The organism is Nonomuraea antri (assembly GCF_013283785.1).
Taxonomy (GTDB): Bacteria; Actinomycetota; Actinomycetes; order Streptosporangiales; family Streptosporangiaceae; genus Nonomuraea; species Nonomuraea antri.
Genome location: NZ_JABCPZ010000055.1, coordinates 1 through 50,608, shown reverse-complemented (window position 1 = coordinate 50,608; position 50,608 = coordinate 1). Strand labels below are relative to the sequence as shown.

Below are 50,608 nucleotides of genomic sequence, written 5' to 3'. Positions count from 1 at the left end.
GGGCGTGGCTCGTGGGTCAGCTCCGCGGGCATGACCTCGGCGTGCCACACCTGGATGCGGTCCTCGACCTCGCGTAAGATCCGGCCGATCTCCGTCCGGCCGGACAGCCCGACCGGGGTCTCACCGGTCGGGTCCATCGCGACGACCTCGCCCTTCCACAACGCCGGGATCTCCTCCCTGCGCGGATGCTCCTGCATGACGCCCGCCCGATAGGCGGCGATGAGCTGCTCGGCCCTGGCGTGCACGGCCTCCACGTCCTGGTCGCGCTCCAGCAGCGCGCTCTCCCACTCCTGGGTGAGCTGCTCGATGTGCGCCCGCGCGCGCTGCACGCCGGCGTTGGCCTCCTCGACCAGCACCCGGCGGCGCGCCTCCGCCCGCCGCCGCCTGGCCTCGGCGATGGAGATGAACGGGTCGTCGGACTCGCTCCGCGGCGCGGGGTCGTGGCCGTTCACCGGCGGTTCCGGCCGGGTGTCGGCGCGGCTCAGCTCGCGCAGCACGGTCTCCCTGGCCTCGACGGCCCGGCCGAGCAGCGCCGTCCTGGTCGTGGCCAGCCGCCGGTCCAGCTCGGTGATGCGCTCCCTGGCCCGGGCCCTGACCTCCGTCACGTACGCGGGCTGGAAGTCCGGGTCGGTGAACTCGCCCAGCGGGTGCCGGCGCGCGTCGCGCATGCCCTGCCGATGCGCGTCATCACGCTCAGACAGCGGGTCGCCCCGCTTCAACAGCCGTGACAAGAACGCCATCCGCTCTCCCGGCTCAGGCCGGGCCGGCATCCCGGCCCGGGTGGTCCCTGCGATCCAGACTAATCGCTCACTTCCCGCGAACGCCGCCCTGGCACCGCGCCGCCTAGACTCCGCCGGCATGTACCCGGAAACCGTGCACGGCTGGCCCACCCGGGCCGAACGCGACCCGGATCGCGTCGCACTGCTCTTCCACGGCCGCTTCTGCGTGCCCGCCCGCCCGCTCATCCAGTTCGCCGCCCAGGTGCTGGGCAAGCACGGCTGGACCACCCAGGAGGTCTGGTGGGAGCCCCCGGCGCAGCCCGAGGACGACGACCCCGCCTGGGTGCACGACCAGGTCGGCGCCGCGCTGGCGGCCGAGTCCGCGAGCACGCTGCTCCTGCTGGGCAAGTCGCTGTCGAGCCTGGCCGCGCCGCTGGCCGCCGAGCGCGGGCTGCCCGCGATCTGGCTCACCCCGCTGCTGCACCGTCCGCTGGTGGTGGAGGGGCTGGCCCGGGCCAAGGCGCCCGCGCTGCTCGTCGGCGGCACCGCCGACCCGAGCTGGCGGCCCGGCACGATCCGCGATCTGCCGCTGGAAGTCCTGGAGCTCCCGAACGCCGACCACGGGCTGGGAACCGACGACCCGATCGAGTCCGCCGCCATGCTGCGGCGGGTGACCGCCGCCGTCGACGCCTTCGCCGGCGGCCTGCGGACATAGCGAGGGCCACGTACGAGAACCGTACGTGGCCCTGGCGGGGGAGTGGGCTCAGCCCTTCTCCGCCTCGCCCGTCGCCTGCTCCAGCGCGTCTTCGGGAGAGGCCTCGAGGTCCTGCTCGGCGTCGGCGCCCGCCTGCGCGGAGGCCTTGTCGAGACGCACCCAGCTCGTCACGCTCTCGATCGCGAACAACACGAACAGGTACGCCGTGAGCAGCGCCAGCACCGGCGTCAGCACGTCGAGCGCCGCGCCCGCGCCGATGATGACCAGGCGCAGCTCCCAGCCGAGCCCGGCGTGGAAGACCCAGGCCGGCGGCCAGATGCTCTGCCTGGTGCGGTAGACGGTGTCGTAGGTGTGGTAGCCCACGACGTAGACCAGCACGAACAGCAGCCACTTCGGCGCGCCCGCGGCCAGGCCGAGCACGATGATGGTCAGGAACTCGGTGCCGCGCAGCAGCGGCGGGGTGAGCCAGTCGAAGCGGCCCAGGTGGTCGCGGGGCGCGGTGGGCAGCACCAGCACCAGCATGATCGCCACCGGCAGGAGCAGGATCGGCCCGGAGTCGAGCACGCCCGAGACGGTGAGCCCGATGACGGCCAGGAGCGCGACGAGCGTCGCAGGCACCGGCGGCAGGCCCTTGCCGATCCGGCCGGCCAGGGCGTGCACGAGGGGGCCGTCGTCGCGGTAGGCGAGCAGACGGGCGGTCTGGATGCGGCGGCGTTCCTCGTCGGGATCCGGCGTCGGAGTGGCGGCGGCCTGCGGTTGCGTGATCATACGAGCGACCTCATGAGGCGTCCGGTGAGAGTGTAAGCGGCGGCGACGCTGCCCCAGATCACCAGCGTGAGGAAGGTGATGCGGGCGTCGAAGAGGGCGGCGGTGATCGCGATGGCCGCGAACCGCTCGCCGATGGGGAACACGATCATCTTGCGGGCCCAGTGGACGGCGCGGAACTTGCCGGCCTTCGTCCACATCTTGAGCACGCCGCGCAGGCCCTGGCTGCGCTCGACCCGGCGGCGCTCCAGCGCCTGGCGCAGGTCGCGGTCGGACGGCGCGTCGAGCGGCAACGTCGGCAGCGGGGCCGGCGCCTTGCGCCGGTTGGAGATGCCGAAGGAGAAGTCGAGCAGGTGGCGTACGGACTGCAGGCCGATGGCCGCCAGCGCGAAGATCCAGATGTCGTCGCTGTGGCCGGCCACCACGTAGCCGACCGCCAGACCGGCAAAGACCACGTATTCCTTGAACCGGTCGAACGTCGCGTCGAGCCAGGCGCCGAGCACGCCGAACTTGCGCGCGTAGCGGGCGACCTGCCCGTCGACGCAGTCGAAGACGAACGCGAAGTAGATCAGCACGCCGCCGAGGATCATCCACGGCCGGTCGCCGGTGGCGAAGCAGGCCGCCGCGCCGACGCCGAGCGCGATCGAGATCAGCGTGACCTGGTTGGGCGTGAGCCCCCGCCTGGCCGCCCAGCGGGCGATGAACCTGGAGTAGGTCGAGACGAAGTACGTGGTGAAGAAGCCGTCGGCGCCCTTGACCGCGTTGTCGAGCCTGGCCCGGTCCTCGTTCATGCCGGACATCTCGGTCGCGGCCTCGTTGACCTCTTCCTGGGTGGTGACCCGGCGGTAGAACAGGTCACGGCGGCCCCTGATGCCGACCGACACGCCGTTGCGCACCAGGCCGAACACGATGAGCTGCACCAGGTCGTCGTCGGCGCCGAACAGCGGCGCCAGGGCGGCCAGCTCGCGGCAGGTCTGCGCCAGCATGGGCGCGTTGCGCGCGCTGATGTGCAGCGGGCCGAGCAGTGCGGTGTTGGGCCTGGTCACGGCGTGGGCGGCGGTGCCGACCGAGATGACCCTGGACTTCCCCGCGCGCGAGCGGACCGGCAGCCCTTCGAGTCGGTTGCGCCCGATCTCGGGCTCGGCCTCCTCGATCGGGATCACCTCCTCCTGGGGCTGGGACTCGTCGGTGATCTCAGGTCGGGGCTCCTTGGCGACGAGCGCCAGCGCACCGCGCTTGGCCTTGGTGATCTGGTAGATCAGCTCGTCGTGGACGACCGAGTTCTCCGGGATGATGAAGAGGTTTTCCGTTGCGGACTCCGCGACGTCGGCCAAGGCGCGAAGAGCGGCGGCCACGTCGCCGGAATCGATGGTGGCCGGCCGCGGATCCAGAGAGACGAGCTGGCTGCGCAGCCGTTCGCCCACGGTGGGATTGCCGGGTAGTGCGGCCAGCCTCAGGCCGGTCGGAGAGATGTCGGGGCCGGGCGAAGCGCCCAGCAGGACCACGCGGGTCATGACTCCCTTTCGAGGCGGTTGGTACGGGGGGTTGAACGGCGGGGGGTTGAACAACGGGTAACGCGGGGACAGACGTCAAAGTCTAGTGACGGTTGCGCAAAGTCGCGTCAACAGAGCATGCCCGTAACCGTTCCAGCGTGCGGCCATAAGATGGATGAGTGAGTCTCTACCGTGACGAAGGCGTTGTTCTGCGTACGCAGAAGCTCGGCGAGGCCGACCGCATCGTCACCGTGCTGGCCAAGCGCACCGGCAAGATCAGGGCCGTGGCCAAGGGCGTGCGCCGCACCACCTCGCGCTTCGGCGCGAGGCTGGAGCCGTTCACGCACGTCGACCTGCAGTTGCACACCGGGCGCACGCTCGACGTCGTCACCCAGGCGGAGACCATCAGACCCTATGGAGAGAGCCTGGCCGCCGACTATCCCCGCTACACCGCGGGCAGCGCCATGCTGGAGACGGCCGACCGGTTGACGCACGGCGAGAAGGAGCCGGCGCTGCGGCAGTTCCTGCTGCTGGTGGGCGGGCTGCGCACGCTGGCCGAGGGGGCGCACGAGGCCAGGCTGGTGCTCGACGCCTATTTCCTGCGCTCGCTGGCCGTGGCCGGCTACGCGCCCGCGCTCGACGCCTGCGCCAAGTGCCAGGCACCGGCGGTCAGGGCGTTCGCCATCGTGGCCGGTGGCGCGGTGTGCGGCGGGTGCCGGCCGGCCGGGTCCGCGGTGCCCGCGGCGGAGACGATGGGGCTCATGACCGCGCTGCTGCGCGGCGACTGGGCCAGGGCCGACGCCTCGGAGTCACGCCATCGCAGCGAGTGCAGCGGGCTCGTGGCCGCATATCTGCAATGGCACCTCGAACACGGAATACGCTCTCTCCGACACGTCGAAAGGGAGCCCAGTGAACGTCCGACCCCCGTCTCCGCATCCTTCTGGAGCGACTCCGCCGCCGATCCCGCGTGACCTGGTGCCCAAGCACGTCGCCATCATCATGGACGGCAACGGCCGCTGGGCCAAGACCCGGGGCCTGCCGCGTACCGAGGGGCACAAGGCAGGCGAGTCGTCGCTGTTCGACGTGATCGAGGGCGCGCTGGAGCTGGGCATCCCCTATCTCAGCGCGTACGCGTTCTCCACCGAGAACTGGAAGCGCTCGCCCGACGAGGTGCGCTTCCTCATGGGGTTCAACCGCGACGTCATCAGGCGGCGGCGCGACGAGCTCAACGCCATGGGCGTGCGGGTGCGCTGGGCGGGCAAGCCGGGCCGGCTGTGGAAGAGCGTGATCTCCGAGCTGCAGACGGCCGAGGAGATGACCGTCCGCAACACCAAGCTGACCCTGCAGTTCTGCGTCAACTACGGCGGGCAGGCCGAGATCGTGCAGGCCGCGCTGAAGCTGGCCGACGACATCGCGGCCGGGCGGGTCAAGCCGTCGAAGGTGAACGAGAAGGTCTTCGCCCGCTACCTGGACGAACCGGAGATCCCGGAGGTGGACCTGTTCGTGCGTTCCTCCGGTGAGCAGCGGTTCTCGAACTTCCTGCTCTGGCAGTCGGCGTACGCGGAGATGGTCTTCCTGGACCGGCTGTGGCCCGACTTCGACCGGCGTGACCTGTGGGAGGCGTGCGAGGTCTACGCCAAGCGCGACCGCCGCTACGGCGGCGCCATCCCGAACCAGGTCTGAGCGGTCAGCGGCCGAGGAATTCCGCGACGTCGTGGGCGAAGCGGGGGTGGGTGAACGTGCCCAGGTGGCTCGCGCCCGGGTAGCGGATCAGCCGGCCGTCGCGCACCCCGTCCGCCGTCTCCTCGAACAGCGGCGCCGAGTACGCCAGATCCCGCTCCCCGCCCACCACCAGCGTGGGCGCGGTGATGCCGGACAGCCGCCCGCGCAGGTCGAAGGAGTCCTCGGCGCGGGCGAACCGCAGCATGTCGAGCGGGTCGCGCGGCCGCATCAGCGGATCGATCAGCCACATCAGCGTGCCGAAGAACGCCCGGCTGAGCGGGGTGCGGCCGACCAGGGACGCCTGGTGGTGCACGCCGCGGCGGCCGGCCGCGACGGCCTCGGTGTAGCGGCGCTGCGCCTCCCGGGTGCGGGTGGTGAGCGTGACCGCGGCGCCGGCCACGACCAGCCGCCGCACCACGTCGGGGTGGTCGGCGGCCAGCTGGAGGGCGAGCGAGCCGCCCGAGGACATGCCCAGCACGTCCACCGGCTCGCCGAACCGACCGCGCAGCGCCTCGGCGAGCTGGGCGGCGAGGTCGGCCATGGTGACGCCGTCGGCCAGGCCGGGTGAGCGGCCCACCGCGTGCACGGTGAAATGCCGGGCGAGCGGCCCGACGGCCTTCAGCTCGCTCCTGAGCTCCCAGCCCGACGGGTTGGCGTGGTCGGGCGTGAACCAGCGCAGCACCACCAGGGGCGGGCCTGAGCCGAGCGTGTAGCAGGGCAGGCCGGGCTCGAGCACACCGCTGTGCACGTCCATGCCACCACGCTAACCGACGACCCCGCCGGCCGAGCACGCTCCTGAGCGACCATGCTCCTGACCGGACGGCGCCGCTGACCGACGGTGCCCCTGACCGGCGGGGCTCAGGCGCGGCGGCGGGCCCGGTAGGCGGCCACGTGCATGCGGTTGCCGCAGGTGCGGCTGTCGCAGTAGACGCGCGAGCGGTTGCGCGACTCGTCCACGAACACCCGCTCGCAGTCGGGCGCCGAGCAGGTGCGCAGCCGCTCCCACTCGTCCTCGACCAGCAGGTGCGCCAGCGCAACGCCGCAGTCGGCGGCCAGGTGCTCGGCCAGCGAGGCGTCGGCGGCGTGGTAGTGGACGTGCAGCGGGTGCCCGTCGTGCTCGGTCAGCCTGGGCGTGATGCGGGTCTCGGTGAGCAGCCCGTTCAGCAGCCGCACCGCGGCGGGCTGGTCGGGGGCGGTGAAGACGCGGTGGAAGGCCTCGCGCACCTGGCGGACCTGGCCGAGGTCGCGGGCCGTGAGCGCGCCGACGCCGCTGATCTCGCGCGAGTCCACGAAGGACTGCAGTTCGGCCAGGTCGACCAAGCCGTCGTCGCCGCCGGTCGATGGCGAGGTGTTGACCAACTCGACGACGGTGGCAAGCGAATGCACCATGTCATGGCCAAACGGCATGTTGACTCCTGTCCGGGCCGGTTCTAGCGTGGTCGCAGCGTATCTCTACCTTGGGGGGTCGGGGGTTTCCATGAGTGCACATCGCCGTATCGTGCTGATCGCGATCGCCGGTGCGCTGATCATCTCCACCTCCGGCCCGCTGGTCCGGTTGTCCGGGGTGTCACCGGCGACGTCGGCGTTGTTCCGCTGCGCGTACGCGGTGCCGCCGATGCTGGTGCTGGCCTGGCTGGAGCGGCGCAGGCTGGGCCCGCTGCCGCGCCGGAGCATGCTGCTGGCCTGGGCCGCGGGCCTGACGTTCGCACTCGACCTGCTGTTCTGGCACCACGCCATCGACTACGTGGGCGCCGGACTCGCCACCGTGCTGGGCAACCTGCAGGTGTTCATCGTGGCGTTCGCCGCCTGGGCGGTCTTCCGCGAGCGGCCGTCGAACCAGCTCATGATCGCCACGCCGGTGGTGTTCGCCGGCGTGGTGCTGATCTCCGGGGTGTTCGACAGCGCCGCCTACGGCTCGGACCCGCTGATGGGCGTGCTCGCGGGCGTGGCCACGTCGCTGTCCTACGCCGCGTTCCTGCTGCTGATGAAGGCCGGCTCGGCGCGCAGCGCGGCGCCGCTGGCCCACGCCACGGTGGTGGCCACGCTGGCCATCGCGGCGCTCAGCCCGCTGTTCGGCGGCGCCGACTTCACCCCGTCGTGGCCGGCGCACGGCTGGCTGCTGGTGCTCGCGCTCGGGCCGCAGGTGCTGGGCTGGTCGCTGATCACGTATTCGCTGCCCAGGCAGCCGGCCGCGCTCACCGCGTTGCTCCTGCTGGTGCAGCCCATCACCACGGTCGCGCTGTCGGCCCTGGCGCTGGACGAGCGCCCCTCGCCGCTGCAGTTCGCCGGATGCGCGGTGATCGTCCTCGGCGTGCTCTACGGCTCGCGGCGCACTCAGTCTTTAACTGAGCAGGTCGAGCAGGTGCCGAAGACCTCGACCGTGTGAGTGATCTCGGTGAACCCGTGCTCGCTGCCGACCATCTCGGCCCAGCGCTCGACCGCCGGCCCGGCCACCTCCACGGTGTGACCGCAGCGGCGGCAGACCAGGTGGTGGTGATGGGAGTCGCTGGCGCAGGCACGGTAGACGGACTCGCCGTCGTCGGTGCGGAGCACGTCGACCTTCCCGCCGTCGGCCAGCGACTGCAGCGCCCGGTAGACGGTGGTCAGGCCGATCTTCGCCCCGTGCTGACGCATCTCGGCGTAGACGTCCTGCGCGCTGCGGAAACCCTCGCTCTGGCGGAGGGTGTCGTGCACGGCATCACGCCTCGTCGTCATGCGACCTCCTCGGCCGGTGCTCCCGGCCGTTCGCTCTCGGTGGTTGACCCCTGGATTCTGCCTCGCCGTACGAATTTACCGACACCCAGTGCCAGGACGAAGCCGCACAGCGCGAGAAGCACGATAGCCGCGCCAGGCGGCACCTTGGCCGAGAACGTCGAGGCCAGCAGTCCGCCGACGGAGGCGATCACGCCGAACAGCATGGCCAGCAGCATGGTGGCGCGGAAACCCCGGGTGAGCTGCTGGCTGGTGGCGACCGGGATCACCATCAGCGCGCTGACCAGCAGCAGGCCGACCACGCGCATGGCGATGACCACGGTCAGCGCGGCCGTGACCGCGATCACCAGGCTGAGGAAGCGCACCGGCAGGCCGCTGGCCTTGGCCATCTCCTCGTCCTGGCAGAGCACGAACAGCTCCCTGCCGAAGACCACGACCACCCCGATGACCGCGGCGGCCAGCCCGCCGATGATCCAGATGTCCTGCTCGGTGACGCTGGCGATGGCGCCGAACAGGTAGGAGTTCAGCTTGGCGTTGCTGCCACCGGGCGCGACGGCCATGAGCATCACGCCGCCCGCGATGCCGCCGTAGAACAGCAGCGCGAGCGCCACCTCGCCGCTGGTGCGCCCGCGGGCCCTGACCAGCTCGATGGCCACCGCCCCGGCGATCGACACGGCCACGGCGGTCAGCACCGGCGCGCTGCCGGTCAGGAAGCCCAGCGCGACGCCGGTCAGCGCCACGTGGCCGATGCCGTCGCCGAGCAGCGCGAGCCTGCGCTGCACGATGAACGTGCCCACGGCCGGCGCGCACAGGCCCACCAGCAGCGCCGCGATCAGCGCGAGCTGGAAGAGGTTCTCCTGCAGCAGTTCGAAGATCATCGCGGTTCTCCCTGCCACCCGGTGAGCGGCCCGACCGTCACGCCGGCGGCGCTCTCGGGGGCGTGCGGGTGCACGTGCTCGTGCCCCGGCCTGGCGCACTCGCCCTCGGGCCGAGGGGGTGCGCCGTCGTGCGCGACGCGGCCCTCGCGGATCACCACGCCGCGCGTGATGATCGGCTCCAGCGGGCCCAGCTCGTGTGCCACCAGGACCACCGTCTTGCCGCCGAGCACCAGCTCGGACAGCGTGTCGGCGAGCAGCCGCTGGGTCTCGGCGTCGACGCCGGCGGTGGGTTCGTCCATCACGTACGTGTCGGGATCGCCGGCCAGCGCGCGGGCGATGAGCACCCGCTGCTGCTGGCCGCCCGACAGGGACTGCACCGGGTCGCCCGCCCGGTCGGTCAGCCGTACGGCCTCCAGCGCGCTCGCCACCGCGGCCTTGTCGGCGGAGCTGGTGCGGCGGAACCTGCTCTGCCTGGCGATCCGGCCGGAGGCCACGACCTCGCGGACCGTCGCGGGCACGCCGCCGCCCACCTGGAGCCGCTGCGGCACGTAGCCGATGCGCCACCACTCGCGGAACCTGGCCGGCGGGCTGCCGTAGAGCAGGGTCTGGCCGCCGGACAGCGGGGTGAGCCCGAGCAGCGCGCGGACCAGCGTCGACTTGCCCGAGCCGTTCGCGCCGAGCAGCGCGACGACCTCGCCGGGGCAGATCGTCAGGTCGATGCCGCGCAGGATCGGCTTGCTGTCGAGCGTGACCCGGCCGCCGGTCATCGCGAAGGCCGTTTCGATCATGCCGTACACCTCAGAGCGGTTCGCAGGGTCTGGAGATTCTCCCGCATGGCGGACAGGTAGTCGCCCGACGGCTTGCTCTCCAGCGGGTCGAGCACCGCGGTCTTGGCCCCCACCTCGCTCGCCAGCACTTCGGCGACCTTGGGGCTGACCAGGGCCTCGGTGAAGATCGTGGTGACCTGCTCGGCCTTGGCCAGCTTGGCCACCTCCGACAGGCGGGCCGGGGTCGGCTCGGTCTCGGGGTCGAGCGTGATGCCGATCTGCTTGAGCTTGTACCGGTCGGCCAGGTAGCCGAACGCCTCGTGCGCGGTGACCATGGTCTTGGTCGCGCAGGCGCTCAGCCCCTTGCTGAACTCCTGGTCGAGCGTGCCGAGCGTGGTGGCGGTCGCGGCGGCGCGGTCACGGTAGCCCTGGGCGTGCGCGGGGTCGGCCTCGGCCAGCCGCTCGCCGAGCTTGGTGGCCACGATGGCCAGGCGCGACGGGTCGAGCCACAGGTGCGGGTCGTAGGAGACCTCGTGCTCGTGGGCCTCGTGCTCGGCCTCGGACTCTCCCGCGTGCTCGCCGGCCGGGATGGTGGTGACGGCGGTGGCGGCGTCGAAGCTCTTGTCCTCGGTGACGGCCTCGTCCACGGCGGGCTGCACGCCCTTGATGTAGACGGTCAGCGCGGCCTTGCGCAGCCGGCTCACCTGCTGCACGCCCAGCTCCAGGTCGTGCGGCTCGACGCCGGGCGCGGTCAGCACGGTGACCTGGGCGTCCTGGCCGCCGACCTGCTCGCTCAGCCACTGCAGGGGGTAGAAGGCGGCCACCACGTCAGGCTTGCCGCTCGCGTTCGTCTCGGCCGTGCCCGACCCGCAGGCGGCGGTCGCGAGCAGGAGGGCGGCGCCGGCCAGCAGTCCGACGGAACGTGGGCGGGAATGTCCTGACATCATGTGAGTCAGTATGGCGCAAAATGAAAACGGTTGTCAAAATCGCGGCAAGAGATGCCGTACGGCGGCTGGGGGCCAGGCGACGCCGGACGGCACCCCCGCCATCACCCCGGTGGTCGTGCGCCGGCTGAGCCGTCGCCGGCGCCCGGAGCGACGTTCAGCCGCCGCTCGCCCGCGTAGACGTTCATGGACTCCCCCCGCAGGAACCCGATGAGGGTCAGCCCCTCGGCCGCGGCCAGCTCCACCGCCAGCGAGGACGGCGCCGACACCGCGGCCAGCACCGGGATCCCGCCCATCACCGCCTTCTGCACCAGCTCGAACGAGGCCCGCCCGGACACCATCAGCACGCGGGAGCGCAGCGGCAGCCGGCCCTCGCGCAGCGCCCAGCCGAGCAGCTTGTCCACGGCGTTGTGCCGGCCCACGTCCTCGCGCACGCACAGCGGGTCGCCCCCGGCGGTGAACAGGCCGGCCGCGTGCAGCCCGCCGGTCCTGTCGAAGACCCGCTGGGCCGCGCGCAGCCGCCCGGGCAACGCCGTGACGGTCGCGTGCGCCAGCGTGACCTGGTCCTCGTGAGCGCTCCACGGGGCCACGGTGCGCACCGCCTCCAGCGACGCCTTCCCACAGACGCCGCAGGAGGAGGTGGTGTAGAAGTTGCGCGGCTCCGGCCGCGCGACCCCGGGGGCCAGGCGCACGTCCAGCACGTTGTACGTGTTCACCCCGTCGGCCGTGGCGCCCGCGCAGTAGCGGATCGAGGCGATGTCCGCGGGCCTGGTGACCGCGCCCTCGCTCACCAGGAAGCCGGCCGCCAGGTCGAAGTCGTCGCCCGGGGTGCGCATGGTGATCGTCAGCGGGACGCCGTGCACCCTGATCTCCAGCGGCTCCTCGGCGGCCAGCGAGTCGACCCGGCGGGTGCGTGCCGCCTCGTCGATGCGCAGCACCCGGCGCTTGACGGCGACCCTAGACATACCCGTACCCGAAGCGGCCCTTGACGCACAGGTTGCCCTTCGTCACCGGGTTGTCGTGCGGCGAGCTCACCTTGACGATCTTGTTGTCCTGCACGTGCAGGGTCAGGTTGCAGCCGACCCCGCAGTAGCTGCAGATCGTCGTGGTCTCGCTCTGCCGCGACTCGTCCCAGGTGCCGGCGGCCCGCATGTCGAACTCGCTCTTGAACGACAGCGCGCCCGTCGGGCACACCTCCACGCAGTTGCCGCAGTACACGCAGGCCGAGTCGGTCAGCGGGGCGTCGAACTCGGTGGAGATCGTGGCGTCGAAGCCGCGGCCGGCCACCGAGATCGCGAAGGTGTTCTGCCACTGGTCGCCGCAGGCGTCCACGCACTTGTAGCACAGGATGCATTTGCTGTAGTCGCGGACGTAGAGGTCGTTGTCCACCTTGGCGGGCTGCTCGACGGTGGCCGCGTCGGGGCCGAACCTGGCCGGCTCGGCCGCGTACTCGGCGATCCACTCCGCCGCCCCGGGCGTGGTGGACAGGTCGGCGGACGAGCCGAGCAGTTCCAGCACCACCTTGCGGCTCCGCCTGACCCGTTCGGTGCCGGTGGCCACGTTCATGCCCGGCTCGACCCGGCGCGAGCAGGCCGGGGCCAGCGTCCTGGCGCCCTCGACCTCGACCACGCACACCCGGCAGGCGTTCTTCGGGGTGAGCGTGTCGCCGTGGCACAGGGTCGGGACGTCGGTGCCCGCGGCGGCGCAGGCGTCCAGGATGGTCGAGCCCTCGGGCACGCGGACGGTCCGGCCGTCGACGTCCACGTCGATGAGCCGCCGGGGCGGCTGGAGCGGGATCATTCGTACACTCCCAGGCGGTCGATGGCGGATTCGACGGCGTTCCACGCGGTCTGGCCCAGGCCGCAGATGGAGGCGTCGCGCATGGTCTGGCCGACCTCGCGCAGCAGCACCAGATCGCGGTGGTCGACCCGGCGCGAGAGCCGGTGCAGCGCCTCCTCCTGCCGGACGGTGCCCACCCGGCAGGGCACGCACTGCCCGCACGACTCGTCGCGGAAGAACTCCGCGATGCGCAGCAGGAGCGCCTTGAGATCCACCGTGTCGTCGATGACGAGCACCACGCCGGAGCCGAGCGTGGCGCCGGCGTCCCTGGTGCCCTCGAAGGTGAGCGGGATGTCCAGATCGGTGACGAACGCCCCGGCCGCGCCGCCGAGCAGCACCGCCCGGGTCGTGCCGGTGGGCACGGCCAGGTCGAGCAGTTCGCGCAGCGTCGCGCCGAAGGTCAGCTCGTAGATCCCCGGCCGCTCGACGTGCCCCGACACGCAGAACAGCTTCGGCTCGGCCTCGCGGTACGCCCGCGCCCCGCGCTCCAGGATCGGCAGCACGTTGACCAGCGTCTCCACGTTGTTCACCACGGTCGGCTTGCCGAACAGGCCCTTCTCCACCGGGAACGGCGGCTTGCTGCGCGGCTCGCCGCGATACCCCTCGATCGAGTTGAAGATCGCGGTCTCCTCGCCGCAGATGTACGCGCCCGCGCCCCGCCGCAGCTCGATGTCGAACGAGAAGCCCTTGCCCAGGATGTCGTCGCCGAGCAGGCCCCTGGCCCTGGCCGTGCCGATGGCGTGCTGGAGACGGCGGACGGCGCGGGGATACTCGCCGCGGACGTAGAGGTAGCCCTTCGGGCAGCCGGTCGCGTAGGCGGCCACGGTCATGGCCTCCACCAGCGCGTACGGGTCGCCCTCCATGATCACCCGGTCCTTGAACGTGCCCGGCTCGCTCTCGTCGGCGTTGCAGACCAGGTAGTGCGGGTGGTCGGGCTGACCGGCGGCGGCTGCCCACTTGCGGCCGGTGGGGAAGGCCGCGCCGCCCCTGCCGACCAGGCCAGACTCCAGCACCTCTCGGATCACGCCGGCCGGGCCCAGCTCGAAGGCCCGGCGCAGCGCGGCGTAGCCGCCGGTGGCCCGGTAGTCGTCCAGGCTGGCCGGGTCGGCCACGCCGACGCGCTTGAGCAGGGTCAGCCCGGGCTGCCCGGCCTGGGGCACGGCCGCCTCGGCCGGGGGCTCGCCGCCGTCCCGCTCGTCGTCCAGGTAGGGGCCGTGGACGTCGGAGCGCGGGGGATCGCCGGCCTCGAGCGCGAGTGCGGCCGGGGCGCGTTCGCACAGGCCCAGGCACGGGCTGGGCTGCCACGACGTGCCCGGCGGGCCGAGCCGTTCCGCCACCAGGCGGCTCACGTCCGCGCCGCCCTTGGCCTGGCAGGCCAGGTCGGTGCAGACGTGCAGCACCCGGGCCGGCCTGGGCGTCATGGAGAACAGCGAGTAGAAGGTGGCCACCCCGTACGCCTCGGCGGGGGCCACGGTCAGCCGGCGGCAGATGTAGTCGAGCGCGCCCTCGCTGATCCAGCCGACCCGGTCGTTGACCGCGTGCAGCGCGGGCAGCAGCAGGTCGCGGGCCGGTTCCGCGCGCACGGCCACCCGCAGGTCGGACGCGCTCCGGGCGCCGCCGTCCCAGGCCGAGGCGGGCGGCCCGAGCAGCGCGTCGACCGCCGCCCGCTCCTCCTCCGACGGCTCCACGCCGCGAAATCGCAGGTCCATGCGCTCACCCGGCCTTGACGAGCTTCTCGACGCGGACGGCGGCCGCCTTGAACTCGGCGGTGCCCGCGATGGGACAGGTGGCCTCGATGGTCAGCGCGTTGGTGTCCACCTCGTCGGGGAAGTGCATGGTCATGAACACCAGCCCGGGCCGCAGCGCGGGATCGATGAACACCGGCGCGACCACCGAGCCGCGCCTGGAGGTGATGCGCACCCGCTCGCCGGCGGCCAGGCCGAGCCGTTCGGCGTCCTCGGGGCAGAGCTCGACGGTCTCGCCGCGACGCAGGGGAGAGGCGAACCCGGACGACTGCACGCCGGTGTTGTAGGAGTCGAGCCTGCGGCCGGTGGTCAGGCGCAGCGGGTAGTCCTCGTCCAGCAGGTCGACCGGCGGCGAGTGGCGCAGCAGCGCGAACGGCGCCGGCGTGCCCCGCTTGACCGGGTCGCTCTCCCACAGCCGCCCGTGCAGGTACGGCGGCTCGATCGCGTCCTCCGACGGGCACGGCCACTGGATGCCCTGCAGTTCGGTCAGCCGCCGGTAGGTCATGCCGGCGTGGGCCGGTGACAGGGCGCGCAGCTCGTCCCAGACCTCCTCGGCGCCGTCGTAGTGCCAGTCGTGGCCGAGCCTGCGGGCGATCTCGCACATGATCCAGATGTCGTCGCGGGCCTCGCCCGGTGGCTCCAGCGCCTTGCGGACCCGCTGCACCCGCCGCTCGCTGTTGGTGAACGTGCCCTCGGCCTCGCACCAGGCGGCGCTGGCCGGCAGCACGACGTCGGCCATCCGCGCGGTCTTGGTCAGGAAGATGTCCTGCACGACCAGGTGGTCGAGCATGGACAGGCGCTTGACGCAGGCCAGCGAGTCGGCCTCGGACTGCACCGGGTTCTCGCCGATCAGGTAGCAGGTGGTGACGTGGCCCTCGGCCATGGCCTCCAGCATCTGGGTGAGGTTCAGCCCGTGGCGGGGCTGGATCGGGGTGTTCCAGGCGCCTTCGAAGCGCCGCCTGATCGCCGGGTCGAGGATGTCCTGGAAGCCGGGCAGGCGGTTGGGGATGGCGCCCATGTCGCCGCCGCCCTGGACGTTGTTCTGGCCGCGCAACGGTGACAGGCCGGAGCCGTAGCGGCCCACGTGGCCGGTCAGCAGGGCCAAATTGATCAGCGCGCGGACGTTGTCGGTGGCGTTGTGGTGCTCGGTGATGCCCAGCGTCCAGCAGAGCTGGGCCCGGTCGGCGCGGGCGTAGGCGTGCGCCAGTTCCCTGATGGCGTGCCCGGGCACGCCGGTGACCTGCTCGGCGGCGGTGAGCGTCCACGGCTCGACCGACTCGCGGAACTCGGCGAAGCCGGTCGTGGCCCGCTCGATGAACGCCTCGTTGTGCAGCCCGGCGTGGATGATCTCGCGGGCCACCGCGTGGGCGAGCGGGATGTCGGTGCCCACGTTCAGCCCGAGCCACAGGTCGGCCCACTGCGCGGTGCCGGTGCGGCGCGGGTCGACGGCGAACATCCTGGCGCCGTTGCGCAGGCCCTTCAGCACGTGCTGGAAGAAGATCGGATGGGCGTTGCGCGCCGCCGAGCCCCACATCACGATCACGTCGGTGTCCTCCACCTCCTGGTAGGAGGAGGTGCCCCCGCCGCTGCCGAACACCGCCGACAGCCCCGCCACGCTGGGCGCGTGGCAGGTGCGGTTGCAGGAGTCCACGTTGTTCGTGCCGATCACCACGCGGGTGAACTTCTGGCCCACGTAGTTCATCTCGTTGGTGGAACGGGCGCACGACAGCATGGCGAAACTGTCGGGACCGTGCCTGGCGACGTTGCGCAGGAAGCCTTCGGCGGCACGGTCGAGCGCTTCCTCCCAGGTCGCCCTGCGCAGCTCGCCGTCCTCACGCACCAGTGGATGGGTCAGACGGTCATAGCTCATGATCCCTCCATTCTGTATACCGTTTACGGTATGCCACGCTAGCTCGCCCTCACAAGGCTCTCGTTGAGCAGGTCGCTCACCGCGTGGATCGCCCGCAGCGTCGGCACCTGCGCGCCGGTCAGGTCGGCCAGCTCGACCACCGCCGCGAGCAGCACGTCGAGCTCCAGCGGCTTGCCCTTCTCCAGGTCCTGCAGCGTGGACGTCTTGTGCTCGCCGGCCTTCTCCGCGCCCCTGAGCCTGCGCTCGATCGAGATGCCGGGATCGCAGCCGACCCGCACGGCCACCTCGACGGTCTCGCGCATCATCGCCCTGACCAGTTCCCTGGTGCCGTCGTGGCGGCAGATGCCGGCCATGGTGGCCCTGGCCAGCGCGCTGATCGGGTTGAAGGCGATGTTGCCCATCAGCTTGATCCAGATGTCGCGGCGCAGGTCGGGCTCCACCGGGCACTTCAGCCCGCCCGCGACGGCCGCCTCGCTGAACTCCCGGCAGCGGCCTGTCACGTCGCCGCTCGGCTCGCCGATGGAGAACCTGGTGCCCTCCAGATGGCGGATCACGCCGGGCCGCTCGATCTCGGTGGCGGCGTACACGACGCAGCCGACGGCCCGCTCCAGCGGCAGCGCGGACGTCACCGCCCCGCCCGGGTCGACGCTCTCGATGCGATGGCCCTCGTAGGGGCCCTTGAGTCCGTGGAAGTACCACCAGGGGATGCCGTTCTGCGCGGCGATGATGCTCGTGGCCTCGTGCAGCAGTGGCTGGATCATGGGGCCGGCCAGGGCGTAGCTGTTCGCCTTGAGGCCCAGGAAGACGTGGTCCACCGGGCCGACCTGGTGCGGGTCGTCGGTGGCGTGGGGGTGGGCGGTGAAGTCGCCCCGTGGGCTGAGCACCATCACACCGGATCCGCGTATCGCGGCCAGGTGCTCGCCCCTCGCGATGAGGTGCACCTCGGCTCCCGCCCGGTGGAGGGCGGCGCCCACGTACGCGCCGATGGCGCCGGCGCCAAGAACAGCGACCTTCATGCTGCGCTCCGTTCTCGCGTCGGATTTGCATTCGGTATACAGTATGGAAAAAATCGGGTCAAGGAGCCGTCGATGACCGTTGTCCGGGACGTGGCGGTGCCGTGGGCCGTCGCGCGCGAGATCGCCGTCGCCGCCGCCCGGCCGCCGGCCGCGGCCCTGGTGCCGCTGTCCGAGGCCGGTGGGTGCCGGCTCGCCGAGCCCCTGCGTGCCCTGGTGGCGGTGCCGGGTGCGGACGTCGCCGCCATGGACGGCTACGCGGTGGCCGGGTCCGGGCCCTGGCGCGTGGCGGGCCGGGTGCTGGCCGGGGGAGCGCCCTTCGGGCGCGCGTTGCGTACGGGCGAATCCGTCGAGATCGCCACCGGGGCTCCGGTGCCCGCCGGGGCGTCGGCGGTGCTGCCGTACGAGCGGGCCGTCCTCGACTCTGGTCTCGACTCCGGCCTGGTCGCCGGGGTCGCCGAACCCGGGCGGCACATCAGGCGGCGCGGCGAGGACGTCGCCGCGGGCGCGGTCGTGCTCGGCGCCGGGGCGGTGGTGACGCCCGCGGTGCTCGGGCTGGCCGCCGCGCTCGGGCACGACGCGCTCGGGGTGCGGCCGAGGCCCCGGGTGTCGGTGCTGGTGACGGGCGACGAGGTGGTGCACGAGGGGGTGCCCGCGCCCGGCCGGGTGCGTGACGCGATCGGGCCGTTCCTGCCGGGCCTGGTGGAGTGGGCGGGCGGCCGCCCGGCCGGCGTCGTCCGTCTCCCCGACGGCGCCGCCGCCCTCCGCGCCGCACTCCAGGCCGCGAGCGACTCCCCGGGCGCCGCCGCCCTCCGCGCCGCACTCCAGGCCGCGAGCGACTCCCCGGGCGGCGCGGCGGCGAGGCGGTGCGACGTGGTCGTGGTGTGCGGGGCCTCGTCGAAGGGGCCGGCCGACCACCTGCGGGCCGTGCTCGCGGACCTGGGCGCCGAGGTGCTGGTCGACGGCGTGGCGGTGCGGCCAGGCCATCCGCAGGCGCTGGCCGGGCTGCCCGGCGGGCCGCTGGTCGTCGGACTGCCCGGCAACCCGTTCGCCGCCTTCTGTGCCGCGATGACGCTGCTCGTTCCGATCCTGGCCCGGCAGGCGGGCAAGGAGCGGCGGCGGGAGACCAGCGCCCTGGCCGGCCGGGTACGCACGCATCCGCACGACACCAGGCTCGTCCCGGTACGCAGGTCCGGGACGGGCGCGATCCCCGTCGGCCACGACCGGCCCGGCTCGCTGTGGGGCGCGGCGCTGGCCGACGCGCTGGCCGTCGTCCCGCCGGGGTGGGCCGGTGAGCAGGTGGAGCTGATCGAGTTGCCCGCGGGGGGCTAGACAGGCCGACGGGCACAGGGTAACCATTGGCCTCATACGGTATGCAGTATGCGGAAGACAGTCCCTTTGGGAAGGTGGCACGAATGTCGGAAACGATCTCTGGCGGTCATCTCGTAGCCAAGGCACTCAAGGCCGAGGGCGTGGACGTGATCTACACGCTCTGCGGCGGCCACATCATCGATATCTACGACGGCTGCGTCGATGAGGGCATCGAGGTCATCGACGTACGCCACGAACAGGTCGCCGCGCACGCCGCCGACGGCCACGCCCGGGTGACCGGCAGGCCAGGCGTGGCGGTGGTCACGGCCGGCCCCGGCACCACCGACGCCGTCACCGGCGTGGCCAACGCCTTCCGCGCGGAGAGCCCGATGTTGCTCATCGGCGGCCAGGGCGCGCTCAGCCAGCACAAGATGGGCTCGCTGCAGGACCTGCCGCACGTCGACATGATGACCCCGATCACCAAGTTCGCCGCGACCGTGCCCAGCACCGAGCGGGTGGCCGACATCGTGTCCATGGCCTTCCGCGAGTGCTACCACGGCGCGCCCGGGCCGTCGTTCCTGGAGATCCCGCGTGACGTGCTCGACGCCAAGATCCCCGTGGAGAAGGCGCGGATCCCGCAGAACTACCGGGCCTCCACCCGCCAGGCCGGCGACCCCGAGGCCGTCGAACGGCTGGCCGACCTGCTGGCGCACGCCGAGAAGCCGTGCGTGCTGCTCGGCAGCCAGGTCTGGACGTGCCGGGCGACCGAGGCGGCCGTCGACTTCGTCAGGGCGCTGAACGTCCCCGCCTACATGAACGGCTCAGGCCGCGGCACGCTCCCGCCGGGCGACCCCCACCACTTCCAGCTCAGCCGCAGGTACGCCTTCACCGAGGCCGACCTGATCATCATCGTCGGCACCCCGTTCGACTTCCGCATGGGCTACGGCAAGCGACTGTCGCCCACCGCGACCGTGGTCCAGATCGACCTCGACTACCGCACCGTCGGCAAGAACCGGGACGTCGACCTGGGCATCGTCGGCGACTGCGGCCTCATCCTGGCCGCCGCCGCGCAGGCCGCCGGCGGCCGGGTCGAGAACGCTGCCGCCAGGCGCAAGGAGTGGCTGGAGGAACTGCGCGCGGTCGAGACCAAGGCGTACGAGAAGCGCCTGCCCCGCCAGCACTCCGACGCCAGTCCGATCGACCCCTACCGCCTGGTCCACGAGATCAACGAGTTCCTCACCGAGGACACGATCTACATCGGCGACGGCGGCGACATCGTCACCTTCTCCGGCCAGGTCGTCCAGCCCAAGTCGCCCGGCCACTGGATGGACCCGGGGCCGCTGGGCACGCTCGGCGTCGGCATGGCGTTCGCGATGGCGGCCAAGCACGCCCGCCGCGACAAGGAGGTCGTCTGCCTGTTCGGCGACGGCGCCTTCAGCCTCACCGGCTGGGACTTCGAGACCATGATCCGCTTCGATCTCCCGTTCATCGGGATCATCGGCAACAACTCGTCCATGAACCAGATCAGGTACGGCCAGGCCGTCAAGTACGGCGAGGACCGCGCCCGCGTCGGCAACACGCTGGGCGACATCCGCTACGGCGACTTCGCCAAGCTGCTCGGCGGGCACGGCGAGGAGGTGCGCGACCCGGCCGAGATCCGTCCGGCCCTGGAGCGGGCCAGGGAGTCGGGCAAGCCCGCGCTGATCAACGTGTGGGTCGATCCCGACGTCTACGCCCCCGGGACCATGAACCAGACCATGTACAAGTAGGCAGGTCCTGACATGAAGGCACTCGAAGGTGTCCGCGTTCTCGACATGACCCACGTGCAGTCCGGCCCGTCGTGCACCCAGGTGCTGGCCTGGCTGGGCGCGGACGTGGTCAAGCTGGAGGCCCCGTCCGGCGACATCACCCGGCAGCAGCTGCGCGACGTGCCGGGCGTCGACAGCCTCTACTTCACGATGCTCAACTGCAACAAGCGCAGCATCACGCTGAACATGAAGAGCGAGCGCGGCAAGGAGATCTTCACCGAGCTGGTGCGCGAGGCCGACGTCCTGGTGGAGAACTTCGGGCCGGGCGCGGTCGACCGCATGGGCTTCACCTGGGAACGGCTCCAGGAGCTCAACCCGCGGCTGATCTACGCCTCGATCAAGGGCTTCGGCCCGGGCAGGTACGCCGGGTTCAAGGCGTACGAGGTGATCGCGCAGGCGATGGGCGGCTCGATGACCACCACCGGGTTCGAGGACGGCCCGCCGCTGGCCACCGGCGCGCAGATCGGCGACTCGGGCACCGGCATCCACGCGGTGGCCGGCATCCTGGCCGCGCTCTACCAGCGCGAGCACTCCGGGCGCGGCCAGCGGGTGCAGGTCGCCATGCAGCACGCCGTGCTCAACCTGTGCCGGGTCAAGCTGCGCGACCAGCAGCGGCTGGCGCACGGGCCGCTGCGCGAGTACCCGAACAAGACCTTCGGCGACGAGGTGCCGCGCTCGGGCAACGCCAGCGGCGGCGGCCAGCCCGGCTGGGCGGTGCGCTGCGCGCCCGGCGGCGCGAACGACTACATCTACGTGATCGTCCAGCCGGTCGGCTGGAAGCCGCTGACGGAGATCATCGGCCGTCCCGAGCTGGCCGGCGACCCGGAGTGGGCGACCCCGGAGGCGCGGCTGCCCAGGCTGGACAAGATGTTCCAGCTCATCGAGGAGTGGAGCATCGGCCACGACAAGTGGACGGTGCTCGACCGCCTCAACGCGGCCGGCATCCCGTGCGGGCCGATCCTGTCGACCAGGGAGCTGGTCGAGGACGAGAGCCTGCGCGCGGAGGGCATCGTAGTCGCGGTCGACCACCCCGAGCGCGGCGAGTTCATGACCGTCGGCAGCCCGCTGCAACTGTCCGACTCGCCGGTGGACGTCACCACGCCGCCGCTGCTCGGCGAGCACAACCAGGAGATCTACGGCGCGCTCGGCGTGAGCGCCGAGGAACTGGCCGAGCTGAAGACGAACGGAGTCGTCTAGTGGTACCGGAAGTGATCGAGAAGGCGCTGGCCGAGGGCCGCACGGCGCTGACCGCCCCGGAGGGGCGCGAGCTGTGCCGGGCGTACGGCATCGCCACCCCCGGCGAGGGCCTGGCCACCTCCGCGGACGAGGCCGCCGAGCTCGCCGCGGAGCTCGGCCTCCCGGTCGTGCTGAAGATCGTCTCGCCGGACATCCTGCACAAGACTGACGCCGGCGGCGTGCTGGTCGGGCTCAGGACCGCCGAAGAGGTCAGGGACGGCTACGCCGCCATCCTGGCCAACGCCCGGGCGCACGACCCGGCCGCCCGCATCGACGGCGTCCAGGTGCAGCAGCTCGTCGGCGGCGGGCACGAGGTGATCGTGGGCGCGGTCACCGACCCGACGTTCGGCAAGGTCGTCGCGTTCGGCCTGGGCGGGGTCCTGGTCGAGGTGCTCAAGGACGTGACCTTCCGTCTTGCCCCGGTTTCGGGGGAAGAGGCACTGGGGATGCTCGACGACATCAGAGCGGCGGACGTGCTCCGCGGCGCCCGTGGTGCGAAGCCGGCCAACCGGGAGGCGCTGGCTCAATTGATCGAACGCGTCAGCACGCTCGTCGCCGACCACCCCGAGATCGTCGAGGTCGACCTCAACCCGGTCTTCGCCGACGCGAACGGCGCGGTCGCCGCCGACGTGCGGATCATCATCGGCGACGCGCCGCCCGAGGTCACCAGGCTGCCCAGGGAGCGGATACTCGAGCAGATGACGCGGATCTTCAAGCCCCGCGCCATCGCGGTGATCGGCGCCTCCGCCGAGACCGGCAAGATCGGCAACTCGGTCATGCGCAACCTCATCAACGGCGGCTACCGGGGCACGATCCACCCGATCAACCCCAAGGCCGACGAGATCATGGGCCTGCCCGCCTACAAGAGCATCTCCGACGTGCCGGGCGACGTGGACGTGGCCGTCTTCGCGATCCCGGCCCAGTTCGTCGCCCCGGCCCTGGAGGAGGCCGGCCGGAAGGGCGTGACCGGCGCCATCATGATCCCCTCCGGCTTCGCCGAGACCGGCAACGTCGAGGGCCAGCGCGAGATCGTGGAGATCGCCCGCAGGCACGGCGTGCGCGTGCTCGGCCCCAACATCTACGGCTACTACTACACGCCGGAAAATCTCTGCGCGACCTTCTGCACGCCGTACGACGTGCGCGGCGGCGTGGCGCTGACCTCGCAGAGCGGCGGCATCGGCATGGCCATCCTAGGCTTCAGCCGCACCACCAAGATGGGCGTGTCCGCCATCGTCGGCGTCGGCAACAAGGCCGACGTGGACGAGGACGACCTGCTCACCTTCTTCGAGCAGGACGAGCACACCCGCGCGGTGGCCATGCACCTGGAGGACCTCAAGGACGGCCGCGGCTTCGTCGCGGCGGCCCGCCGGGTGGTCAGGGAGAAGCCGGTCATCGTGCTCAAGGCCGGGCGCACCGCCATGGGCGCGCGGGCGGCCGGCTCGCACACCGGGGCGCTGGCCGGCGACGACAAGGTGTACGACGACATCCTGCGCCAGGCCGGCGTGGTACGCGCGCCCGGGCTCAACGACATGCTGGAGTACGCCCGCGCGCTGCCGCTGCTGCCCACGCCGCGGGGCGAGAACGTGGTGATCATCACCGGGGCCGGCGGCTCCGGCGTGCTGCTGTCGGACGCCTGCGTGGACGCCGGTCTCACGCTCATGGACATCCCGCCCGACCTCGACGCGGCCTTCCGCGCCTACATCCCGCCGTTCGGCGCGGCCGGCAACCCGATCGACATCACCGGCGGAGAGCCGCCGTCGACGTACGAGAACACGGTCAGGCTGGGCCTGTCGGACGACCGGGTGCACGCGCTCGTCCTGGGCTACTGGCACACGATCGTGACGCCGCCGATGGTCTTCGCCGAGCTGATCGCCCGGGTGGTCGCAGAGGAGCGGGACAAGGGCCACGTCAAGCCCGTCGTGGCGTCACTGGCCGGCGACACCGAGGTGGAGGAGGCCTGCGAGTACCTGTTCGAGCACGGAGTGGTCGCGTATCCGTACACGACCGAGAAGCCCGTCGCGGTGCTGGGCGCCAAGTACCGCTGGGCCAGAGCCGCCGGACTGCTCGGCTAAGAGCCGAGCCGAGCAGAGCCAGGCGAGGGGGCGAATCGGGGCAGCGCAGGAGAAGAACCAACCCCCCAGGAGGTCCTTAGGTGGACACATCGAACACACCGGCGACAGCGACGCCGCCGGTCGAGGACGAACGAGTATGGAAAGCGGGCCGGCTGGAGCCGATGCCCATCAGGAAACTCCCCGACGCGCCCCCCTCGGTGCACATTCTGGGACCGACCGTCTTCCTCGTCGCCCTCGGCGTGGGGATGGGCGAGTCGTACATGTGGCCCCGGCTGGTGCTGCTGTTCGGGCCCGAGATCAGGTGGCTGTTCCTGATCGGCGTCACCCTGCAGGCCGTGGTGATGCTGGAGATGGCGCGCTACGCCATGGCCACCGGGGAGAGCATCTTCTCCGGCGCGGCTCGCGTGTTCAAGCCGCTGATGTGGTTCTTCTTCATCGTCGCGATCGCCGTCTACATCTGGCCCGGCCACCTGTCGGCGGGCGCGGCGGCCTTCGAGGAGATCACCGGCATCCCCTGGCTGGTCACGGCCGTGGTCGGCCTGCTGCTGGTCGGCGTCGTCTTCAGCCTGGCCAAGGTGATCTACAACGTTCTGGAGAACGTGCTGTCGCTGCTCATCGGCACCCTCGTGATCGGTACGGCGGTGGTCGCGGCGATGGTGGGTTCGTGGAGCGACGTGGTCAGCACCATCACCGGCATGTTCTCCTTCGGCTACCTGCCGGCCGAGGCCATGTCCGCGGCCTGGTTCCCGGTGATCGTGGGGGCGTGCGCGTTCGCCGGTCCGTCCGGGATGCAGCAGATGTGGTACACGCTGCACCTGCGTGACTCCGGCGCCGGCATGGGCGCGCACATCCCCAAGGTGCGCGGATTACGCCACGCGGGCGAGGAGGAGGCCATGCCCTCGCGCGGGTTCATGTTCGACACCGAGAACCCGGCGGAGATGGCCAAGTGGAAGGGCTGGCGGCGCTGGGTGACGTTCGACGCGCTGCTGCTGTTCTGGGGCATCACCATGCTGGTCACGATCTCCTTCACGGTGATCGCCCAGGCCGCGGTGCGGCAGAACCCGGGCGTGCGCACGGCCATCCAGGGCGACGACCGCGAGGTGGCGCTGAGCGCCATGTCCGACGCCGTCTCCTCGGCGGGCAGCGCCGTGCTCGGCACCATCTTCCTCGGCTTCATCGCGCTGATCGGGCTGAACGCCACGCTCGGGCTGTTCGACTCCTTCTCGCGCGGCCAGGCGGACATGACGTACAACTTCGTGCCGGGGGCGAAGAAGCTGCGCATGTCGCACCTGTACGCGGGCTTCCTGTGGGGCGTCATCGTCTTCGGCATCCTCATCCTGCTGTTCGGCCCCGCTGACGGGCCTTCGGGGATCCTGGACACGCTGGCGTTCCTGTCGACGTTCGCGATGGGCGCGTACTGCGTCACGCTGCTGCTGGTCAACAACCGCATGCTGCCCAAACCGATCAGACCGAGGTGGTGGACCAACCTGATCATCGGGTTCGGCGCCGTCTTCTATCTCGGCATGCTCTTCTACAGCCTGTTCGCCTACGGCGTGGTCGTGGGCTGATGATCGCACGGCACCGTCTCGAACTCGCCCTGCCAGGGGCGTCGATCGGAGCCGCGGCCGGTGCCATGGCCGGTGGGCTGACCCTGCTCGCGGGGCGGCCCACCGGCGTGGCGGCGCTGTCGGCGCTGCTGCTCGCCGCGCCGCTCGCCCTCGCCGGCGGGCTGTACGGCGTCCTGCTCGGGCGGGTCTTCCGCCCGGGCACCTTCGGACCGGCCGGCCTGTACTGGATGGCCGCCTTCCCGCCGGCCAGGCTGCTGCAGGAGAGCGTGACCGGGCTCGGCATGTCCGACGGGGTGCCCGCGTTCCTGCTCTACCAGGCCATGGTGGCGCTGGGCTTCGCGATCGGCTTCGTCTGGACGCACGAACGGCTCATGCCGCACTGGCTGCTGCGCCGCGCCGGGCACAACCCGTACGCGGCCGAACTGCTCGACCTCTACCTCCGGTACGCCGCCACGGTACGCGGCAGGACGGGGCCGCGCGGCGGGAAGGCGGTGCGTGGCAGGACGAGGGCGCGGGGCGGGAAGGGGGCCGGGTGATGAACCTGGCCGCCTGGGTCTGGCCGGCCACCATCGGCGGATTCGCCCTCGTCCTGGCACTCGACTTCTACCTGGTCGCCCGCAACCCGCGGCAGCCCTCGTTCAAGGAGTGCGTGGGCTGGGTGTCGTTCTACGTGGGCCTGGCCGTCGTCTTCGGCGTCGTGCTGCTGGCGGCGTCCGGGCCCGGGCACGGCGGGGAGTTCTTCGCCGGCTGGATCACCGAGTACTCGCTCAGCGTCGACAACCTCTTCGTGTTCCTGCTGATCATGAGCAGGTTCCGGGTGCCCCGCGAATACCGGCAGAAGGTGCTGCTCATCGGCATCGTGCTGGCCCTGCTGATGCGCGGCGCGTTCATCGCGGCCGGGGCGGAGGCGGTGACCAGGTTCGACTGGCTCTTCTACGTGTTCGGCGCGTTCCTCGTCTACACCGCGTGGAAGCTGATCGGGCACGAGGAGGAGGAGGAGGCCGGGTTCTCGGAGAACCTGGCGCTGCGCGCGGTGCGCTGGGTGCTGCCGACCACCGACACCTACCACGGAGCCAGGCTCACCGTGCATCACGGCCGCAGGATGGTCACCCCGATGCTGATCGTCATGGTCGCCATCGGGACCACCGACCTGCTGTTCGCGCTGGACTCGATCCCGGCCGTCTTCGGGCTGACCAAGGAGCCGTACCTGGTCTTCTGCGCCAACGCCTTCGCCCTGATGGGGCTGCGGCAGCTGTTCTTCCTCATCGGCGGGCTGCTGGACCGGCTGGTCTACCTCTCGAAGGGGCTGTCGGTGGTGCTGGCGTTCATCGGGGTGAAGCTCGTCATGGAGGCACTGCATCACGACGGGGTGTCGTGGGCGCCGGAGATCCCGATCGTGGTCTCGCTCGGCGTCATCGTCGGGACGCTGGCCGTGACGACCGTGCTCAGCCTGCTCAAGTCGGCCCGCGACGCCAAGGCCGCGGATCGGGCGGAAGGGAGGGAGTCCGCCCGGATCGAGGGGTGAGGGTGGAACCGGGACCGCGGGCGGGCGCGGTCCTTTCGTTCACTCGCTGGCTAGACGCCTTCGGACCTGGCCACGAGCTTGGACAACATGTTGCTCATCTCGAACATGGTCGCCTTCATCTGGGCCTGATCGTCTCGCATCAGGCCCATGGACCTCTCCAGGTTGCCCACCGAGCGCTGCAGAACTCCGACACTGCCCTTCAGCTCGTCGATGTCGCCCTTCATGGTGACGATGTCGCCCTTCATGGCGACCATGTCGGACTTGATGTGGATGATGTCGGCTTTCACGACGATCATGTCGGCCTTGAGATCGACGATGTCGTCCTTCATCACGGAGACGTCCTTCTTGATCTCCGAGATGTCGTTTTCGACGCGGTCTACGCGTTCTTCGAGAAACGGCATGCAGTGATGGTACCCAGGAAGAGTCATCGCCGAGGGCTCTTGTGGATGTCGTCCTTTTCGGCCCATTCGCGCAGGTAGCGGTCGGCTTCGTCGGCCGAGTAGTGCTTGCGCAGCGCACTGCTCAGTCCGACCCCGAGCGCCCGTCCGTCGGCCGCGTGGCCGGTGGGATCACCGAGGAGAAAGCGGATCAGCGCCTTCATGGTCATGCACCTCCTGTCCGTCCTCGTGCTCTACCCGAGGAGTGTCGCGCCCAACTCAGGCGCTGGGCGTCGTACGCGGCCGGCGGCGGCGCACCGGCTTGGGCGCCGGCTCCGCAGGCTCGCCGCCGCGCTGTTCCATGTACGAGGCGCGGGTGTGCTCGGTGTGCTCGCGCATGATGCGGGCGGCGCGCTGCTCGTCGCCGGCCTCGATGGCGTCGATCAGGGCCGTGTGCTCCTGCCAGGACGCCAGGCCGCGCTGACGGGCCACCGGCGTGTGATACCAGCGCACCCGGCGGGCCACCTGGCTGGCCAGCTCGGCCAGCACCTTGTTGCCCGACAACGCGGTGACCAGGGCGTGCAGCTCGGAGTTGATCGCCACGGCCGAGTCGACGTCGTCGGACTCCATCGCCGCCAGGCCGCGCGCGCACACCGCGCGCAGCCGCCGCACGCCGTCCTCGCCGGCGTGCTGGGCGGCGAGCCTGGCCGACTCGGTCTCCAGCAACGCGCGCACGGCGAGCAACTGGTCGGCCTCCTCGACCGTGGGCACGTGCACGAACGCGCCCTGACCGGGGTGCAGGTCGACCCAGCCCTCGCCGCTGAGCTGCTGCAACGCCTCGCGCACCGGCTGCCTGGACACGCCGAGCAGCTCGGCCAGCTCGCTCTCCACCAGGTGCTGGCCCGGCTTGAGCTGGCCGGAGACGATGAGCTCCTGGATGGCCTCGATGACGCTCTCCCTGAGCGTGGCGGGCCGGGGAATCTTGGCGGCCGCCGTCTGACCGGCCTGATCCGACAGCAACATAAGGCACCCTGCTTCAATGGTTTTTCGTCGACTGCCTACAGCATACCGTTCTGCTTCTTCTCACAGACGGTGAGCATTGTCACACGCGGACGGCCGCGGGGAGCCCCGGATGGCGCAGCCGGGGCGCGGCGATGGCGGGCAGCGCGGTGAGCGCGGCGGCCAGCAGGAAGACCCCGGGGGAGCCGGTCAGCGCGAGCGCGGCCAGTGCCGTCCCGAGCAGGCCCGCCACCGCCTTGGTGCTGTAGACCACCGCGCCGATCGGGCCGACGTGGCCGATGCCGAAGAAGTCGCGCACCAGGCCGGCGACGAGCGGGTAGAACGCCCCGCCGCCCGCGCCCGCGGCCAGCACGCCGAGCCAGAGCAGCACCGCCGACGCCGCGGGATCGGCCGGCATCCCGCCGATCCCGGCCGCGGTCCCCGTCGCGGCGGTCCCCGTCGCTGAGGTCCCGGTCGCTGAGGTCCCGGTCGCGGCCGCCGTGCTCGCGGCGAGGAGCAGCTGGCCGAGGGTGAGGAGGGCGAGCACGGTGGTGAGGACCCGCCGCCGTCCCCAGAGCTCCGAGCAGCGCATCGCCAGCGCCCGTCCGGCCCCGTTGAGCGCCACCAGCACCGCCACCGCCGCCCACGAGCCGGTCGCGGCCACGGCGACGACGTCGAACAGCGACACCGCGCCCGCGCACACCAGCACCGCCGCGAGCCCGGCCAGCGCCGGCGTGCGTACCGCCTCCGACGGGGAGAACTCGCGGATCGCCGGCGGCGTCCTGCGCAGCAGGGCCGGGTCGAGCGCGTGGGCGCGCGGATCGACGTCCGCGGGCCACCAGCGCGGCGGCGCGACGCGCAGGAAGAGCGCCGCGGCCCCGATCACGGCGACCGCGGCGACCCCGGCCACCAGGAACACCCAGGTGAGCGCCCCGCCCGGCGGGGGCGTGGCGTCCCAGAAGGCTCCGGCCAGGACCAGCAGCGGCGCCGCGCCGTAGCCGAACGCCCCGGTGATCAGTCCGAGCCGCACCGCGGGCCGCTCCGGGTGCCAGGAGGTGACGACCTCGCCGCAGACGCCGTAGACCAGGCCCGCGCCCATCCCGCCGAGCAGCGCGTACCCGGTCAGCAGGGCCGGCGTGGCGGTGGTCAGCGCGAGCGTCACCAGGCCGAGCCCGCTCAGCGCGGCGCCGGCGGCCAGCGCGGCACGCACGCCGAGACGGCCGCGCCGCACCAGGTGGAGTACGGGGATCGGGGTGGCCGCCTGGCAGACGATCCAGGCGGCCAGCGGGATCAGGGCCAGGCCGTCGCGGACGAGGAGCGCGGCGTAGCCGTACTGGAGCGGGCCGATGGCCACCATGGACGCCCACGCCAGCCGGAACATCCTGGCCCGATCGGACGGGACCGGCCCGACCAGGTAGGAGCGTCCGCGCCAGTCTCTGACAAGTTCTGCATTCTCCATACTGTATGGAATATCCAGAAAGCGAGACCTCTGTCGAGACCTAGACGAAGGATTCAGCATACGGTATACCGTCTACAAAGGAGGCTCGCATGGACCTGTACGAGTACCAGGCGAAGGAGCTCTTCGAGCGCCACGGCATACCGGTTCCTCCCGGCGGGATCGCCACCACCCCCGAGCGGGCCCGCGCGATCGCGGCCGGGCTGGGCACGCCCGTCGTCGTCAAGGCCCAGGTGAAGACCGGCGGCCGGGGCAAGGCGGGCGGCATCGGGATGGCCGCGGGACCGGCCGGGGCCGAGGAGGAGGCCGCCCGCGTCATCGGCATGGACATCAAGGGGCACACCGCGCGTTCGGTGCTGGTGGAGGCGGCGATGGTGCCGTTCGAGGAACACTACGCGGCCTTCCTGGTGGACCGGGCGGAGGGCACGTTCCTGGCCATGGTGTCCGCGCGGGGCGGCATGGAGATCGAGGAACTGGCGGCCACCGACCCCGAGGCCCTGGTCAGGCTGCCGATCGACCCGGTGACCGGCGTCGACGCGGCCACCGCGAAGGAGCTCGCGGCCAGGGCCGGGCTGCCCGAGGCGGCGTCCGGCGTGCTGGAGCGGATGTGGCGGGTCATGGTGGCGGAAGACGCCCTGCTCGTCGAGATCAACCCGCTCATCAGCACCGCCGACCAGCGGATCGTGGCGCTCGACGGCAAGGTCACGCTCGACGACAACGCCGCCTTCCGCCACGACTGGGACCACGCCGAGAGCGGCGACACGCTGGAGGACCGCGCCCGCGCCAAGGGGCTCAACTACGTCAAACTGGACGGCCGCGTCGGCGTCATCGGCAACGGCGCCGGGCTCGTCATGAGCACCCTCGACGTGGTCGCCGGCGCGGGCGCCGCCCCGGCCAACTTCCTGGACATCGGCGGCGGCGCGTCCGCCCAGGTCATGGCCGACGGCCTGGAGATCATCCTGGCCGACCCCGACGTGCGCTCGGTGCTGGTCAACGTCTTCGGCGGCATCACCGCCTGCGACGCGGTGGCCACCGGCATCGTCACCGCGCTCGAACTGCTCGGCGAACGCGGCCTGGCCCGGCCCATCGTCGTACGGCTGGACGGCAACAACGCGGAGATCGGGCGGCGCATACTCAGCGACGCCAGGCACCCGGTCGTCCGCCAGGTCCCCACCATGGACGGCGCCGCCGAACTGGCGGCAAGACTCGCGGCAGGTGCGTGATGGCGATCTTCCTGACCAAGGACAGCCGGGTGCTCGTGCAGGGCATGACCGGCGCGGAGGGCGGCAGGCACACCGCCCGCATGCTGGCCGCGGGCACCGACGTCGTGGCCGGGGTGACCCCGGGCAAGGGCGGGCGCGCGGTGGACTTCGGCGAGCGCGAGGTGCCGGTGTTCGGCTCGGTCGCCGAGGCGGTGACCGAGACCGGGGCGGACGTGTCGGTGGTGTTCGTCCCGCCGCGCTTCACCCGGGCGGCGGTCGAGGAGACGATCGCGGCGCAGGTCCCGCTCTGCGTGGTGATCACCGAGGGTGTCCCGGTGCACGACGCGGTACGGCTGCGCGCCCTGGCCGGCGACCGTACCAGGATCATCGGCCCCAACTGCCCCGGCCTGATCTCCCCAGGACAGTCGTCGGCCGGGATCATCCCCGCCGACATCACCGCCGCCGGCCGCATCGGCCTGGTCTCCAAGTCGGGCACGCTCACCTACCAGCTCATGTACGAGCTGCGCGACCTCGGCTTCTCGACCGCGGTCGGCATCGGCGGCGACCCGGTCGTCGGCACCACGCACATCGACTGCCTGCGTGCCTTCCAGGACGATCCGGGCACCGACGCGATCGTGCTGATCGGCGAGATCGGCGGTGACGCCGAGGAACGGGCCGCCGCCTACATCGCCGCCCACGTCAGCAAGCCGGTCGTGGCGTACGTGGCGGGGTTCACCGCGCCCGAGGGCCGCACGATGGGGCACGCGGGCGCGATCGTGTCCGGTTCGTCCGGCACCGCGCAGGCCAAGAAGGAGGCGCTGGAGGCGGCCGGGGTGCGGGCCGGCAGGACCCCGACCGAGACCGCGCGGCTCATGAGGTCGGCGCTATGAGGTTCGCGGCGCACGAGGCGGGCGCCTTGCGGTTCGACGTGAACCTCTCCATCCTGCTCACGGACCTGCCGCTGCTCGACCGCCCGGCCGCGGCGGCCAAGGCCGGGTTCGACGCGGTGGAGCTGTGGTGGCCGTTCGACTCGGCGGAGCCGGCGGCCGGCGAGCTCGACGCGCTGCGCCGGGCCGTCCAGGACGCCGGGGTGCGCCTGGCCGCGCTGAACTTCGCCGCCGGCGACATGGCCGCAGGCGAGCGCGGCCTGGCGGCCAGGCCGGACGGCGCGGCGGCGTTCCTGGCCAACGTGGACGTCGCGGTCGCCCTGGCCGGCGAGCTGGGCTGCACCGTGCTCAACGCCCTGTACGGCAACGACCCTGGCACGGACCGGGCGCTGGCCGTGTCGAACCTGCGCAGGGCGGCCGACGCGGCGGCCGGCATCGGCGCGACCGTCGTGATCGAGGCGCTGAACTCCCGCGAGAACCCGCACTACCCGATCACCTCGTCAGCGACCGCGTTCGCCCTCATCGACGAGGTGGGCAGGGACAACGTCGCCTTCCTGGCCGACCTGTACCACCTGCACCGGATGGGCGAGGACGTGCTCGCGCTCATCGACCGGCACGCCGGCCGGTTCGGCCACGTGCAGATCGCCGACGACCCCGGCAGGGGGCGGCCGGGCAGCGGCGGCATGCCGTACCCGGAGATCTTCGCGCGGCTGGCGGCGGCGGGCTACCAGGGCCACGTCGGGCTGGAGTACCGGCACCAGGGGCCGGACGCGTTCGCTTGGAGGCGGGCATGAGGATCGGATTCATCGGCCTGGGGATCATGGGCGGCCCGATGGCGGCCAACCTCATCAAGGCCGGACATGTCGTGACCGGATATGACGTGAGCACCGAACGCCTCGCGCACCTGGTGTCCCAGGGCGGCCGGGCCGCGCCGGGCGTGGCCGAGGCGGTCGCCGGCGCCGCCGCGGTGATCACCATGCTGCCCGACTCGCCGCAGGTCGAGGAGGTCGCGCCGCTGGTCGTCGAGCACGGCGCGCCCGGCCTGCTCCACCTCGACATGAGCACGATCAGGCCCGAGACCTCCCGCCGGGTGGCCGCGCGGGCCGCCGAACACGGCATGCGCGCGCTGGACGCCCCGGTCAGCGGCGGCGAACGCGGCGCGATCGACGGCACGCTGTCCATCATGGTCGGCGGCGACCTCGAGGACGTCGAGGCCGCCCGCCCGCTGCTCGGCGTGCTCGGCACCACGATCGTGCACGTCGGCCCGGCCGGCGCGGGCCAGACGGTCAAGGCCGCCAACCAGCTCGTCGTGGGCGGCATCTACGGCCTGGTGTCGGAGGCCATCGTGCTGCTCGAAGCCTCCGGCGTGGACGCCGCCGCCGGCCTGGACGTGCTGGCCGGCGGCCTGGCCGGGTCCCGCATCCTCGACCTCAAGCGGCACACCATGGTCAAGCGCGAGTTCGTCCCCGGCTTCCGCGTCGACCTGCATCACAAGGACATGGGCATCGCCCTGGCCGCCGCCCGCGAGGCCGGGGTCGCGCTGCCGCTCACCGCGCAGGTCGCCCAGCTCGTCGCCGCCGCCAGGGCCCAGGGCCACGGCGCGCTCGACCACTCCGCCCTGCTCAAGGTGATCGAAAGGCTCAACACGTGAAACGCGTTCCCTGCATGGAGGCCGTGGTCGCGGTGCTGGAGTCGGAGGGCGTGGACACCGTCTTCGGCGTTCCCGGCGCGGCCATCCTGCCGCTGTACGCCGCGCTCCAGCACAGCTCGATCAGGCACATCACGGTCCGCCACGAGGAGGGCGGCACCCACGCGGCCGACGGCTGGGCCCGCGTGACCGGCAACGTCGGCGTCTGCATCGGCACCTCAGGACCGGCGGGCACCAACATGATCACCGGACTCTACACCGCGCTGGCCGACTCGATCCCGATGATCTGCGTCACCGGCCAGGCGGCCACCGCCAAGCTGCACCAGGAGGCGTTCCAGGCGGTCGACATCGTGGAGATCGCCAGGCCGGTGACCAAGTGGGCGGTGCAGCTCAAGGAGCCAGCCCAGGCGCCGTGGATCTTCCGCGAGGCGTTCAGGATCGCCAGGTCGGGGCGTCCCGGGCCGGTGCTCATCGACCTGCCGATCGACGTGCAGCGCGGCACGTGCCGCTACGACCCCGCGCTGGACGCGCCGCTGCCGGTCGAGGCGCCGCGTCCGCTGCCCGCCGCCGTCCGGGCCGCCGTGGACCTGCTGACCTCGGCCAGACGCCCGCTCATCCTGGCCGGCGGCGGCGTGATCATCGCCGAGGCCGCCGACGAGTTACGCGAGCTGGCAGAGCACCTGCAGGTCCCGGTCCAGGTGACGCTCATGGGCAAGGGCGCCTTCCCCGAGGATCACCCGCTGTTCGCCGGGATGGCCGGGATCCAGACCCAGACCAGGTGGGGCAACGCCGCCTTCCTGGACAGCGATCTCGTCCTGGCCGTCGGCGCCCGCTTCGGCGACAGGCACACCGGCGACCTGGACGTCTATCGCAGGGGACGCAGGTTCATCCACGTCGACATCGAGCCCACCCAGCTCGGCCGGGTCTTCGAACCCGACCTCGGCATCGTCGGCCACGCCCGTCCGGTGCTGGCCGAGCTGCTGGACGAGGCCCGCACCCGGGCCGAACCCCGCCGTCCGGGCAAATGGGTCAGGAGGGTCGGCGAGCTGCGCCGCACGCTGGTGCGCAGGGACGACTTCGACGACGTGCCGATCAAGCCGCCCCGGGTGTTCAGGGAGATCAACGCGTTCTTCGGCAGGGACACCACGTTCGTCACCGCCATCGGGCTCTACCAGATCTGGTCGGGGCAGTTCCAGACCACGTACCTGCCGCGCCGCTACCTGGTGTGCGGCCAGGCCGGGCCGCTGGGCTGGGAGGTGCCGGCCGCGATTGGGGTCAAGTGCGCGCACCCGGAGCGCCAGGTCGTGGTGGTGGTCGGCGACTACTCCTTCCAGTTCCTGATGGAGGAGGTGGCGGTGGCCGCGCAGTACCGGATCCCGTTCGTGATCGTGATGATCAACAACGAGTACCTGGGGCTGATCAGGCAGGCCGAGCTGCCGTACGGGATGAACTACGCGGTGGACCTGCACTACGGCGAGGGCGGCATCGACCACGTCAAGGCGATGGAGTCGTTCGGCTGCCCGGCGCGCCGGGTGGAGCTGCCCGGCGACCTGGCCGGCGCGCTGGCCTGGGCCTCGGCCGAGGCGGCGCGGGAGCGGCTGCCGGTGCTGGTGGAGGTGATGGTCGAGCGCGAGGCCAACGCCGCGATGGGCCCGTCGCTGGAGGCGATCAAGGAGTTCGAGCCGCTGCCCGAGCTCATCACCGTCGACTGGTCGGACTGACGAGGGAGGATCCATGCGGCTCAAGCCCGGCACCGCCTGGCACGAGACCTACGCGCGCTGCCGCGCGGCGGCGCCCGAGGCGTTCCACCACGATCGGGTGCTGAACCACTGGGGCGGGTTCTGGCAGCGCGACGGGCGTCCGGTGCCCGCGTTCTCGCCGCTGGACGGCACCGCCATCGCCGGTCCGCCCCGGCTGGACCGGGCGGGCGCCGGACGCGCGCTGGCCGGCGCCGTCGAGGAGCACCGGCAGTGGCGGCACGTGCCGCTCGCCGAGCGGAAGAGCAGGGTCGCGGCGGCGGTGGAGTCCATGGCCGCGCACCGCGACCTGCTGGCGCTGCTGCTGGTCTGGGAGATCGGCAAGCCGTGGAAGACCGCGTGCGCCGACGTCGACCGCTGCCTGGACGGCGTGCGCTGGTACCTCGGCGAGATCGACCGCATGCTGGCCGGACGCACCCCGCTGCCCGGGCCGGTCAGCGACATCGCGAGCTGGAACTACCCGATGAGCGTGCTCATGCACGCCATGCTCGTGCAGGCGCTGGCCGGGAACGCGGTGATCGCCAAGACGCCGACCGACGGCGGACTGTGCTGCCTCACGCTCGCCACCGCGCTCGGGGTCCGGGAAGGGCTGCCGTTCACGCTGGTCAGCGGGGGAGGGGCGGAGCTGTCGCCGGTGCTCGTCGCGGGGCGGTCGGTGGGTTGCGTGTCGTTCGTCGGCGGACGCGACGCCGGGGCCGAGGTCGCCACCTCGCTGGCCGACCTGGGCCGCAGGCACGTGCTGGAGCAGGAGGGGCTGAACTGCTGGGGCGTGTGGGAGTACGGCGACTGGGACACGCTGACCCGGCAGATCCGGGCGTCCTTCGACTACGGCAAGCAGCGGTGCACCGCCTATCCGCGGTTCGTGGTGCAGCGATCGCTGTTCCCCGAGTTCCTGGCCGCCTACCTGGCGGCGGTGGGGTCGTTGCGGTTCGGGCATCCGCTGGCGGTGGCCGCGCCGGACGATCCGCTGCCCGAGCTGGACTTCGGGCCGCTGATCAACGCGTCCAAGGCCAAGGAACTGGCCGACCAGGTGGACGAGGCGGTGGCGCGGGGCGGGGTGCCGGTGTATCGGGCGCCGGTGGAGTCAGGAAATTTCCTGCCGGGGCAGGATATTTCGGCGTATCTACCGCCGGTGGCGATCCTGAGCCCGCCGCGCTCGTCCCCGCTCTTCCACGCCGAGCCGTTCGGCCCCGTCGACACGATCGTGCTGGTCGACACCGAGGCCGAGCTGCTGGCCGCGATGAACGCGAGCAACGGCGCCCTGGTCGCCACGCTGTCGTGCGCGGCGGAGGAGACGTACCGGAGGCTGGCGCCGCAGGTGCGGGCGTTCAAGGTCGGCCACAACCGGCCGCGCTCGCGCGGCGACCGCGAGGAGCTGTTCGGCGGGCTGGGCGCGTCGTGGCGGGGCGCGTTCGTGGGCGGCGAACTGCTGGTACGCGCCGTCACCGTCGGCGCGGGCGGCTCGGTCGGCCCCGGCGGCGAGCGGCTGCCCGGCAACTTCCCGCACTACACGCTCCTGCCTGAGCGGGACGGGAGCGCCTGAGCCGGGCGGACTGCCTGCGCGGGGCGGGTCGTCTGCGCGGGGCGGTGGCTAGAACGCGCCGAACCGGGTGGCCACCAGCAGGGTCAGGAACGTCAGCATGGCCACCCGCAGCAGCTTCCCGCCGACCCCCAGCGACGGCCACGACAGGTACGCCAGCCACCCCACGAAGGCGATCACCGGCAGCACGGCCAGCCCGCCGAGCCAGTTCGGCACCGCGAACCCGGCCAGCAGCAGGATCACCAGGACGGCCGGCGCCACCCACCTCGGCACCTGCGTGAACAGGAACGCCATCGGCGTGGCGCTGCGCTGCTCGACGGCCTTGCGCAGCCCGGTCGCGCCGGGCGTGAAGAACTGCTCGCCCGCGGGCAGCGGCCGCTTGCCTCCCCGGCCCTGGCTCTTGCCCTGGCCCGGACGGGCGGCGGGCCGTTTGGGACCGGGACCACGGGACGCGGCGGGCTGGGCGAGCGGATGCCTGCGGCGGTCTTCTTCGGAGGTGGCCACGGCTTGAGCCTAGCCGCCGGCGGCCTCGGCTCGGACCTGGCAGTGGCCGGGAATCGCGCGGCGGCGGTTGATCGTCTGACATCCTGGTGAACGTGCTCGCCGTGATCCGCTACACCGTTCCAGAGTCCCAATCCCAAGACTTCATCAAGCAGGGCCACGCCATCCTCGACACGCTCGCCGCGCAGCCCGGATACCAGCGGGGCAGGCTCGCCCGTTCGGTGGACGAGCCGAACCTGTGGGCGCTGGTCAGCGAATGGGAGGGCGCCGGCTTCTACCGCAGGGCGCTGTCCGCCGCCCGGATGGCGATGTATCCCCTCATGATCCTCATGGTCAACGAGCCGAGTGCCTTCGAGGACGTGTACACGCAAGACGGGACGTAGCGCTCCCTCGCCGGATACTCGCGCGCGAGGGCGGGCGGGTGTCCCCTAAGCTGGGATCTCATCAATCCATCCTCGCCGACCTCCAGCCGGAAAGAGACGCAACCAAAATGGCACGACGCACAGACGTCATGGACACCATCGTCAGCCTCGCCAAGCGCCGCGGGCTCGTTTACCCGTCGAGCGAGATCTACGGCGGACTTCGCGCGTCGTGGGACTACGGTCCACTGGGTGTCGAGCTGAAGAACAACGTCAAGCGGCAGTGGTGGCTGTCGATGGTCCAGTCGCGCGACGACGTCGTCGGCCTCGACTCCTGCGTCATCCTGGCGCCCGAGGTGTGGCAGGCCAGCGGCCACGTCGAGACCTTCACCGACCCGCTGACCGAGTGCCAGTCCTGCCACAAGCGCTTCCGCGCCGACCACCTCGTCGAGGCGTACGAGGAGAAGAACGGCAAGACGCCGGAGAACGGCCTGGCCGACATCACCTGCCCCAACTGCGGCAACAAGGGCGCCTTCACCGAGCCCAGGCAGTTCAGCGGCCTGCTCAAGACCTACCTCGGCCCGATCGAAGACGAATCCGGCCTGGCCTACCTGCGTCCCGAGACCGCGCAGGGCATCTTCATCAACTACCTCAACGTGCAGCAGTCGGCGCGCAAGAAGATCCCGTTCGGTATCGGCCAGATCGGCAAGTCGTTCCGCAACGAGATCACGCCGGGCAACTTCATCTTCCGCACCCGCGAGTTCGAGCAGATGGAGATGGAGTTCTTCGTCAAGCCCGGCAGCGACGAGGAATGGCACCAGTACTGGATCGACGAGCGCTTCCGCTGGTACTCCGACCTGGGCATCAACAAGGACAACCTGCGCCTGTACGAGCACCCCAAGGACAAGCTGTCCCACTACTCCAAGCGCACCGTCGACGTCGAATACCGCTTCAACTTCGCCGGCTCGGAGTGGGGTGAGCTCGAAGGCATCGCCAACCGCACCGACTTCGACCTGACCGCCCACTCCAAGGCGTCCGGCGTCGACCTGAGCTTCTTCGAGCAGGACACCGGCGAGCGTTACGTCCCGTACGTCATCGAGCCGGCGGCCGGCGTCGACCGCGCCACGCTGACCTTCCTGCTCGACGCCTACAGCGAGGACGAGGCGCCCAACGCCAAGGGCGTCCTGGAGAAGCGCACGGTCATGCGCCTCGACCACCGCCTCGCCCCGGTCAAGGCCGCGGTGCTGCCGCTGTCGCGCAACGCCGACCTGTCGCCGAAGGCCCGCGACCTGGCCGCGCAGCTGCGCAAGCGCTGGAACGTGGAGTTCGACGACGCGGGCGCGATCGGCCGCCGCTACCGCCGCCAGGACGAGATCGGCACCCCGTTCTGCATCACCGTCGACTTCGACACGCTGGAAGATCACGCGGTGACGATTCGCGAGCGCGACTCGATGGCGCAGGAACGCATCTCCATCGACCAGGTCGACTCCTACCTCAGGCAGCACCTGAACGACTGACCCGTCCAAACCCTAGAAGCCCACGCCCTTCACCCCGAAAGGCGTGGGCTTCGCCTTTCGGACGCTTCGCGCCTCGGGAGGCTCAGGCCGCGTCCCCCAGCGACCCCCGCGAAAGGCATGGGCTTCCCCTTGGGGGGCGCTTCGCGCCTCGGGGGTTCAGGCTGCGTCTCCCAGGGGGCTCCGCCCCCTTCGACCCCCGCGAAAGGCATGGGCTTCGCCCTGGGGGCGCTTCGCGCCACGGGGCTCAGGCTGTGTTGTGTGGGGGCACGCCCCCACACCCCCGGCGAGGGACCTGCCGGTCCCTCGCGCTCCCGGGCCGGTTGCCTGGCTCGGTCTTCTTGGCCAGATGAACCTTCGGCCACGTGACACGGGGCTCCGGAATGAGCGAGAGCTTCGGCGGCGTGAGCCGGCTCGCTCGGACCAGCGAGACGGGCTTCCTTACGTAGGCACTCTCAAGGGCTCGAGGGCGGCCAGGACGAGGTCGAGGCCGAAGGTGAACTCCTTCGCCGGGTCGAAGCCGGCAGCGGCGAGCACCGCGGCGGACTCGTTGAGGTAGGGGAACTCGTCAGGAGGAAGCTGGGGCAGGAAGACGTCCTCGGTCATGTCCGCGAACTCATCGGCGGTGTCGAACGGCAGGCTGGATTCCTGCAGGGCGAAACCGTAGACGTAGCTGTCGAGCACCCAGTTGGCGTGCGTCGCCATCAAGACCGGGAAGCCGGCCCTTCGCAGGCAGGCGGTGACCGCTTCGCGGTGGCGGAGGTTCGCGGGCCCCGGCGATGTCCGCGACTCCATCAGGCTGATCGCCCACGGGTGGCGTGCGAGAACCTGCCGGGCGGATATCGCCCGCCGTCGCATCGCTGACTGCCAGTCGGTCTGTTCGGGCGGTAGCTCGATCTCCTCGAACACGACGTCGATCATGGCGTCCAGCAACTCCTCCTTGCTCGCCACGTAGTAGTAGAGCGACATCGCGCCCGCGCCGAGCGCGCGAGCCAGCTGACGCATGCTCAGCTCGCCGACCCCCTCGCGGTCGGCGAGCCGGACCGCCTCGGCCACCACCCGCTCCTTGCTCAGCCCCGCATCTGACGCGACCTGGCGTCGTTCCCTCGCAGACAACGGGTCTCCTCGCTCCCTCGAACGCCTTGACAATCGTTCAGCGCACGGTCATGGTACAGCGTACTACTCTTCGTACGGTGTACGACGTACGATGTACGAACCAGCGAGAGCCGCAGCTCGGACGTGAGGAGGCTGCTGCGGGAATCGAACGGCGATCGAGTGCCGGCGCGCGCCCGGCGCCGGGGGCGAGTCCGCCGGGGCGACGACGATGCGGGCCGCCGACCGGCACCGCTACGGCCTGCCCTCAGCGCTCGAGTCGTCCGAGGTCCGGGTTACCGCTGCCCGGTCGAGGCGATGTGCTCGTCCAGGTGGGCGCGGCCTCGGTGCATCCCTGCCGCCACTCCGGCGCAGGGACCGCTCCTCTCGAAAGAAGAACCGATGACCAGCCGAACGAAAACCCCGAACCTGCTCGACAACCCGCCGGTCCCCGTGCAGGCCAAGCTCGCCGCCGCATGGACCAGCTTCATGTTCCTCTACATCTACGTCGACTACTTCCACCTCCACAAGCCCGGCGTCATCGACAACCTCCGCGCCGGCGTCGTCTTCGAGTTCGACATCAGCCCGACGTTGTTGACCGTGATGCTCGCGTCCGTGGCGATCCCGGCCCTGATGGTGATGCTCTCCATGACGCTGCCCGCCCGGGTGAACCGCGCCACGAACCTCGTCGTCGCATCGCTCTACATCCCCTACTCGGTGTTCAACGCGGCAGGGGAGTCCTGGAGCTGGGCCCCCTTCTACGGCCTGTCCATCGGGATCGAGGTGCTGCTCCTGGCCTTCATCCTGCGCTCCGCCTGGACCTGGCCCCGAACCCCCGCCGTCCCGGCCGGTCTCGCGACGACCGATCTTCGGCAGGACGTTGGGCAGTAGGTGTCCGGGTAAAGCCCGCCGCCGCGGCCACCGGGCCGTCCGTGACCAGCTCAGTCGCGGCTGTTCACGAGCGGTCCGGTGTCCGCGCCGGCCGCGCCCGCAGGCCGAACGGTGGCTGACCGTCCAGCAGACCTCCGGCCGGCCGACCGCAACAGCGAAAGGGCGTCAGCTTGCGTAACGCACTCCGAAAAAGCGACGAACATCCCCGGCCGCCTCGACCTCCAGACGGGTGGGCGAGTCTCCGTGACGATCGCCTGGCGGACGCCGTCGAGTGGATCCAACCTGTCGCGCCGCCGGCGAACGATCCCGTCCTATGTCGTGCTCATTGCAATAGTGTGTGCCGCACAGTATCGTGTGGCGTGTGCACGATGACGATGAGTTGCTCGCCACCCACCTCCAGGAGCTGCGGCGCGGCACCGTCGTCCTGGCCTGCCTGCTCATGCTCGACCGCCCCGACTACGGCTACGCGCTGCTCGACCGCCTGACCCGCGCCGGCCTCGCCGTGGACGCCAACACCCTCTATCCCCTCCTGCGCCGCCTGGAGAAGCAGGGTCTGCTGACCAGCGACTGGAACACCGAGGAGTCCCGGCCGCGCAAGTTCTACCGCACCAGCGACAGGGGCGCCGCGCTCGCCGCCGCGCTCAGTCGCGACTGGGACGAGCTCGACGCCATACTCCGCTCTCTGAAAGGCGCGTCATGACCACCACCGCGAGCACGCTCACCGACCGCTACGTCGCCGCGATCCTGCGCCGTCTGCCTGACGGCCAGCGGCCTGACATCGAACGCGAGTTGCGGGCCTCGATCGCCGACGCCGTCGACGACCGGATGGAGGCCGGTGGGGACCGGGCCGAGGCCGAGTTCGCGGTGCTCACCGAGCTCGGCGACCCGGCCAGGCTGGCGGCCGGTTACGCGGAACGTCCGCTCCAGCTCATCGGCCCGGCGCTCTACCTCGACTACACCCGATTATTGACCGCCCTGCTCGTGACCATCGTGCCCGCGGTGACCGTCGCGGTCGGACTCGTCCAGGGGCTGCGCGGGGAGAGCGCGCTCGACCTGGTCGGCGGCACGCTGGGTGCGGCGCTCGGCACCGCCGCGCACCTGGTCTGCTGGACGACACTGCTGTTCGCGATCATCGAACGCGTCGCCGGACGCCGCGCGCCCGCCAGGCGCTGGACGCCCGACGCGCTCCCCGAGCCACCCACCCGCCGCGCCCGCTACGGCGAGCTGATCACCTACACCGTGGCGATGGTGTTGTTCGCCACCCTGATCCTGCTCTCGCCGGTGATCAGCACCGAGACCGACGCCGCCGGCGCCCCCATCGGCCTGTTCGCGCCGTGGCTGTGGCAGACCGGCTTCGTGTACGCGTTCATCGCCCTCGTGACGGTGAACCTCGCCGTCGCCTACGCCAAGCACTACGCCCGATGGAGCGTTCCGCTCGCCGTGGCCGGGACATTGGTCGAGATCGCCTGCCCGATCGCGCTGCTCTGGCTCGCCGCCGGCGACCGGGTGCTCAACCCGGCCTTCACCCAGGCCGCCGCCTGGCCGCAGAGCGCGACCACCTGGATCAACACCGCGCTCATCGTCATGTCCGCCCTCACGATCGTCTTCACCGTCATCGACGGCATCGCCCGCGCCGCACGTCGCTGATCCAATCGCGCGTCCCTGAACCAATCGCCCCACCCCCGTGTCGCTGAACCACGAACCAGGAGACCGGCATGAAAGCGATCGTCTATCAGGAATACGGCTCGCCCGACGTCGTGCGGCACGCCGACGTCGACCGTCCCGTCCCCGCCGCGGGCGAGGTGCTGGTCCGGGTGCGCGCCGCCGCGCTCAACCACGCCGACCTGCTCACCATGCGCGGCACGCCGCGCCTGCTGCGCCTGGCGTTCGGGATGCGCCGGCCGAAGATCCCCGTCCTGGGACGCGACATCGCGGGCACGGTGACCGAGCTCGGCCCGGACGTGAAAGACCTCCAGATCGGCGACGACGTCTTCGGCGAGACGGCCCAGCGCGGCTTCGCCGAGTACGTCGCGATCTCGGTGAAACGCCTGGCCAGGAAGCCGGAGCAGGTGACGTTCGAGCAGGCGGCCACATTACCCGTGGCCGGGAGCACCGCCTTGCAGGGGCTGCGCCTCGGCGCCGTTGGGCCCGGCACGTCGGTGCTGGTCAACGGCGCGTCCGGCGGGGTCGGCACGTTCACCGTGCAGCTCGCGAAGGCGCTCGGCGCCGAGGTGACCGGCGTGTGCAGCAGCCGTAACGTCGAACTGGTGCGCTCGCTCGGCGCCGACCACGTGATCGACTACACCCGCGAGGACTTCACCCGGGGCACGCGCCGCTTCGACGTGCTGATCGACATGGTCGGCAACCACCCGATCTCGGCACTGCGCCGGGTTCTCACCCCCCGCGGGATCTTCATCGCCTCCAGCAGCGCGGGCGGGCCTGTGCTCGGTCCCATACCCCGGCTGCTGGCCACGGTCGGGCTGACGCCGTTCGTCCGGCAGCGGCTCCGCGTCCTGACCACCAGGAGCACCAGCGAGGACCTGCGGACCCTCGCCGAGTTCGTCGCAGAAGGCAAGCTGACGCCGACGATCGAACGCACGTATCCGCTCAGCGAGACCGTGGACGCCCTCCGCCTCATGGAGCGGGAGCACGCCCGCGGCAAGATAGTGCTCCGCCCATAGCCGAACGCGTCAACTGGGCCGCCGGAGAACGGAAAATCAAAATTTCCACATCCGCGTCCATGCCGTGAAGTTCGGAATGGCAGAAGGGTTGATCTTGACAGCCACAACGAGATCGTCCAAGGTTTTGCGTGGTGATCCTGTTCGGGAATCACCTCATGCGGTTTCGCGTCAGAAGTGGAGGCTGGCCCGATGAAGAGAGTGAGCTGGCTCATTGCGGTTCTGGCTGGTGCGAGCCTCGTCCTCGTGCTGCAAGGCCCTGCCATGGCCGGCTTTCTTGGAATATCGCAGACGACTGACTACTCCGGCGACGGTGAGCATTGGAGCACCTACCCGGAGACGGAGTCCGGCTACCCCCACGTGATGGTCACCGACTTCTACGCCGACGGTTACGGCGTCAGGTTGCGGGAGAAGAGCGATTCTGGCCTGGTCTATTATCACGACAATACGAGTGGAGCCGGCTCCAGCGACATCTACTCGGTGGGCTCCTATATTGAGCAGATTCAAGCATGTAATCGCGACAAGCTGTCTAACGGCAGCGTTCTGGTGCTCAACTGCGACGTCTGGGTGACGACGAACCCTCAGTAGTCGACCTCGTTTCTCATCGAAAGGGAATCGCTCGCATGCCCGAGATCAAGGAGACCTTGGCCGATGTCCGGCCGATGCCCGATGAGGGCGGGCGTCGGCGTCGGGGCCTGGTCGTGGGGCTCGCCGCTGTCACGCTCGTGGCGGCCGTCGGCGCCGGAGGCGCGCTCTTCCTGGCTCCTTCGCCCTCCACCGCAGGCGTCGGCACCGCCGGTACCGCCACTGTGGTGCAGAGGACTGAGGTGCGGCCGATCGAGGAGGTGTGGCCGCAGGCGGCGCACGAGGTCCCCATGGCGTTGCCGGACGGGCGCCGGATCCGGCCGCGGCTGCTCCTCGACGGCAAGACCCTGCTCGTCACCGCGGAATCGTCGTTCGAGAAGGCCGACGGCCTGTACGCCTACGACCTGGGCGGCGGACGGTTCGCCAAGCTCGCCGACGTCCCCGTTCCCGCCGGTACGAGGCTCTTCGCCGCCGGGTTCGCCACGGACGGCGACCGCATCGTCTGGTGGACGGGCCGCAAGAAGGACGGCAGGGAGATCGCGGACATCTGGTCGGTGCCCGCCTCGGGCGGCGAGCCGGCGATCGTCACCTCGGCCGTGCTGCCCGCCCGATCCGCCGAAGGGCTCATCGCGACGCTCGCTGTCACGCCGGAAGGGGTCGCCTGGTCGGCGGGCGGCGAGGGCGTCTACCGGGTCCCGTTCTCCGGTGGCCGGCCGCAGCCGGTGCCCGGGACGCGCGGCCTGCACATCCTGGCCTGGCCGTGGGCCGGATCTCCCGGCCCGGCCGCCCTCCGGCAGGTGCCGTTCCTGACCCTGCTCAACGTCGACACCGGCGAGCGGCGGGATCGGGTGAGCGTTCAGGACGCCGCCGTGGTGGCGTGCGGGGTGACCCGGTGCCTCAGCCGTCAGGGCCGGTCGTCCTCGGTGGGCCTGCACGCGCGCGACGGGTCCGAGGGCACGGCGCTCACCCTGCCGCCGACGCGCCCGCAGGTGCTGCTCAGGGACCGGTTCGTCACCGCCGACAGCCCGAGCGGGGCCACGCTGCACGACGTCACCACGGCGACCGCGGCCGACCTCGGCTCGTCCGCCGGGACCAGGTACTTCCCCAGCGGGGACGGGCGGATGCTCCTGTTCTCGCGCGGCGAGAAGTTCCTGGTCGTGGATCTCGCGGCGATCGGCTGACCGCCCACAGAGCAGGCCATGGCCGGGGGGCCTGGCCGAAAGTACGAGTCGGTGGTCGGCTTAAGGCGGGCGCGGGTCGGGCCGGTGGCCCGATGAATCGTCACCGCCTCCACCTGCACGATCGTTCCATGACCGAGCTCTCGAATCCGACGCTCTCCCCGATGGCGGCCACCGCGCCGGGTCCGCGTCCGCGCGCCTCTCGCCGGGGTGACGGCCGGCTCGCGGTCGCCGGGCTGATCGCGCTCACCGTCGTCCCGCTGATCGGCGGGGCCGTCCGGCTGACCGAGCTGTTCACCGGCGCGGACGTCACCTCCGCGAACGCACGCTTCTTCGACGCGCCCACGCCTGTGATCCTGCACATCTTCGCCGCCTCCGGCTACGGCGTGCTCGGCGCCTTCCAGTTCGCCCGCGGGTTCCGCCGCCGGCGGCCGGGCTGGCACCGGGTGTCGGGGCGGCTGCTGGTCCCGTTGGGGCTGGTCGTGGCGCTGTCCGGCCTGTGGATGACGCTGTTCTACGCGGTGCCGGCCGTCGACCGCGGCTTCGTCGCGGGGATGCGGGTCGGGTTCAGCTCGGTCATGGCGTTGTCGATCGTTCTCGGGCTGGCGGCGGTGCTGCGGCGGGACATCGCGCGGCACCGGGCGTGGATGATCCGCGCGTACGCGATCGCGATGGGCGCGGGCACGCAGGCGTTCACCCACGTGCCGTGGTTCCTGACGGTCGGCGAGGTCGACGCGACCGGCCGGGCGCTGGCGATGGGGGCCGGCTGGGCGATCAACCTGCTGGTGGCCGAATGGGTCATCCGCCGCGGGGCGCCGCGGGGCCGGTCGCTGACACCGGTACGCCGTCCGTGAACGCGGCGCGGCGCCACCGGCCACGCGGCCTATCGTCGAGGACGTGCAGATGATCGACGGTCTGGCCTACGACGAGTCGGGGGCGGGCCCGCCCGTGGTGCTCGTCCACGCGGGCATCGCCGACCGGCGGATGTGGCGGCACCAGGTCGCCGAGCTGTCGGCCCGGCACCGGGTGATCGCCTACGACTGGCGCGGCCACGGCGACTCCGCCGATCCGGCCGAGGAGCTGGTGCACCACGAAGACCTGCTGCGCCTCATGGACGGGCTGGGCGTGGCGCGGGCGGTGCTGGCCGGGTCCTCGATGGGCGGCTCGTACGCGATCGAGGCGGCGCTGGCGGCGCCGCACCGGGTGGCCGGGCTCGTCCTGATCTCCTCCGGTCTGTCAGGGCATGCCTGGCCCGCTGAGATGATCGCGCAGGCGCGGGAACGGGTGCACAGCACGGTCGAGGCCGACCGGCTGGCCGCCTACCGCAGCGGCACGGCGGAGCGCATCGACCCCGCCGACCTCGACGCCTTCGCCACCGCCCACACGTTGTGGCAGGTGGCGGGCCCCGACCGGGGGATCGGCGACCTCGACCCGCAGGTGTGGCAGCAGGCGTTCACGATGATGCGGCGGGTGTTCGAGCGGGCCTGGAGCCGTCCGCCGGTGCCCGAGCGGCACCTGGCGGCCGCGCGGCGGCTGTCCGAGGTCGCCGTCCCCACCATGGTCGTCAACGGGCTCGCCGACGTGCCCGCCATCCAGGCCGTGTCGGACGTCCTGACCCAGGAGATCCCCGGCGCCCGGCGGCTCGACCTGCCAGCGACCGGGCATCTGCCGCCGCTGGAACGTCCTGACCAGGTCAACGCCGCGATCCGCGACTTCCTGCGCGAGCTCGACTGGTAAGCCCCGAAAAATCGTGTAAAAGACGGAGTTACGCGGCTTTTCGTGGTGACTTGATGACATGGGCCTCGAACCGATGAAGGGACGAGGGGACCCATGCGTAAGCCATCACGTTCGGCACGACGTTTCGCGTTCGCCCTGATCGCCGGGGCCGCACTGCTCAGCACGGGCGGCGCGGCGTTCGCCGGCCCCGATCCGGCCGACCCGGCCGCGCTGGAACTGCGGGTCGTCGTCGACGACTGCCCGGCCAAGACCGTCGAGCCATGACCGAGCCGGAACTCATGGAAAAGGCCCTGTTCGAGGTCAAACGGGTGATCGTGGGCCAGGACCACCTGGTCGAACGGCTGCTCGTGGCGGTGCTCGCCAAGGGGCACTGCCTGCTCGAAGGGGTGCCCGGCATAGCCAAGACCCTGGCCGCCGAGACGCTGGCCACGGTGGTGGGCGGCACGTTCGCCCGCATCCAGTTCACGCCCGACCTGGTGCCGTCCGACATCGTCGGCACCAGGATCTACCGGCCGTCCACCGAGACGTTCGACATCGAGCTCGGCCCGGTCATGGCCAACCTGCTGCTCGCCGACGAGATCAACCGGGCGCCCGCCAAGGTGCAGTCGGCGCTGCTGGAGATCATGGCCGAGCACCAGGTCAGCATCGGCGGGGTCACCCACCAGGTGCCGCGGCCGTTCCTGGTGCTGGCCACGCAGAACCCGATCGAGTCCGAAGGCGTCTACCACCTGCCCGAGGCCCAGCGGGACAGGTTCCTGATGAAGATCGACGTGGACTATCCGAGCGAGTCTGAGGAACTGGCGATCGTCTACCGGATGAGCGTCGACCCGCCGGTCGCGCAGACCGTGCTCGGCCCCGACCAGCTCATCGCGTTGCAGCGGCGGGCCGAGGAGGTGTTCGTGCACCACGCGGTGGCCGAGTATGCCGTCCGCCTGGTCTACGCCACCCGCGCGCCCGAGCGTTACGGCGTGGCCGAGCTGGGCCGGCTGCTGGCCTTCGGCGCCAGCCCGCGCGCCACGCTCGGCCTGCTGGCGGCCGGACGGGCGCTGGCGCTCCTGCGCGGCCGGGACTACGCGCTGCCCGAGGACGTCCGGGACGTGGCCCACGACGTGATCGCGCACCGGCTGGTGCTCTCCTTCGACGCGCTGGCCGAGGGGGTGGCCGCGCGCGGGCTGGTGGACCGGGTCGTGGCCGCGGTGCCGCTGCCGGTCATCGCCCCGCAGCAGACCGGGTACCACCACCAGGAAGCCGTGGCATGACGTCGTACCTGATCTCCGAGCCCGCCCTGCGCAGGCTGGAGCTGACGATCACGCGGCGGCTGGACGGCCTGCTCCAGGGCGAGCACCTGGGGCTGCTGCCCGGACCGGGCAGCGAGCTCGCGGAGGCGCGGGCCTACCAGCCGGGGGACGACGTGCGGCGGATGGACTGGAACGTCACCGCCCGCACCAACGAACCCCACGTGCGCGACCTCGTCGCCGACCGGGAGCTGGAGATCTGGGCGCTGCTCGACGCGAGCGCCAGCATGGACTTCGGCACCGCGGCGATGGAGAAGCGGGAACTGGCGTTGTCCGCGCTGGCCGCGGTCGGCTTCCTGACCCAGCGCACCGGCAACAGGATCGGCGCGCACCTGCTGCACGGCGGCGGGGTCACCGTCCTGCCGGCCCGCACCGGGCGGCCGCACCTGATGGCGCTGCTGCGGGCGGCGTTCGCGCTGCCACGCACGCCGCCGGGCGTGGCCGAGCCGCCGCTGGGCGCGGCGGCCGACCGGCTGGGGCGGGTGGTGCGGCGCCGCGGGCTCGTCCTGGTGGTGTCGGACTTCCTGGACGCCCCGCCGACCTGGGAGCCGCCGTTGCGCCGGCTGAGCGCGCGGCACCAGGTGCTGGCCGTCGAGGTGCTCGACCCGCGCGAGCTGACCCTGCCGGACGTGGGCGTGCTCACGCTGATCGACCCCGAGACGGGACGTCGGCGCGAGGTGCCCACCGGCAGCGCCCGGCTGCGCCGCAGGTACGCCGAGGCGGCCGCCGGGCAGCGAGCCGAGATCGAGGCCGGGCTGCGCCGCGCCGGAGCCGCCCACCTGCGGCTGCGCACGGACGGCGACTGGGTGCGCGACCTGGTCCGGCACGTCATGAGGCAACGCCGACTGGCCCGGCTCAACGTCGCCCCGGCCATGGGCGACCCGCCACCGGGCAGCCCGGCGGACGGGGGTGATGCCGCGTGACGCTGCTCTCGCCCCTGTGGTTGCTGCTGCTCGTCCCCGTCGCACTGCTCGCCGTCGCGTACGTGCTGATGGCCCGGCGGCGCAGCGCGTACGCGGTCAGGTTCACCAACCTCGATCTGCTCGACCAGGTCGCGCCCAAGCGGCCCGGCTGGCGCAGGCACGTCTCGGCGGGCGCGCTGCTCGGCATGTTCGCGCTGCTGGTGGTCGGGTTCGCGCGGCCCACGGCCGAGGTGCAGGTGCCCAGGGAACGGGCGACGATCATGGTGGCGTTCGACGTGTCGGCGTCCATGGAGGCCACCGACGTCACGCCCGACCGGTTCACCGCGGCCAGGCAGGCCGCCACCGCGTTCGTCCGCGGGCTGCCCGAGCGGTTCAACCTGGGCCTGGTGACGTTCGCCGGGCAGGCGTCCGTCGCCGTGCCGCCCACCACGGACCGCCGGACGGTGCTGAACGCGCTCGACCGGCTCACCACCGCGTCGGGCACGGCGATCGGGGACGCGGTCTACTCCTCACTGGCGGCCATCGCCGCGCTCGACACCGAGGCGGAGGCCCCGCCCGCGCACATCGTGCTGCTGTCGGACGGCTCCAACACCACCGGCCGCACGGTGAGCGAGGCCGCCACGGCCGCCGCGACGCGCGGTGTCCCCGTCACCACCATCGCCTACGGCACGCAGGAGGGGAGCATCGAGATCCAGGGCAGACAGGTCCAGGTCCCGGTGGACGGGCCGTCGCTGCAGGGCCTGGCCAGGACGGCGGGCGGCGGCTTCTACGAGGCGGCCAGCGGGGACGAGCTGCAGGCGGTCTACGACGACATCGGCACCTCGGTCGGATACCGGACGGAACGGCAGGAGGTATGGCAGTGGTTCGTGGCGGCTGGACTGGTCTTCGCGCTGATCGCGGCGGTGACCTCGATGGTGTGGTTCTCGAGGCTGCCATGAACGGCCTCGGCCGCCCCAGCGGGCCCGCGTTCGTCACCCCGCCACTCGGAAGCCCACCGCCTCCCGGAAGCCCACCGTCTCCCGGAAGCCCACCGTCTCCCGGAAACTCGCGGCCTCCCGGAAGCCCACCGCCTCTCGGATACTCGCCGTCTCCCGGAAGTTCGCAGCCACCCCGAGACCGGCCGCCGCTCGCGGCCCCGCAAGCGTCGTCCCCGACGCGCCCCAAGGCCGGGCCGACCGGCCGGATGCTGGTCGGCGCGGTGCTCGTCGCGGCGCTGAGCGGCGCCGTCGCGGGCGCGGCGGCCGGCGCGGCCGGGGCAGGGCTCGTCGGCGCGGCCGAGCCCGCCCC

51 protein-coding genes are annotated in these 50,608 nt (G+C 71.6%); 31 read left to right on the top strand and 20 right to left on the bottom strand.

Features of this window, described 5'->3' with window-relative positions:
* The coding region (locus HII36_RS20000; RefSeq protein WP_173524741.1) for a hypothetical protein at positions 1–740 on the bottom strand (740 nt) is incomplete at its 3' end.
* Between the two features lie 118 nt (positions 741–858).
* Between HII36_RS20000 and HII36_RS19995 the strand changes: the two genes are divergently transcribed.
* A complete protein-coding gene (locus HII36_RS19995; RefSeq protein ID WP_173524740.1) occupies positions 859–1,434 on the top strand; it encodes an alpha/beta hydrolase in 576 nt (191 codons plus the stop codon).
* A 48-nt stretch (positions 1,435–1,482) separates the two neighbouring features.
* Here HII36_RS19995 and HII36_RS57930 read toward each other — a convergent pair whose 3' ends face one another.
* Positions 1,483–2,202: a DUF5941 domain-containing protein gene (locus tag HII36_RS57930; RefSeq protein ID WP_173524739.1), complete on the bottom strand. Its 720-nt coding sequence runs from the start codon at positions 2,200–2,202 to the stop codon at positions 1,483–1,485.
* Positions 2,199–3,713: a CDP-alcohol phosphatidyltransferase family protein gene (locus HII36_RS57925; RefSeq protein WP_173524738.1), complete on the bottom strand. Its 1,515-nt coding sequence runs from the start codon at positions 3,711–3,713 to the stop codon at positions 2,199–2,201. The genes HII36_RS57930 and HII36_RS57925 overlap by 4 nt, the downstream gene beginning before the upstream one ends.
* A gap of 158 nt (positions 3,714–3,871) precedes the next feature.
* Here HII36_RS57925 and recO point away from each other — a divergent pair, with 158 nt between their 5' ends.
* Both recO and HII36_RS19975 read left to right on the top strand, forming a co-directional pair.
* Positions 3,872–4,663, top strand: coding sequence for a DNA repair protein RecO (gene recO, locus HII36_RS19980; protein ID WP_173524737.1), 792 nt, complete (start codon positions 3,872–3,874; stop codon positions 4,661–4,663).
* Complete coding sequence (locus HII36_RS19975; protein WP_173524736.1) at positions 4,602–5,375, top strand: isoprenyl transferase; 774 nt, start codon at positions 4,602–4,604, stop codon at positions 5,373–5,375. Before recO ends, HII36_RS19975 begins: the two co-directional genes overlap by 62 nt.
* 4 nt (positions 5,376–5,379) lie before the next feature.
* Here HII36_RS19975 and HII36_RS19970 read toward each other — a convergent pair whose 3' ends face one another.
* Together HII36_RS19970 and HII36_RS19965 are read right to left on the bottom strand one after the other, a co-directional pair.
* Positions 5,380–6,168 carry an alpha/beta fold hydrolase gene (locus HII36_RS19970; RefSeq protein WP_173524735.1) on the bottom strand — a complete coding sequence of 263 codons (789 nt, stop codon included), beginning with the start codon at positions 6,166–6,168 and terminating at the stop codon, positions 5,380–5,382.
* A 104-nt stretch (positions 6,169–6,272) separates the two neighbouring features.
* The gene (locus HII36_RS19965; protein ID WP_173524734.1) at positions 6,273–6,821 is read right to left on the bottom strand and encodes a CGNR zinc finger domain-containing protein; all 549 of its coding nucleotides are present in this window, start codon (positions 6,819–6,821) and stop codon (positions 6,273–6,275) included.
* 70 nt (positions 6,822–6,891) lie between these two features.
* Between HII36_RS19965 and HII36_RS19960 the strand changes: the two genes are divergently transcribed.
* Complete coding sequence (locus HII36_RS19960) at positions 6,892–7,800, top strand: DMT family transporter (protein ID WP_173524733.1); 909 nt, start codon at positions 6,892–6,894, stop codon at positions 7,798–7,800.
* Here HII36_RS19960 and HII36_RS19955 read toward each other — a convergent pair.
* The 9 genes from HII36_RS19955 to HII36_RS19915 form a co-directional block, all read right to left on the bottom strand.
* A complete protein-coding gene (locus tag HII36_RS19955) occupies positions 7,749–8,129 on the bottom strand; it encodes a Fur family transcriptional regulator (RefSeq protein ID WP_173524732.1) in 381 nt (126 codons plus the stop codon). The genes HII36_RS19960 and HII36_RS19955 overlap by 52 nt on opposite strands.
* The gene (locus HII36_RS19950; RefSeq protein ID WP_407940816.1) at positions 8,126–9,001 is read right to left on the bottom strand and encodes a metal ABC transporter permease; all 876 of its coding nucleotides are present in this window, start codon (positions 8,999–9,001) and stop codon (positions 8,126–8,128) included. Before HII36_RS19950 ends, HII36_RS19955 begins: the two co-directional genes overlap by 4 nt.
* Entirely contained in the window at positions 9,001–9,792 is a 792-nt protein-coding gene (locus HII36_RS19945) for a metal ABC transporter ATP-binding protein (RefSeq protein ID WP_173524730.1), read from the bottom strand. Before HII36_RS19945 ends, HII36_RS19950 begins: the two co-directional genes overlap by 1 nt.
* Positions 9,789–10,718: a metal ABC transporter substrate-binding protein gene (locus HII36_RS19940; protein WP_217369705.1), complete on the bottom strand. Its 930-nt coding sequence runs from the start codon at positions 10,716–10,718 to the stop codon at positions 9,789–9,791. The genes HII36_RS19945 and HII36_RS19940 overlap by 4 nt, the downstream gene beginning before the upstream one ends.
* Positions 10,719–10,819: 101 nt before the next feature.
* Complete coding sequence (gene fdhD, locus HII36_RS19935; RefSeq protein ID WP_173524729.1) at positions 10,820–11,680, bottom strand: formate dehydrogenase accessory sulfurtransferase FdhD; 861 nt, start codon at positions 11,678–11,680, stop codon at positions 10,820–10,822.
* On the bottom strand, positions 11,673–12,515 hold the full coding sequence (locus HII36_RS19930; protein WP_173524728.1) for a 2Fe-2S iron-sulfur cluster-binding protein: 843 nt from the start codon (positions 12,513–12,515) through the stop codon (positions 11,673–11,675). The genes fdhD and HII36_RS19930 overlap by 8 nt, the downstream gene beginning before the upstream one ends.
* A complete protein-coding gene (locus HII36_RS19925) occupies positions 12,512–14,263 on the bottom strand; it encodes an NAD(P)H-dependent oxidoreductase subunit E (protein ID WP_173524727.1) in 1,752 nt (583 codons plus the stop codon). The genes HII36_RS19930 and HII36_RS19925 overlap by 4 nt, the downstream gene beginning before the upstream one ends.
* 4 nt (positions 14,264–14,267) lie before the next feature.
* Positions 14,268–16,169, bottom strand: coding sequence for a molybdopterin oxidoreductase family protein (locus HII36_RS19920; RefSeq protein WP_173524726.1), 1,902 nt, complete (start codon positions 16,167–16,169; stop codon positions 14,268–14,270).
* Between the two features lie 38 nt (positions 16,170–16,207).
* Positions 16,208–17,185: a 2-dehydropantoate 2-reductase gene (locus tag HII36_RS19915; protein WP_173524725.1), complete on the bottom strand. Its 978-nt coding sequence runs from the start codon at positions 17,183–17,185 to the stop codon at positions 16,208–16,210.
* 72 nt (positions 17,186–17,257) lie between these two features.
* Between HII36_RS19915 and HII36_RS19910 the strand changes: the two genes are divergently transcribed.
* The 7 genes from HII36_RS19910 to HII36_RS19880 all read left to right on the top strand — a co-directional run bounded on the left by HII36_RS19910 (position 17,258) and on the right by HII36_RS19880 (position 26,702).
* Positions 17,258–18,514: a molybdopterin molybdotransferase MoeA gene (locus HII36_RS19910; protein ID WP_173524724.1), complete on the top strand. Its 1,257-nt coding sequence runs from the start codon at positions 17,258–17,260 to the stop codon at positions 18,512–18,514.
* Between the two features lie 83 nt (positions 18,515–18,597).
* On the top strand, positions 18,598–20,262 hold the full coding sequence (locus tag HII36_RS19905; protein ID WP_173524723.1) for a thiamine pyrophosphate-binding protein: 1,665 nt from the start codon (positions 18,598–18,600) through the stop codon (positions 20,260–20,262).
* 12 nt (positions 20,263–20,274) lie between these two features.
* Positions 20,275–21,498: a formyl-CoA transferase gene (gene frc, locus HII36_RS19900; RefSeq protein WP_173524722.1), complete on the top strand. Its 1,224-nt coding sequence runs from the start codon at positions 20,275–20,277 to the stop codon at positions 21,496–21,498.
* Between the two features lie 11 nt (positions 21,499–21,509).
* Complete coding sequence (locus tag HII36_RS19895; protein WP_328807791.1) at positions 21,510–23,609, top strand: acetate--CoA ligase family protein; 2,100 nt, start codon at positions 21,510–21,512, stop codon at positions 23,607–23,609.
* An 80-nt stretch (positions 23,610–23,689) separates the two neighbouring features.
* Positions 23,690–25,177, top strand: coding sequence for an Nramp family divalent metal transporter (locus HII36_RS19890; RefSeq protein ID WP_328807790.1), 1,488 nt, complete (start codon positions 23,690–23,692; stop codon positions 25,175–25,177).
* The gene (locus HII36_RS19885; RefSeq protein ID WP_173524720.1) at positions 25,177–25,713 is read left to right on the top strand and encodes a hypothetical protein; all 537 of its coding nucleotides are present in this window, start codon (positions 25,177–25,179) and stop codon (positions 25,711–25,713) included. The genes HII36_RS19890 and HII36_RS19885 overlap by 1 nt, the downstream gene beginning before the upstream one ends.
* Positions 25,713–26,702, top strand: coding sequence for a TerC family protein (locus HII36_RS19880; protein ID WP_173524719.1), 990 nt, complete (start codon positions 25,713–25,715; stop codon positions 26,700–26,702). The genes HII36_RS19885 and HII36_RS19880 overlap by 1 nt, the downstream gene beginning before the upstream one ends.
* Positions 26,703–26,752: 50 nt before the next feature.
* On the opposite strand, the gene HII36_RS19875 is transcribed toward HII36_RS19880, so the two are convergent.
* The 4 genes from HII36_RS19875 to HII36_RS19860 all read right to left on the bottom strand — a co-directional run bounded on the left by HII36_RS19875 (position 26,753) and on the right by HII36_RS19860 (position 29,537).
* A complete protein-coding gene (locus HII36_RS19875; protein ID WP_173524718.1) occupies positions 26,753–27,103 on the bottom strand; it encodes a hypothetical protein in 351 nt (116 codons plus the stop codon).
* Positions 27,104–27,126: 23 nt separating this feature from the next.
* The gene (locus tag HII36_RS19870; protein WP_173524717.1) at positions 27,127–27,303 is read right to left on the bottom strand and encodes a hypothetical protein; all 177 of its coding nucleotides are present in this window, start codon (positions 27,301–27,303) and stop codon (positions 27,127–27,129) included.
* 55 nt (positions 27,304–27,358) lie between these two features.
* Entirely contained in the window at positions 27,359–28,102 is a 744-nt protein-coding gene (locus tag HII36_RS19865) for a GntR family transcriptional regulator (protein WP_173524716.1), read from the bottom strand.
* A 79-nt stretch (positions 28,103–28,181) separates the two neighbouring features.
* Positions 28,182–29,537 (bottom strand): MFS transporter, encoded by a 1,356-nt coding sequence (locus HII36_RS19860; protein ID WP_173524715.1) that lies wholly within the window; start codon positions 29,535–29,537, stop codon positions 28,182–28,184.
* Between the two features lie 89 nt (positions 29,538–29,626).
* On the opposite strand from HII36_RS19860, the gene sucC reads away from it, so the two are divergent.
* Genes sucC through HII36_RS19830 form a run of 6 tightly spaced genes read left to right on the top strand, consistent with a single transcriptional unit; the run spans position 29,627 to position 36,571 of the window.
* Positions 29,627–30,757, top strand: coding sequence for an ADP-forming succinate--CoA ligase subunit beta (sucC, locus tag HII36_RS19855; protein ID WP_173524714.1), 1,131 nt, complete (start codon positions 29,627–29,629; stop codon positions 30,755–30,757).
* Positions 30,757–31,626, top strand: coding sequence for a succinate--CoA ligase subunit alpha (sucD, locus tag HII36_RS19850; protein WP_173524713.1), 870 nt, complete (start codon positions 30,757–30,759; stop codon positions 31,624–31,626). Before sucC ends, sucD begins: the two co-directional genes overlap by 1 nt.
* Complete coding sequence (locus tag HII36_RS19845; protein ID WP_173524712.1) at positions 31,623–32,417, top strand: hydroxypyruvate isomerase family protein; 795 nt, start codon at positions 31,623–31,625, stop codon at positions 32,415–32,417. Before sucD ends, HII36_RS19845 begins: the two co-directional genes overlap by 4 nt.
* Positions 32,414–33,274, top strand: coding sequence for an NAD(P)-dependent oxidoreductase (locus HII36_RS19840; protein WP_173524711.1), 861 nt, complete (start codon positions 32,414–32,416; stop codon positions 33,272–33,274). Before HII36_RS19845 ends, HII36_RS19840 begins: the two co-directional genes overlap by 4 nt.
* The gene (gene gcl, locus HII36_RS19835) at positions 33,271–34,992 is read left to right on the top strand and encodes a glyoxylate carboligase (protein ID WP_328807789.1); all 1,722 of its coding nucleotides are present in this window, start codon (positions 33,271–33,273) and stop codon (positions 34,990–34,992) included. Before HII36_RS19840 ends, gcl begins: the two co-directional genes overlap by 4 nt.
* A gap of 13 nt (positions 34,993–35,005) precedes the next feature.
* Positions 35,006–36,571, top strand: coding sequence for an aldehyde dehydrogenase family protein (locus HII36_RS19830; protein ID WP_173524710.1), 1,566 nt, complete (start codon positions 35,006–35,008; stop codon positions 36,569–36,571).
* A 48-nt stretch (positions 36,572–36,619) separates the two neighbouring features.
* Here HII36_RS19830 and HII36_RS19825 read toward each other — a convergent pair whose 3' ends face one another.
* Positions 36,620–37,072, bottom strand: coding sequence for a DUF6703 family protein (locus tag HII36_RS19825; RefSeq protein ID WP_236003668.1), 453 nt, complete (start codon positions 37,070–37,072; stop codon positions 36,620–36,622).
* Between the two features lie 92 nt (positions 37,073–37,164).
* Between HII36_RS19825 and HII36_RS19820 the strand changes: the two genes are divergently transcribed.
* Together HII36_RS19820 and HII36_RS19815 are read left to right on the top strand one after the other, a co-directional pair.
* A complete protein-coding gene (locus HII36_RS19820) occupies positions 37,165–37,452 on the top strand; it encodes an antibiotic biosynthesis monooxygenase family protein (protein ID WP_173524709.1) in 288 nt (95 codons plus the stop codon).
* 107 nt (positions 37,453–37,559) lie between these two features.
* Complete coding sequence (locus tag HII36_RS19815; RefSeq protein WP_173524708.1) at positions 37,560–38,945, top strand: glycine--tRNA ligase; 1,386 nt, start codon at positions 37,560–37,562, stop codon at positions 38,943–38,945.
* Between the two features lie 438 nt (positions 38,946–39,383).
* Here the strand turns inward: HII36_RS19815 and HII36_RS19810 are convergent, their stop codons facing one another.
* Positions 39,384–40,058 (bottom strand): TetR/AcrR family transcriptional regulator, encoded by a 675-nt coding sequence (locus tag HII36_RS19810; RefSeq protein ID WP_173524707.1) that lies wholly within the window; start codon positions 40,056–40,058, stop codon positions 39,384–39,386.
* A 378-nt stretch (positions 40,059–40,436) separates the two neighbouring features.
* On the opposite strand from HII36_RS19810, the gene HII36_RS19805 reads away from it, so the two are divergent.
* The 12 genes from HII36_RS19805 (at position 40,437) to HII36_RS19750 (ending at position 50,259) form a co-directional block, all read left to right on the top strand.
* Positions 40,437–40,925, top strand: coding sequence for a DUF6326 family protein (locus HII36_RS19805; RefSeq protein ID WP_173524706.1), 489 nt, complete (start codon positions 40,437–40,439; stop codon positions 40,923–40,925).
* Positions 40,926–41,286: 361 nt separating this feature from the next.
* The gene (locus HII36_RS19800; RefSeq protein ID WP_328807788.1) at positions 41,287–41,625 is read left to right on the top strand and encodes a PadR family transcriptional regulator; all 339 of its coding nucleotides are present in this window, start codon (positions 41,287–41,289) and stop codon (positions 41,623–41,625) included.
* A complete protein-coding gene (locus HII36_RS19795) occupies positions 41,622–42,572 on the top strand; it encodes a permease prefix domain 1-containing protein (protein ID WP_173524704.1) in 951 nt (316 codons plus the stop codon). Before HII36_RS19800 ends, HII36_RS19795 begins: the two co-directional genes overlap by 4 nt.
* A gap of 68 nt (positions 42,573–42,640) precedes the next feature.
* Positions 42,641–43,606, top strand: a complete 966-nt coding sequence (locus tag HII36_RS19790) for an NAD(P)-dependent alcohol dehydrogenase (protein WP_173524703.1) — start codon at positions 42,641–42,643, stop codon at positions 43,604–43,606.
* Between the two features lie 189 nt (positions 43,607–43,795).
* Positions 43,796–44,191, top strand: coding sequence for a hypothetical protein (locus HII36_RS19785; RefSeq protein WP_173524702.1), 396 nt, complete (start codon positions 43,796–43,798; stop codon positions 44,189–44,191).
* Positions 44,192–44,226: 35 nt separating this feature from the next.
* Complete coding sequence (locus HII36_RS19780; protein WP_173524701.1) at positions 44,227–45,369, top strand: TolB-like translocation protein; 1,143 nt, start codon at positions 44,227–44,229, stop codon at positions 45,367–45,369.
* Positions 45,370–45,497: 128 nt separating this feature from the next.
* Positions 45,498–46,220 (top strand): DUF2306 domain-containing protein, encoded by a 723-nt coding sequence (locus tag HII36_RS19775; RefSeq protein ID WP_236003667.1) that lies wholly within the window; start codon positions 45,498–45,500, stop codon positions 46,218–46,220.
* A gap of 49 nt (positions 46,221–46,269) precedes the next feature.
* Positions 46,270–47,103, top strand: a complete 834-nt coding sequence (locus tag HII36_RS19770; RefSeq protein ID WP_173524742.1) for an alpha/beta fold hydrolase — start codon at positions 46,270–46,272, stop codon at positions 47,101–47,103.
* Positions 47,104–47,196: 93 nt separating this feature from the next.
* Positions 47,197–47,367 carry a hypothetical protein gene (locus tag HII36_RS19765; RefSeq protein ID WP_173524700.1) on the top strand — a complete coding sequence of 57 codons (171 nt, stop codon included), beginning with the start codon at positions 47,197–47,199 and terminating at the stop codon, positions 47,365–47,367.
* Entirely contained in the window at positions 47,364–48,362 is a 999-nt protein-coding gene (locus HII36_RS19760) for an AAA family ATPase (RefSeq protein WP_173524699.1), read from the top strand. Before HII36_RS19765 ends, HII36_RS19760 begins: the two co-directional genes overlap by 4 nt.
* The gene (locus HII36_RS19755) at positions 48,359–49,321 is read left to right on the top strand and encodes a DUF58 domain-containing protein (RefSeq protein ID WP_173524698.1); all 963 of its coding nucleotides are present in this window, start codon (positions 48,359–48,361) and stop codon (positions 49,319–49,321) included. Before HII36_RS19760 ends, HII36_RS19755 begins: the two co-directional genes overlap by 4 nt.
* Positions 49,318–50,259, top strand: coding sequence for a VWA domain-containing protein (locus tag HII36_RS19750; RefSeq protein ID WP_173524697.1), 942 nt, complete (start codon positions 49,318–49,320; stop codon positions 50,257–50,259). Before HII36_RS19755 ends, HII36_RS19750 begins: the two co-directional genes overlap by 4 nt.
* Positions 50,260–50,608 lie beyond the last annotated feature (349 nt).

Bases quoted from the DNA above. Each gene is read 5' to 3' on its own strand.
- HII36_RS19995 (WP_173524740.1), top strand. From the start codon at position 859: ATGTACCCGGAAACCGTGCACGGCTGGCCCACCCGGGCCGAACGCGAC.
- HII36_RS57930 (WP_173524739.1), bottom strand. From the start codon at position 2,202: ATGATCACGCAACCGCAGGCCGCCGCCACTCCGACGCCGGATCCCGAC.
- HII36_RS57925 (WP_173524738.1), bottom strand. From the start codon at position 3,713: ATGACCCGCGTGGTCCTGCTGGGCGCTTCGCCCGGCCCCGACATCTCT.
- HII36_RS19970 (WP_173524735.1), bottom strand. From the start codon at position 6,168: ATGGACGTGCACAGCGGTGTGCTCGAGCCCGGCCTGCCCTGCTACACG.
- HII36_RS19965 (WP_173524734.1), bottom strand. From the start codon at position 6,821: ATGCCGTTTGGCCATGACATGGTGCATTCGCTTGCCACCGTCGTCGAG.
- HII36_RS19960 (WP_173524733.1), top strand. From the start codon at position 6,892: ATGAGTGCACATCGCCGTATCGTGCTGATCGCGATCGCCGGTGCGCTG.
- HII36_RS19955 (WP_173524732.1), bottom strand. From the start codon at position 8,129: ATGACGACGAGGCGTGATGCCGTGCACGACACCCTCCGCCAGAGCGAG.
- HII36_RS19945 (WP_173524730.1), bottom strand. From the start codon at position 9,792: ATGATCGAAACGGCCTTCGCGATGACCGGCGGCCGGGTCACGCTCGAC.
- HII36_RS19940 (WP_217369705.1), bottom strand. From the start codon at position 10,718: ATGATGTCAGGACATTCCCGCCCACGTTCCGTCGGACTGCTGGCCGGC.
- fdhD (WP_173524729.1), bottom strand. From the start codon at position 11,680: ATGTCTAGGGTCGCCGTCAAGCGCCGGGTGCTGCGCATCGACGAGGCG.
- HII36_RS19930 (WP_173524728.1), bottom strand. From the start codon at position 12,515: ATGATCCCGCTCCAGCCGCCCCGGCGGCTCATCGACGTGGACGTCGAC.
- HII36_RS19925 (WP_173524727.1), bottom strand. From the start codon at position 14,263: ATGGACCTGCGATTTCGCGGCGTGGAGCCGTCGGAGGAGGAGCGGGCG.
- HII36_RS19920 (WP_173524726.1), bottom strand. From the start codon at position 16,169: ATGAGCTATGACCGTCTGACCCATCCACTGGTGCGTGAGGACGGCGAG.
- HII36_RS19915 (WP_173524725.1), bottom strand. From the start codon at position 17,185: ATGAAGGTCGCTGTTCTTGGCGCCGGCGCCATCGGCGCGTACGTGGGC.
- HII36_RS19910 (WP_173524724.1), top strand. From the start codon at position 17,258: ATGACCGTTGTCCGGGACGTGGCGGTGCCGTGGGCCGTCGCGCGCGAG.
- HII36_RS19905 (WP_173524723.1), top strand. From the start codon at position 18,598: ATGTCGGAAACGATCTCTGGCGGTCATCTCGTAGCCAAGGCACTCAAG.
- frc (WP_173524722.1), top strand. From the start codon at position 20,275: ATGAAGGCACTCGAAGGTGTCCGCGTTCTCGACATGACCCACGTGCAG.
- HII36_RS19885 (WP_173524720.1), top strand. From the start codon at position 25,177: ATGATCGCACGGCACCGTCTCGAACTCGCCCTGCCAGGGGCGTCGATC.
- HII36_RS19880 (WP_173524719.1), top strand. From the start codon at position 25,713: ATGAACCTGGCCGCCTGGGTCTGGCCGGCCACCATCGGCGGATTCGCC.
- HII36_RS19875 (WP_173524718.1), bottom strand. From the start codon at position 27,103: ATGCCGTTTCTCGAAGAACGCGTAGACCGCGTCGAAAACGACATCTCG.
- HII36_RS19870 (WP_173524717.1), bottom strand. From the start codon at position 27,303: ATGAAGGCGCTGATCCGCTTTCTCCTCGGTGATCCCACCGGCCACGCG.
- HII36_RS19865 (WP_173524716.1), bottom strand. From the start codon at position 28,102: ATGTTGCTGTCGGATCAGGCCGGTCAGACGGCGGCCGCCAAGATTCCC.
- HII36_RS19860 (WP_173524715.1), bottom strand. From the start codon at position 29,537: ATGGAGAATGCAGAACTTGTCAGAGACTGGCGCGGACGCTCCTACCTG.
- sucC (WP_173524714.1), top strand. From the start codon at position 29,627: ATGGACCTGTACGAGTACCAGGCGAAGGAGCTCTTCGAGCGCCACGGC.
- sucD (WP_173524713.1), top strand. From the start codon at position 30,757: ATGGCGATCTTCCTGACCAAGGACAGCCGGGTGCTCGTGCAGGGCATG.
- HII36_RS19845 (WP_173524712.1), top strand. From the start codon at position 31,623: ATGAGGTTCGCGGCGCACGAGGCGGGCGCCTTGCGGTTCGACGTGAAC.
- HII36_RS19840 (WP_173524711.1), top strand. From the start codon at position 32,414: ATGAGGATCGGATTCATCGGCCTGGGGATCATGGGCGGCCCGATGGCG.
- HII36_RS19830 (WP_173524710.1), top strand. From the start codon at position 35,006: ATGCGGCTCAAGCCCGGCACCGCCTGGCACGAGACCTACGCGCGCTGC.
- HII36_RS19815 (WP_173524708.1), top strand. From the start codon at position 37,560: ATGGCACGACGCACAGACGTCATGGACACCATCGTCAGCCTCGCCAAG.
- HII36_RS19805 (WP_173524706.1), top strand. From the start codon at position 40,437: ATGACCAGCCGAACGAAAACCCCGAACCTGCTCGACAACCCGCCGGTC.
- HII36_RS19795 (WP_173524704.1), top strand. From the start codon at position 41,622: ATGACCACCACCGCGAGCACGCTCACCGACCGCTACGTCGCCGCGATC.
- HII36_RS19790 (WP_173524703.1), top strand. From the start codon at position 42,641: ATGAAAGCGATCGTCTATCAGGAATACGGCTCGCCCGACGTCGTGCGG.
- HII36_RS19785 (WP_173524702.1), top strand. From the start codon at position 43,796: ATGAAGAGAGTGAGCTGGCTCATTGCGGTTCTGGCTGGTGCGAGCCTC.
- HII36_RS19780 (WP_173524701.1), top strand. From the start codon at position 44,227: ATGCCCGAGATCAAGGAGACCTTGGCCGATGTCCGGCCGATGCCCGAT.
- HII36_RS19775 (WP_236003667.1), top strand. From the start codon at position 45,498: ATGACCGAGCTCTCGAATCCGACGCTCTCCCCGATGGCGGCCACCGCG.
- HII36_RS19770 (WP_173524742.1), top strand. From the start codon at position 46,270: ATGATCGACGGTCTGGCCTACGACGAGTCGGGGGCGGGCCCGCCCGTG.
- HII36_RS19765 (WP_173524700.1), top strand. From the start codon at position 47,197: ATGCGTAAGCCATCACGTTCGGCACGACGTTTCGCGTTCGCCCTGATC.
- HII36_RS19760 (WP_173524699.1), top strand. From the start codon at position 47,364: ATGACCGAGCCGGAACTCATGGAAAAGGCCCTGTTCGAGGTCAAACGG.
- HII36_RS19755 (WP_173524698.1), top strand. From the start codon at position 48,359: ATGACGTCGTACCTGATCTCCGAGCCCGCCCTGCGCAGGCTGGAGCTG.